Source organism: Streptomyces sp. NBC_00425, assembly GCF_036030735.1.
GTDB lineage: Bacteria > Actinomycetota > Actinomycetes > Streptomycetales > Streptomycetaceae > Streptomyces.
In genome coordinates this window covers 2756342-2814012 of sequence record NZ_CP107928.1, presented here as the reverse complement: position 1 = coordinate 2814012, position 57671 = coordinate 2756342, and the positions used below count along the sequence as shown (strand labels likewise).

Here is a 57671-nt window from a genome sequence, read left to right as displayed (position 1 = left end):
GACGCGACCGGCGAGACCGCGGGCACCGACCGCCACGAGCTGCGGCTGTCCCTCCCGGTCGAGACCCGAAAGACCTCCGGGACAGGAGGGTTCCTCCGGGCCGAGGAAGCCGAGGAAGCGGAGGAATCCGACGAAGCCGACGGGGCCCGAGGAAACCTGGAAACCCGGAGAAACGGGGAGCGTAGGGCCCACGCCGCGGACAGGGGCCATGGGGCTGCAGAGGTTCAGGAGGTCTTCGTCCGCCGTTCCAGCGTCGACGAGGAACGCGGAAACGCTTACACAACTTGGCGGCACCTGGGCAGTCCGCGTTCGCCGAAGCCCGCACAACTGGACGTCCTGCACGAGGCGTCCGAGCCCGCCCGCAGCCACGGCAGGCTGCCCGTGCGTCAGGGCCGGGCCGAACTGAACCTCGTCCTGGCCCGCCACGAGATCACCCTCGTCGAACTCACTCCCGTCGTCGACGAGGCGCCGCCCTGGTGGGACGAACGCCGTCTGCTCGGCCGGGCGGCCCCATGAGTCCCACCAGTCCCACGAGCGCAGTGAGCACGGTGAGTACCACAGGCTTCGGCACCGGCCCCCTCTCCCGCGCCGCTGCCCTGCTGCACACCCTCCTCGTGGTCGAGGCCCTCTTCCTGGCCACGGCCGCCCCCGGGTTCGTCGGTCTGCTGTTCCTGGGTCCCGACCCGGCCAACCTGCCTCTCGCCGCGGTCTGCCTGCTGCCCCTCGGCCCGGCCGCCTCCGCGGCGCTCTACGCCCTGCACCACCGCAGCAGCGACCTCACCGACCTGCACCCGGCCCGCGTCTACCTGCGGGGATGGCGTCTCAACGCGCTGCCCGCGCTACGGATCGAGGCGCCCCTGCTGGCCTGGCTCACGGTGATCGTCTTCACCCTCACCCATTTCACCGCCACCGGACTGCCCGGCTGGTGGGCGGTACTGCTCGGGGGCATCGGCGTGGCCTCGCTCCTGTGGGGGGCCCATGTGCTCGTCCTCACCTCCTTGTTCACGTTCCGCGCCCGCGACACCGCCCGCCTCGCCGCGTACTTCCTGTTGCGGCGGGGGAGCGCCACCGCGGCCGCGGCCTCGTTGCTCGTCCTGGCGGGCGGCCTGACCGCGCTGTTCACGGAGGCTCTGGCCGCACTTCTGGCGGCCCCGCTGCTGCTCTCCCTGCTGCGGTCCAGTCGCCCGGTGATCGTCGAGACCCAGGAGGACTTCATCGCATGACCGCGCCCCGCACCGGAGACGACGGCCGACTCCCGCACACCGCCAGAATCCCGTACGGCGGGGACTACAACCCCGAGCAATGGCCGCAGGAGATCCACGACGAGGACCACCGTCTGTTCACGCTGGCCGGCATCGACACCCTCACCGTCGGGGTGTTCAGCTGGTCGCTGACACAAACCGCCGAAAGCGATTACGACTTCACGGTCCTGGACCGTGTCCTCGACCGCGTCGCCGCCGAGGGCCGCCAGGTCTGCCTGGCCACCGGGACGGCCGCTCTCCCGCCCTGGCTCGCGAAGAAGTATCCGGAGGTCAATCGCACCGACTTCGAAGGCCGCCGGCACCGCTACGGACAGCGGCACAACTTCTGCCCCAGCTCGACCGCGTACCGAAGGCTGTCCACTGCCCTGGCCGGCCGCCTCGCCGAACGGTACGCCGCACACCCGGCCTTGCTCGCCTGGCACATCAACAACGAGTATGGGGGCGCTTGTTACTGCGAGCGCTGCGCCGACGCGTTCCGTGACTGGCTGCGCGCCCGGCACGGCACGCTCGACGCCCTCAACGACGCCTGGTGGACCGCGTTCTGGTCCCACCGCTTCACCGACTGGGACGAGATCGAGCCCCCGAGCACACTCACCGAGCACTGGCGCGGCCCCGACCACACGGCGTTCCAGGGCATCACCCTCGACTACCGGCGCTTCATGACCGACGCCCTGCTCGGCTGCTTCACCGCGGAGAAGGAGGCCATCCGCGCCCACGACCCGGACACACCGGTCACCACCAACCTCATGGGCGCCTACCGCCCCCTCGACTACCACCGCTGGGCGCCCCACCTGGACTTCGCCTCCTGGGACAACTACCCGCCCCTGGACGCCCCGCCCACCCGTCCGGCGCTGGGCCACGACCTGATGCGCGGCCTCAAGGGCGGCGCGCCCTTCTGGCTGATGGAACAGTCCCCGTCGACCACGGCCTGCCGCGACGTCAACCCCTTGCGCCGCCCCGGCGAACTCCGCCTCGCCACCTGGCAGGCCATCGCCCACGGCGCGGACGCCGCCCTCTACTTCCAGATGCGCGCCGCACGCGGAGCGTGCGAGAAGTACCACGGCGCGGTCATCGGCCACGCGGGCCGCGACGACACCCGGGTGTTTCGTGAGGTGGCCTCACTCGGCGAGGAGCTGCGCGCACTGGGTCCCCTCACGCTCGGCGGCCGGACCCCCGCCCGCACCGCCCTGCTGTTCGACTGGGACAGCTGGTGGGCCCTGGAGATATCCGACGGCCCCTCCCGACTCGTCCGGTACACCGACGTCGTACACGCTTACTACCAGGCGGCGCGCGAGGCCGGAGCCGACGTGGACGTCGTACCCGTGACCGCGGACCTCACGCCGTACGACGTCGTTCTCGCCCCGGTGCTGCACCTGGTCGGGGCGGATCTCGCATCCCGGCTCGAGGAGGTGGCCAGGCGCGGCGGAACCGTGCTCGCCACCTTCCTCACCGCCCGCTCCGACATCCACGACCGGGCCTTCCTCACCGACGTCCCCGGTCCGCTGGCCCCGCTGCTGGGCATTCGCGTGGAGGAGTGGGACGCACGGCCCGAAGACGTCGAGAACCCGGTGCGGTTCACCGCGTTCACCGCACGGGCCCGCCTGGTCTTCGAGATCGTCCGGTTGTGCGGCGCCGAGGCGGTGGCCCGCTACGAGACGGATTTCTACGCCGGAACCCCGGCGGTGACCCGCAACGGTCACGGTGCCGGCCAGGCCTGGTACGTGGCGACGGCCCTCGACCAGCCCGGAGTCGACCACGTCGTCCGTAGCGTCCTCGCCCGCCACGACCTGATCGGCCCCCACGCCGATCACCGCAGTGTGGAGACCGCCACCCGAGTCACCCCGGACGGCGCTCGCCTCCTCTTCCTCCTCAACCACGGCGCCGAGCCGGCCCGCCTCACCGCGCACGCCGCGGCCACCGACCTCCTCACCGGCAAGCGGCACGACCGGGGCGAGGCGCTGGTGCTGGACCCGCGGGGCGTGGCCGTCCTGCGGCTTCAGTAGATCGTGCGACCCCGTTCGTCGGGGATCCCGGACTTCCGCAGGAAGTAACTGTTCACCTGGTCGCGCCACTCCCGTGCGCAGCGCACCTGCTCCTCGTACCGCTCCGCCACCCGCGCATGGCGCGCCGGTTCGACCAGGTCCGCGAGTCCCGCCCACACCCGACGGGCCTCCTCGGCCTCCTCCACACCCTCGAAATGGGTGTCGTAGATGTGTTGCACAACCGTCTTCCCGCTGTTCAGCACATGTCCGTACGGCACGTGGTGGAAGAACAGCAGAAGCTCGTCCGGACAGGAGCCGGGCGACTCGTACAGCTCGGCCCACGGCCCGGCGTACTGCGCCGCGTACCCGGTGCCGGTGGCGGAGCTCCGGTCGACGCCGACCCCGTCCCGGTCCGCGAAGTGGTACGTCCCCCAGGGGCTGTACTCGTAGCCGTCGACGCCCGGCCCGTAGTGATGCCCGGGCTGCACCATGAAGCCCACGCCCAGCGGTGCGGTGTACTTCTCGTACGTCCGCCACGAGCCGTGCAGCAGTGTTCGCAGGCCGTCGACCAGACGCTCGGCGGCGGACGGGAAGGTCAGCGCGATCCATTCGTCCAGGATCCGCCGCGGGTCGGCGTCCGGTTGCCAGGCCAGCCGGCCGAAGGTGTAGAGGTTCGCCTGCGCCAGCGGGTGCCCGGTCCAGAACGGGTCGTCGCCCACGTTGGACACGGCGACCATGCCACCCCGCGCCAACTCACCCACCGACGAACCGTGTTCGCCCTCGGGCCGGAACCGCAGCACCTCGCTCCACATCGGCCCGAGCCAGCACACGTGCCGCTGCTGTCCGGTGTACTCCTGCGTGGCCTGCACCTCGACGGCGAACCGTGTGCGGGGCAGCGCGCCGAGCACCGGAGAGACCGGCTCGCGCACCTGGAAGTCCATCGGCCCGTGCTTCACCTGGAGCACGGCATTGTCCGCGAACTCCCCGTCCAGCGCGGCGAAGTGGTCGTACGCGGCACGCGCCCGGTCCGAGGAGCGGTCCCGCCAGTCCTGGCGGTGGTCGTACACGAACGCCCGCCAGTGCACGGTGCCGCCGTGCGGCGCGAGCGCCGCGGCCAGCATGTTCGCGCCGTCCGCGTGCGAGCGGCCGTAGGTGAACGGGCCCGGCTGCCCCTCGGAGTCGGCCTTCACCACGAACCCGCCGAAGTCCGGGACCGCCGCGTACACCCCGCGCGCCGCCTCCGCCCACCACTCGCGCACCGACTCGTCCAGCGGGTCGGCGCAGGCCTGCCCCCCGAGCAGGACCGGCGAGGCGAAGTTCACCGACAGGTGAGTCCGGATGCCGTAGGGGCGCAACGCGTCGGCGATGCGCGCGACTTCACCGACGCGGTCGGTGAGCAGGTGCGCCTCGGCCTCGTGCACGTTGACGTTGTTGACCGACACGGCGTTGATCCCACAGGCGGCGAGCAGCCTGCCGTACCCCCGGACGCGCTCCGTGTCCGCACGGGCCAGCCCGTCCCGCCAGAACAGCGAACCGCCCGCGTACCCGCGCTCCACCTGGCCCATGACCGGGTGCACGGCCACGTTGTCCCAGTGGTCCAGCATCCGCAGTTCCGTCGCGGGGCGATGCGCCTCGGACGTGCGCTCACCCCCGAAGGCGTCTTCGCCGAGCCGCACGACGTGGAACAGCCCGTACAGCAGGCCCCGTTGGCCCGGCGCCGTGACCGTGGTCGTACCGGCGGCCCGCTCGAGGACGAATCCCTCCTCGCCCAGGTCTTCGAGGAGGCCGGGGTCCGCGTGCCGGTCGGCGCCCCCGTCGTGGACCGCACGCAGCACGAGATCGTACGAGCCGTCCGAGCCGTCCGAGCCGTCCGAGCTCTCCGGAACACCCCGCGCGGCCCGCGTGCTGCGTACGACCGAACCGCCGTGGAGGGCGCATCCCCGGGCCACCTCACCGTGCACCGTCTCCACCAGCGGCCCCGAGCCGTCCACCAGCGTTCGACGGGTTCCCAGCGGGTGCAGCACCTCCCACGGCAGCCAGGCGGGGTCGACCCCGACCGGCAGGCCGGGCACGGTGATCGGCATGGTTCCTCCGTCCTGCGCGGGCACGCCCGGAATCTCACTGAAACGCTTCCGGACGCGATTCCAGGGCCCCGAACGGGGCTCTAGGCGACGGCTGCTCCGGAGCCGCGGGCGGCGCCGATGAGGTCCGTGAGTCCGGCGTCGTCGTACACGGAAATGTCGACGTAAGCGCCTTCGGGCAGGTCGAAGTCCTCCACCTCGTAGTCGAGCACCGCAGAGGTCCCGGGCGGGCTGAACGTGCCCAGAGTGTGGGTCGTGCCCCCGAAGGTGTAGCTGACACGGACGTAGTACGTGTCACCGTCGTTGGCGGTGTCGTACACCCACAGCTTCTCGTCGTACGGGTGGAACTCCACCTTGCCGACGAACGCTCCCGAGTCGGTCAGCTCCATCTTCACCGCGTAGCCGCCCGCGTCGTTCGCGAAGTACGTGTTGTCGAACGGGTCCGTGAGGTTGCCGCCGCTGCAGGGGCAGGCGTCGGTGTCGTAGTAGTGCGCGCGGAACGTCGGATTCGGGCTGTACGCCTGCGCCGGGGCCGCCGTCGCGAACAGGGTCCCCGCTCCCAGCACCGCTCCCGCCAGCAGTCCCGTGCACCGCCTGACGAAGTCCATCGTCGCCTGCCCCCTCCGTGAAGGACCGCCCGCCGCCCGCGGGCTGCCCGTCCACCGCGGAACACGGGTGACGCCCGGCACGGTGGACGCTCGCTGTCGGTCACCACATCATGACAGCAACTCCACCTCGGACAGGCGCACTTGACTCACTGCGCCTCCCTTTCCCCCGGTGTTCGCCCGGCTCCCGGCACCGTCGAGGACCAGCCGGTAGGACGTGTACGTCCCCGGCCGGGCGACGGTGAACGCGCGGGTCTGGCGGTCCCAGCGGAAGGTCTCCCCGGACCGTCGGTCCAGATCGGTCCACGTCACCGTGTCGGTGGAGCCCTGGAGGGTCCAGCTCCCGGGGGCCTGGGCGTGGTCGGCGGACGTCAGGGTGTACTGCACCGCCCTGGCGCCGGAGGGGACCGGCAGAGCGAGCGTGCCCGTCACCGTCGCCTGCGTCGCCGAGGTGTCGTCGAACAGCGCGCCCTCGCCCTTCAGCACGTCCGTGCGAGGCGTCGGCGTGCTGTCTCCCCGAGTGATCGAGACGGGCCCTGCGTTCTCCCCGGAGCCCCATGCCGAGGGCCGCGGTCCCATGGCGAACTCCACAACCCCGCCCCCGGCGAGCAGCGCGTGCGGCAGCGAAGTCGACGTCCAGGGACGTCCGTCGACCATCAGGCCCTGCACATAGACGTTCTTCGCGCTGTTCCCGGGCGCCCTGACCACCAGGTCCCGGCCGTTCTCCAGGTGCACGGTCGCCTTCGTGAACAGGGGCGACCCGACGGCGTACTCGCCGCTGCCCATCACCAGCGGGTAGAAACCGAGAGCGGAGAACAGATACCAGGCCGACTGCTCGCCGTTGTCCTCGTCGCCGTGGTAGCCCTGCCCGATCGAGCTGCCGGTGTAGAGCCGCGCGAGGACCTCGCGGGCCTTCGCCTGGGCCTTCCAGGGCTGCCCGGCCGCGTCGTACATGTAGATCGCATGGTGGGCGACCTGGTTGGAATGCCCGTACATGCCCATCCGGACGTCCCGCGCCTCCGTCATCTCGTGAATGACTCCGCCGTACGAGCCCGAAATATCGGGGGAAGCGGTTTCCGGAGTGGCGAAGTAGGCGTCGAGCTTCTTCGCCAGACCCTCGCGGCCGCCGTACAGGTTCGCCAGGCCCCGGCTGTCCTGAGGGGCGGTGAAGGCGTAGCCCCAGCCGTTGGTCTCGGTGTAGTCGTAGCCCCAGATCCGCGGGTCGTAGCTCCCCGACGCCACCCGCCAGGCGCCCTCGTCGTCCTTGCCCTGGAAGAAACCGGCCTTCGGGTCGAAGAGGTGCACATAGCCCTGCGCGCGGTTGAGGAAGTACGCGGACTCCTCCCGGTAGCGCCGCTCTCCGGTCCGCCGGTACAGGGCCTGTCCCATGCGGGCGATGCCGTAGTCGTTGAGGTAGCCCTCCAGCGCCCATGACAGGCCCTCGTGGGTGGCCGTGCTCGTGTACCCGAGGAACGGGGAGGTCGTCATGCCCTTGCGGCCCACCCCGGAGGCCGGCGGCACGACCGTCGCGTTCTTGACGGCCGCCTCGTACGCGGCTTTCGCGTCGAACCCGACCCCCTTGACGTAGGCGTCCGCGAAGGCGACGTCCGACGAGGTGCCGGTCATCAGGTCGGCGTACCCGGGGGAGGACCAGCGAGAGGTCCAGCCGCCGTCCTTGTACTGCTGCACGAAGCCGTCGGTCAGCACGCCCGCCTGGGTGGGGGTGAGGAGCGCGTACGCGGGCCAGGTGGTCCGGTAGGTGTCCCAGAAACCGTTGTTGACGTACACCTTGCCGTCCACGATCTTCGCGCCGGTGTGGGTCGGGGTGTCCGGCCCCGGCATCGGAGAGAAGGGGGACGCGTACCGGTAGGCCGAGCCGACCCGCTCGAAACCGGAGTTGGGGTACAGATACAGCCTGTAGAGGTTGGAGTAGAGCGTGGTCAGCTGGTCCTGACTCGCGCCCTCCACCTCGACCGTGCCGAGCAGCCTGTCCCACTGCTGCCGGGCCCGCGCCTTCACCGTGTCGAAAGCGGTGTCCTGCGGGATTTCCCGGCGGAGGTTGTCACGGGCCTGGTCGACGCTGATCAGGGAGGTAGCCAGCCGCAGGGTGACGGTGCGGTCGGCACCCGCGTCGAAGCGCAGGTAACCCTTTACCCCGCTGGACGAACCCTGGGTCACGGGCGCGTCGAACGCGCCGTACACGAAGAGCCGGGTCGCGCCCGCCGACAGGCCCGACTTGACGTCCGAGTAACCGGTGACGACACCGGCTTCCGCGTCGAGGGTCAGGCCCGCCTGGTCGGTGACGTTGTCGAAGACGACGCTCGCGTCCGAGCCGGGGTAGGTGAACCGCAGCGCGGCCGCATGGTCGGTCGGCGCCATCTCGGCCGTGAGGCCGTTCTGGAAACGCACTCCGTAGTAGTGCGGGCGGGCCGTCTCGTCGGAGTGGCGGAACGCCAGGGCCCGAGCGGTGCGCCCGGTGTCCGGGACGCCGGCCGCGGCGGACGGCATCACCTGGAAGGTCTGGCGGTCGCCCATCCACGGACTCGGCTCGTGGCTCGCGCCGAACGCCTGGATCGTCGGCAGGTTGTCCGCGTTGTTGGCCCGTGCGTAGTCGTACAGCCAGCCCAGTGAGGACGCGTTCGTCACCGGCGTCCAGAAGTTGAACCCATGGGGCACGGCCGTCGCGGGAAACGTGTTTCCGCGGGAGAAGCCGCTGCTGGAGTTCGTGCCGCGGGTCGTCACCGCGTAGTCCGAGAGATGCGTTTTCCTCGTTTCCGGAGCGGCCGTGTGCAGCGCGATGTCGTCCACCCAGCCCCGGAACCGCGCCGGCCCGCCGGGGGAGTCGTAGGCGACGAGGATCCGGTCGACCGTCCTGCCTGCCGCCACCGCCCCGATCCCGGACGTCACGTCGTTCCACTGGTTGACGTACAGCCCCTTCGCCGCGCCCTGGCCGCGAGGCGACAGCGGGAATCCGTGCTGGTCGCTCGCCCCGAGCCCGCTCAGATACGTTCCGTCCGTGAAGGCCAGGTCCACCGAGACGTTCGTGGCGGCGTAGTCGCGGTCGCCGTCCGCCATCGACGGGAAGATCCGGTACGAGAGCCGGGTACCCGTGCCGACCCGCACGTTCACGTCGAAGACCTTGTTGTACGAGTACGCCCGGCCCGACGCGGTGTGCCGGCCCGCGTAGCGCAGCGCCCGCCGCCCGGTGAAGCCGGCGCCGGCCTTCGCGGTCGGTGAGCCGCCGGGACCCCGGTCGACGACCGTGAGCATGTCCGGCGGAACGGGCCCGTCACCGCCCCCCGTGCCGAACCGGACGTCGGCGAGCTGCAGGATCGCCGCGCCGTGGTTCCCGGTGACGTCCAGCCGGAAGTGGCGGTAGGCGGCCGGGGCGGTCAGACCGAACGTGCGGGTCTGCAACCGCTGCGAGAACGCTTCCCCGGTGCGGGTGTCGAGGGGCGTCCACTCGGCGCCGTCCGCAGAGCCGGAGAGGGTCCAGTCGGCGGGGTCGCGTTCGGCTGCGTCGTTCGCCGAGGTGAGGGCGTAGGCGCTGACGGCCGCGGGTTCGTCGAGGTCGAACTCGACCCATCCGGTGGCGGCGAAGGCCAGCCACTTGGTGCTCGCCTCGCCGTCGAGGAGGTTCTCCTTCACCTCGCCGCCGGCGCTGTTCTCGGCGCTCGCCCGGATGCCCGTGACCCGGTCGGTCACGTCGCCGGGGAGCCCGCCGCCGTATCCGCCGTCCACCCCCGAGGCGCGGCTGCCGCCGTCCGGCGCGGTGTCGACGGTGCTTCGCCAGTCGGGGGCGGGTTCTCCCGTCTCGAAGGACGAGGCGAACTCCCGGCCGGGGAGCGGGACGGGGGCCGGCAGCGCCGTCGCCGTTCCCTGTGCGCCGACCGCCATGACCACCGCGGCCGTGACCACGGCCGTCCGTAACCGCCTCAACCGCTGCATGCGTGAGCGCCCTCCCGCCTCCGGACAACGCCCCGGACAACGTTGTCCTCCTGCCGCGCAGGAATCAGTAGGGGGTCAAGTGGACAGTGATGTCAAGGATGTTGGTTACGTCGAACGGCGCTCATATCGTGCAATTTTCCGGCAAGGTGCCCACCGGTCGTTCATATTTCCGTGAGGTCTCAACTCGGAAAAGACCCGAGACCAACCTTGCATTCGATCTTGCTCCGTAGGCAAGGAATGGACTATACCTGTCGGCACTTCATCGTCGAATCCGTCGAGATCTTCGCGCCACGTGCCATCCGCACGACCCTGCTTGCCCTGACCGCGGTGCCGGGAAGGATCCGGTTCACCGCCTGAGTCCTGGAGAAGGCGAGGACTTGAGCATGGGATCCCCCTCCGAGAACAACGGTTTTGCGAACCACGGTTCCGAGAAGCGCGGCTCCGAGATCAACGGCTTCGAGACGAGCGGTCACGGGAACAACGGCTCCGCCGGTGTCGGCCGCAGGGAGCTGTTGAGGAGAGCGGCTGCGCTCGGCCTGGTCTCCGTTCCCTCGATGGGTTTTCTGTCCGCCTGCGCCAGCAGCGGCGGGGGTGACGAGGACAAGGCCAAGGCGGGAAAGAAGACCGGGAAGAACCCTCTCGCGGTCAACGAGACGGCTCAGATGGAATTCGTCGTTTTCGACGGCGGTTTCGGCAAGGAGTACGCCGAGGACGCCGTGAAGATCTACGAGAAGAACCTCCCGAAGGCGAAGGTGAAGTTCTCGGCCACCCAGAAGATCCAGTCGGCGTTGCAGCCCCGGTTCAACCAGGGCGCCCCGCCGGACCTGATCGACAACTCCGGTGCCGAGCAGATGGACATGGGCGTCCTGGTCGGCAAGAACCAGCTCGCCGACCTCACCCCGTTGCTGGACGCGCCGTCGTACGACGATCCGGGCAAGAAGGTGCGCGACACCCTGCGTCCCGGCATCGTCGAGATGGGCCAGTTCGACGGCGACCCGGTCTGGATCATGTACTACGCCTACACGGTCTACGGCGTCTGGTACTCGCAGAAGGCCCTGGACTCGCTCGACGCCACGTACCCGCAGACCTGGGACGAGATGCTCGCGGTCTGCGAGAAGGCGAAGAAGAAGGGCATCGCGGGTTGGACGTACGCGGGCAAATACCCCTATTACCTCCCCTTCTCCCTCTATGCGATGATCGGCAAGGTGGGCGGTCGCGAGGTACTCGACGCCATCGACAATCTGGAGCCGAACGCCTGGAAGCACCCCGCCGTGAAAGCGTGTTTCGACGCCTATTACGAGCTCTACCAGAAGGGTTACGTCCTCAAGGGCACGCCGGGACTGGACCACATCCAGTCGCAGACCGCCTGGGCCAAGGGCAAGGCCCTGTTCCTCCCGAACGGCTCCTGGGTGGAGAACGAGTCGGCGAACGTCATCCCCGCCGACTTCGGCCTGGCGGTCTCCGCGCCCACCGGCATCGACTCCTCCGACAAGATGCCCTTCGGCACCATCTGGGCCTCCGGAGGCGAGCCGTTCGTCGTCCCGGCGGGGGCGAGGAACGCGCCGGGCGGCATGGAGCAGTTGCGCATCATGCTCAGCGAGGGGTCCTCGAAGAACTTCACCTCCAAGGTCAAGTCGCTGACCGCCTACAACGGCGGCACCGACGGCATCACCCTCACCCCCGGTCTCAAGTCGGGCGTGGCCGCGCTCGAGAAGGCGGGCGACAACGTGGTGAATCCACGGCTGCAGGACTGGTACGTCCAGCTGCAGAAGGAGAAGATCGGGGTGTCCGGACTCGGCGAGATGATGGCGGGCCGGCTGACCCCGGCCGAGGCGATCAGGAAAATCCAGGGATACGCCGACGCGGCGGCCAAGGACACGTCGATCAAGCATTACCGGCACCAGTGACGGCGGGCATCACGGCGAAGCACCCATAAAGCACCGGAGTGGCGATGCAGCACGGCAAGTACCGGTTCGTCGTGGGGTTCCTGGCGGCGCCCCTGGGACTGTACGCGCTCTTCGTGGTGTGGCCGTTCGTCCAGTCGATCTACTACTCGTTCACGGACTGGACCGGCCTGAGCCCCGAATTCAAGACGGTCGGCCTGGACAATTACCGGAGGATGCTGGACGACGAGATCTTCTGGAAGTCCCTGCAGCACAGTCTGCTGTTCGCGCTCGTGCTGCCGCTGGTGACGATCGGTCTGGCGCTGTTCTTCGCCTTCATGATCAATGTCGGTGGACGCGGAAGGAAGGGGGGCCCGGTGGTCTCCGGCGTCCGGGGCTCCTCGTTCTACAAGATCGTTTACTTCTTTCCGCAGGTGTTGTCGATCGCCATCGTCGCGCTGCTGTTCGCCTTCGCGTACAACCCGGACAGCGGTGCGATCAACTCGTTGTTCCGGGGCGTCGGGCTGGACGGCCTTCAGCCCCTCTGGCTCGGCGATCCGGACCTCGCCCTGTGGTGCGTGATGGCGGTGCTCGTCTGGTCCACGGTCGGCTTCTTCGTGGTGCTGTTCTCGGCGGGCATGGCGTCCATCCCGGCGGACCTGTACGAGGCCGCCCTGCTGGACGGCGCGAACCGGGCCACGACCTTCTTCCGCATCACCCTGCCGCTGCTGTGGGACACGGTGCAGTCGGGCTGGGTCTACATGGGCATCCTCGCGCTCGGGGCCGAGTCGTTCGCGGTCGTGCAGATCATGACGACCGGACCGGGCGGCCCCGACTACTCGACCACCGTCATGGTCCTGTACGTGTACCAGAAGGCGTTCCGCGACGGTCAGGCCGCCTACGCCACCACCATCGGCGTCGCCCTGCTCGTCGTGACGCTGGCCTTCGCCGCGGCCGTGATGCGGCTCGGGCGACGCGAGCGGCTGGAGTACTGACGATGAAGACGACCGAAAGCCCCGCGCCCCTGCCGGCCGAGTCCGGCTCCGACGTCGTCGTCACCAAGGTCGACGTGCCGTCCGGGAGACCGCCCGTAAAGGAGAAACCGGAAGGAAGCGTCCTCAATGTCTTTTCTCATGGCGTTCTGGTCATCTGGGCGGTCATGGTCGTGCTGCCGCTGCTCTGGGCGGTGATGACCTCCTTCAAGGACGACAGCGCCATCTTCGGTTCTCCCTGGTCGCTGCCCGACCGGCTGCACTTCGACAACTGGTCGCGGGCCTGGACCGAGGCGAACATGGGCGACTACTTCCTCAACACCGTCCTGGTGGTGGGGGGGTCACTCGTCGGCACGCTGGCGCTCGGCTCCATGGCGGCCTACGTGCTGGCCCGCTTCGACTTCCCCGGCAACCGTTTCATCTACTTTCTGTTCGTCGGCGGCATGAGTTTCCCGATCATGCTGGCGCTGGTGCCGCTGTTCTACGTCGTGAACAACATGGGACTGCTGAACACCATCCACGGCCTGATCCTCGTCTACATCGCGTACTCGTTGCCGTTCACGGTCTTCTTCCTGACGGCCTTCTTCCGCACGCTGCCCTCGTCGGTCGCGGAGGCCGCCTTCGTGGACGGCGCCTCGCACAGCCGTACGTTCTTCCAGATCATGCTGCCGATGGCCAAGCCCGGCCTGATCAGCGTCGGCATCTTCAATTTTCTGGGCCAGTGGAACCAGTACATGCTGCCGACGGTCCTCAACACGGACCCCGACAAGCGCGTCCTCACCCAGGGCCTGGTGCAACTGGCCGTCAGTCAGGGTTACAAGGGTGACTGGTCGGGACTCTTCGCGGGCCTGGTGATGGCCATGCTGCCGGTGCTGGCCGCCTACGTCGTCTTCCAGCGCCAGGTGGTACAGGGCTTGACGGCGGGCGCACTGAAGTAGGACCCCCACCCGGTTCGGCCCACCCGGTTCGGCCCACCCGGTTCGCCCCCCGTCTCTGCCGCGAGGCCGCCGTCCGACCGTCCCGCCCCATGGCCGCCCGCGCCCTGGATGTCACCGGCATTGCGCTGCGGTGGCCGTGCCGGCCCGCGCCCCGGACTTCCGCGCACCGGCGCGCAACCCCGTCGCGCAACCCCCCGCGCCCACCCCGGTACCGTCCGTTACCGATCGTTTCGCCACACTCCGTGTCTCTCTGCAACCGGGCGGATACTGTTCAACCTCTTGACGGGAGGCAACGCGAACGGCTCAGCTTAGAGTTCACTAGTTGGACATAGACGGGGTCTCATCGATGCGGCCCCGCGCGCAGGAGGTCGTCGTGGAGACTCCGGGGTCGCAGTCGTCGCTGCACCGAGCCAACCTGGAGCGGGTCGTACGCGCCGTGCGTCTGGCCGGATCCCTCACACAGGCGGAGATCGCCCGGGCGACCGGCCTCTCGGCCGCGACCGTCTCCAACATCGTGCGCGAGTTGAAGGACGGCGGCACGGTGGAGGTGACGCCCACCTCGGCCGGTGGCCGAAGGGCCCGCAGCGTCAGTCTGAGCGGCGATGCCGGCATCGTCATAGGGGTCGACTTCGGGCACACGCACCTACGGGTGGCCGTGGGCAACCTGGCCCATCAGGTCCTCGCCGAGGAGTCCGAGCCGCTGGATGTGGACGCCTCGTCGACGCAGGGCTTCGACCGGGCGGAACAGCTGGTCAGCCGGTTGATCGAGGCCACCGGGGTGGACCGCGCGAAGATCGCGGGAGTGGGCCTGGGCGTGCCCGGGCCGATCGATCTCGAGTCCGGCACGCTCGGCTCGTCCGCCATCCTGCCCGGCTGGATCGGGACCAGGCCCGCGGAGGAGATGAGGGGCCGGCTGGGCGTGCCTGTGCACGTGGACAACGACGCCAACCTCGGGGCCCTCGGAGAGATGGTCTGGGGCAGCGGCCGGGGCGTGCGCGACCTCGCCTACATCAAGGTCGCGAGCGGTGTCGGAGCCGGCCTGGTGATCGAGGGGAAGATCTACCGCGGGCCCGGCGGAACCGCAGGAGAAATCGGACATATTACACTTGACGAGTCCGGCCCGGTCTGCCGCTGCGGAAACCGGGGCTGCCTGGAGACCTTCGCGGCCGCGCGCTACGTGCTCCCGCTCCTCCAGTCCAGCCACGGCACGGATCTGACGATGGAAGGTGTGGTGCGGCTGGCCAGGGACGGTGATCCGGGCTGCCGTCGGGTGATCGCCGACGTCGGCCGACACGTCGGCAGTGGAGTGGCCAATCTCTGCAATCTGCTGAACCCGAGCCGGGTGGTCCTGGGCGGTGATCTCGCCGAGGCGGGAGAGCTGGTGCTCGGTCCGATAAGGGAGTCCGTCGGCCGCTATGCGATCCCGAGTGCGGCGCGTCAACTCTCCGTTCTCCCGGGGGCACTTGGGGGCCGTGCGGAGGTGCTCGGAGCGCTCGCTCTCGCACTGAGCGAGATGGGCGATTCGACCCTTTTGGACGGCACCCTGACCGCAGCGACACCTGCCTTCACTTAGAGAACGAATGACGCCGTTGCCATCTCGTTAAGTATTTACTTCTTGACGCCGAACTTGCGGCCGAGTTGACTTCGAGCCACCTCGGCCGCAGCGCTGCGGCCCTGTCAGGGAGGCACACCCCAATGAACGCAACGATGCGTAGAGTCGTGATCGGCGCCACCGCCGTGTCCATGGCGCTGTCGATTGCCGCGTGCGGCAAGGCGGGCGACGACAAGGCCAGCGACTCCGGCAGCAGCAGCTCGGGCGACAAGTCCATCGGCCTGCTGCTTCCCGACAGCGTCACCGCGCGGTACGAGAAGTTCGACAAGCCGTACTTCGACGCCAAGGTCAAGGCGCTCTGCTCCGACTGCAAGCTCGAGTACGCCAACGCCGCGGCCGACCCGGCCAAGCAGGCGCAGCAGGTCAGCAGCATGGTGACCAAGGGCGTGAAGGTCATCGTGATCTCCGCCCAGGACTCCGCCGCGATCAAGTCCTCGATCCAGTCCGCGGTCGACAAGGGCGTCAAGGTCGTGGCGTACGACCGTCTCGCCCAGGGCCCGGTCAGCGCCTACGTCTCGTTCGACAACGTCAAGGTCGGCGAGCTCCAGGGCCAGGCCCTGCTCGACGCCCTCGGCGCGAAGGCGACCCCCACCTCCAAGGTCGTCATGATCAACGGTGACGACGCCGACCCGAACGCCGGCCAGTTCAAGCAGGGCGCGCACAAGGTCCTCGACGGCAAGGTCGACATCGCCTACGAGCAGTCCGGCCTGTGGAAGGACACCGTCGCGGCCCAGAAGATGTCCGCGGCCATCACCCAGCTGGGCGCCAAGAACATCGCGGGCGTCTACGCCGCCAACGACGGCATGGCCGGTGGCATCGCCAACACCCTCAAGGGCGCGAAGATCAGCGGCATCCCGCTGACCGGCCAGGACGCGGAGCTCGCGGGCATCCAGCGCATCGTCGCCGGCACCCAGTCCTCCACCGTCTACAAGGCCTTCAAGCCGGAGGCCGAGGCCGCCGCCCAGCTCGCGGTCGACCTGCTCAACGGCAAGGACATCAAGGGCGCCGCCTCCGAGACGCTCACCAGCGGCTCCGGCGACAAGGTTCCCTCGCAGCTGCTGACCCCGGTGTCGGTCACCAAGGCCAACATCAAGGACACGGTCGTCAAGGACGGTCTCTACACCGTCGCCGACATCTGCACCGCCGAGTACGCCGCCGCCTGCAAGGCCGCCGGCCTCCAGTAGCGGCTCGGCGGTCCCGAGGGCCCCGCCCGGGACGCGCCGCACACGAGCGCCGCTCCCCGGAACCGGCCTTCGGGACCGCCGACCGCCCCGCGGTCCCCGTGAGACCTGTCCGACGCCCGCCCCACCTTCACACCCCGCTGCCGGGGAGGGCGTCGGACGGAACCTCGCCCAGTGAGAGAACCGTTGCCAAGCGCAGCGGATTCACGCATGTTCATCTTGTAAACCTCGTGCGTCGACGTCGCGCCCCGCGCCGTCGTCCACATCCCTCCGCGCCTGTCTTTGCGCGCGGCATCCCCGCCGGTCAGGCGGCGAAGGAGATGGTTCACGTGTCCGCTACGCCCGTGCTGGCGTTGCGCGGAGTCTCCAAGCGATTCGGTGCGGTGCAGGCACTCACCGACGTCGAGCTGGAGGTCCACGCCGGAGAAGTGGTCGCCCTGGTGGGCGACAACGGCGCAGGGAAGTCGACCCTGGTCAAGACGATCGCAGGGGTCCACCCCATCGATGAGGGCGTCATCGAGTGGGAGGGCCGGCCGGTCAGCATCGACAAGCCGCACGACGCCCAGGGACTCGGCGTCGCGACGGTCTACCAGGACCTCGCGCTGTGCGACAACCTCGACGTCGTCGGCAACCTGTACCTCGGACGGGAGCTGCTGCGCCGCGGCGTCATCGACGAGGTGTCGATGGAGAAGAACGCCCGCGAGCTGCTCTCCACGCTCTCCATCCGCATCCCGAGCGTCCGCATCCCGATCGCGAGCCTCTCGGGCGGTCAGCGCCAGGTCGTCGCGATCGCCCGTGCGCTGATCGGCGACCCGAAGGTCGTCATCCTCGACGAGCCCACCGCGGCGCTCGGCGTCGAGCAGACGGCGCAGGTCCTCGACCTGGTCGAGCGGCTGCGCGAGCGCAACCTCGGCGTCATCCTCATCAGCCACAACATGGCCGACGTCAAGGCGGTCGCGGACACCGTCGCCGTGCTGCGCCTGGGCAAGAACAACGGCTCCTTCCCCGTGAAGGACACCAGCCACGAAGAGATCATCGCCGCGATCACCGGTGCCACGGACAACGCCGTGACCCGTCGTGCGGGGCGTCGCACCGCGGAGGCGGCCAAGTGAGCGACACGTCGAAGACCGTGAAGAGCGACTCCACAGAGCCGGGCAAGGCCGAGACGGCCACCGGGCTCGAGAAGACCCAGGGCGTCGTCGAGGACCAGACGACCGTCGCGCCCGCCGACGACCCGACGGCCGCGCCCGTCTCCGTCGTCGACCCGCGGCTGCTGGTCCGCGAGGAGGGCCTCAAGGGCTACGTCACCGAGTTCAAGCGCAAGGTCAAGAGCGGCGAGCTCGGCCAGCTCCCGGTCGTCCTCGGCCTGATCGTCATCTGGACGATCTTCCAGCTGAAGAACGACCGCTTCCTCAGCGCCGACAACCTCTCCAACATCAGTTACTTCCTGTCGGCCACCGGCATGCTCGCCATCGGCCTGGTGTTCGTGCTGCTGCTCGGGGAGATCGACCTGTCGGTCGGCTCCGTCAGCGGTCTGGCGTCCGCGGTGTTCGCCGTGTTCGTGGTGGACCACAGCATGAACCCGTGGCTCGCGCTCGCCCTGACCATTGTCACGGGCATCGCGATCGGCGCCCTGCACGGATGGTTCTTCGCGAAGATCGGCGTACCGGCCTTCGTGGTCACCCTGGCCGGCCTCCTCGCCTGGAACGGTCTGATGCTGTGGCTGCTCGGCTCCAACGGCACGATCAACCTGCCGTCGGACACCGGCCCGATCCACCTGCTCGGCCAGAACTCCTTCTTCATGGACCAGGCCATCATCGGGGCCTACCTGCTGGCCGGCCTGGCCGTCGTGCTGTCCCTGGTCGGCAACTTCGGTGAGCAGCGCCGACGCCGGGCCGCAGGCGTCCCGCACCGTGCGACCGGTGAGATCCTGCTGCGCGTGGGCGCCCTCGCCCTCGCGGCGTTCGTCTCCGCCGCGGTGCTGAACAACGCCTCCGGCGTCTCCAACGCGCTGGTCATCTTCCTGGCCGCGCTGGTGATCGTGGACTTCGTGCTGCGTCGCACCACGTACGGCCGCAAGGTCTTCGCGGTCGGCGGCGGCATCGAGGCCGCCCGCCGGGCCGGCATCAACGTGCCGATGGTCAGGATCACCGTGTTCGCCATCTCCGGCGGGTTCGCGGCGGTCGGCGGCATGTTCTTCGCCGGCCAGACGGCAGGCGCGTCGCTGAGCGCCGGCGCCGGCGACACCCTGATGCTCGCCATCGCGGCGGCCGTCATCGGCGGCACCAGCCTCTTCGGCGGCCGCGGCACCGTCTGGTCCGCCCTGCTGGGCATGCTGGTCATCCAGTCCATCCGGACCGGTCTCGACCTGCTGAACATGAACACCTCGATCCAGTACATGATCACCGGTGGTGTTCTGCTCGGCGCGGTCGTCATCGACTCGGTGTCCCGCAAGAGCCAGAAGGCGGCCGGTCGAGGCTAGTCCCTCCGTACGACCGTACGACCCCCTGTGCCCGGCGTCCGTTCAGATGCCGGGCACAGTCGTGTCATGGGAACGGTGGATCGTGGGTACGGCCGTTCGGGTGACGTATGACGCACGGGCCGGAGTCCGGCCGCCCCGGCGGAACATTAGACTCGACAAGCCCGGCAACAGCTCGATCAGCTTTTACTGCAAGGAGGCACGGGTGCCGCTGCTGACCCGCATCAGGGGACCGCGCGATCTGGACCGGCTCAGCCTGGAGGAGCTGGACCAGCTGGCAGGGGAGATCCGCACCTTCCTCGTGGACGCCGTCTCCAAGACCGGCGGCCACCTCGGCCCCAACCTCGGCGTGGTCGAGCTCACCCTCGCCCTGCACAGGGTCTTCGAGTCGCCCAAGGACAAGGTCCTGTGGGACACCGGACACCAGTCCTACGTGCACAAGCTGCTCACCGGCCGGCAGGACTTCTCCCGGCTGAAGATGAAGGGCGGCCTGTCCGGCTACCCCTCGCAGGCCGAGTCCGAGCACGACGTCATCGAGAACAGCCACGCCTCCACGGTGCTCGGCTGGGCCGACGGCATCGCCAAGGCCAACCAGATCCTCGACCGCGACAGCCACGTCGTGGCGGTCATCGGCGACGGCGCGCTCACCGGCGGCATGGCGTGGGAGGCCCTGAACAACATCGCCGACGGGGACCGCCCGCTGGTCATCGTCGTCAACGACAACGAGCGCTCGTACGCGCCGACCATCGGCGGCCTCGCCAATCACCTCGCCACCCTGCGCACCACGGACGGTTACGAGCGTTTCCTGGCCCGCGGCAAGGACCTCCTCGAGCGCACGCCCGTCGTCGGCAAGCCGCTCTACGAGACCCTGCACGGCGCCAAGAAGGGCCTGAAGGACTTCATCGCCCCCCAGGGCATGTTCGAGGACCTCGGCCTGAAGTACGTCGGACCGATCGACGGCCACGACATCGAGGCGCTCGAGTCCGCGCTGGCCCGCGCCAAGCGCTTCGGCGGCCCCGTGATCGTGCACTGCCTCACCGAGAAGGGCCGCGGCTACCAGCCCGCCCTCCAGGACGAGGCCGACCGCTTCCACGCCGTCGGCAAGATCCACCCCGACACCGGTCTGCCGATCGCCACCTCCGGCGCCGACTGGACGTCCGTCTTCGGCGACGAGATGGTCAGGCTCGGCGAGGAGCGCACGGACATCGTCGCGATCACCGCCGCCATGCTCCAGCCGGTCGGACTCGACAAGTTCGCCAAAGCCTTCCCGGACCGGGTCTACGACGTCGGCATCGCCGAGCAGCACGGCGCGGTCTCCGCCGCGGGCCTGGCCCACGGCGGGGTGCATCCGGTGTTCGCGGTGTACGCCACATTCCTCAATCGTGCCTTCGACCAGGTCCTCATGGACGTCGCCCTCCACAAGTGCGGTGTGACATTCGTACTGGACCGGGCGGGCGTCACCGGCACCGACGGCGCCTCCCACAACGGCATGTGGGACATGTCGATCCTCCAGGTCGTTCCCGGTCTGCGGCTCGCCGCCCCGCGCGACGCCGACCAGGTCCGCGCCCAGCTGCGCGAGGCCGTCGCCGTCGACGACGCGCCGACCGTCGTCCGCTTCTCCAAGGGCGCCGTCGGCCCCGCCGTGCCCGCCGTGGGCCGCGTCGGCGGGATGGACGTGCTGCGCGAGAGCGGCACCGACACCCCCGACGTGCTGCTGGTCTCCGTGGGCGCACTCGCCCCGATGTGCCTGGAGATCGCGACGCTCCTCGACCGGCAGGGCATCACCACCACCGTCGTCGACCCGCGCTGGGTCAAGCCCGTCGACGAGGCCATGGCCCCGCTCGCCGAACGGCACCGCGTGGTCGTCACCGTCGAGGACAACTCCCGCGTCGGCGGCGTCGGATCGGCGATCGCCCAGTCCCTGCGCGACGCCGGAGTCGACGTCCCGCTGCGCGACTTCGGCATCCCGCCCCGCTTCCTCGACCACGCCTCCCGCGCCGAGGTCATGGCCGAGATCGGGCTCACCGCGCCCGACATCGCGCGGCAGGTCACCGGCCTCGTCTCCAAGCTCGACGGACGGTACGGCAGCGCGGCGGTCGAGTCCGTGGAGCCCGCCCGCGACTGACGTCGGCGCAGGCGACCCGAGCCGCCCGGATGGACCGGTTCCACCACTGTGAAGAGTGGTGGAACCGGTCCATTCGCGTTAACCGGCCCGCGGCGGGGCATACGGTCTACGCCCCCTCTCGATCATGTCGAGGACGACACAGCGTGGGAGGTACCCCGTGAGCAGCACCCTCTTCCGGACGAAGAAGGTCGAGCAGTCCATCCTCGACACCGAGGAGCCAGAACACGCGCTCAAGAAATCCTTGTCCGCGCTCGACCTGACCGTCTTCGGCGTCGGCGTCATCATCGGCACCGGCATCTTCGTCCTCACCGGCACGGTCGCCAAGAACAACGCCGGCCCGGCCGTGGCCCTGGCCTTCGTGGTGGCCGGGGTCGTCTGCGCGCTCGCCGCGCTCTGCTACGCCGAGTTCGCCTCCACCGTCCCGGTGGCGGGCTCCGCGTACACCTTCTCGTACGCCTCCCTCGGCGAACTGCCCGCCTGGATCATCGGCTGGGACCTGGTCCTGGAGTTCGCGCTCGGCACCGCGGTGGTCGCCGTCGGCTGGTCCGGCTACATCGCCTCACTGCTGGACAACGCCGGCTGGCACCTGCCGGCGGCGCTCGGCAGCCGGGACGGGGCCCACGGCTTCGGCTTCGACATCCTCGCCGCCGCACTCGTTCTGGTGCTCACCGCCATCCTCGTGCTCGGCACCAAGCTCTCCGCGCGTGTGACCTCGATCGTGGTCGCCATCAAGGTGACGGTCGTGCTGACCGTGATCATCGCCGGCGCCTTCTTCATCAAGGGCGAGAACTACGACCCGTTCGTGCCCAAGGCGCAGGCCGTCGAGGCCGGCGGGGGGCTGAACTCCCCGCTCATCCAGCTGATGTTCGGCTGGGCGCCCTCCAACTTCGGCGTCATGGGCATCTTCACCGCCGCCTCGGTGGTCTTCTTCGCCTTCATCGGCTTCGACGTGGTCGCCACGGCCGCGGAGGAGACCAAGCACCCGCAGCGGGACATGCCCCGCGGCATCATCGGCTCCCTCATCATCTGCACCACGCTGTACGTGCTGGTGTCGATCGTCGTCACGGGCATGGAGCACTACACCAAGTTGTCCATCACCGCCCCGCTCGCCGACGCCTTCAAGGCCACCGGGCACCCCTGGTTCGCGGGCTTCATCAGCTTCGGCGCCGCCGTCGGCCTCACCACCGTCTGCATGATCCTGCTGCTGGGCCAGACCCGTGTCTTCTTCGCGATGAGCCGCGACGGACTGCTGCCCCGCTTCTTCTCCCACGTCCACCCGCGCTACAAGACCCCGCACCGGCCCACGATCCTGCTCGGCGGGATCATCGCGATCGTCGCCGGCTTCACCCCGCTGAGCGAGCTCGCCGAGCTGGTCAACATCGGCACCCTGTTCGCCTTCGTGGTCGTCGCGATCGGCGTCGTCCTCCTGCGCAGGTCCCGCCCCGACCTGCCCCGGGCCTTCCGCACCCCGTGGGTGCCGTTCGTCCCGATCCTGTCGGTGCTCGCCTCGCTCTGGCTGATGCTCAACCTGCCCGCCGAGACCTGGCTGCGGTTCGGCATCTGGATGGTCATCGGATGCGTCGTCTACTTCCTCTACGGCCGCTCCCACAGCCGCCTCGGGCGAGCCGAGGCGTCCACCGCCCCCACCCCGGGCACCGGCGGCGCCGGCCCCGTGTGACGCACGCCCCCGAGCCCGGCCCCCGACGGCGACCGCCCGGGGCCGGGCTCGCGGCTGCGCAGCCCCGCCCCCGCGTCCGCGCCCAGAGGCGAAGGCCGTCAACCAGGGGCAGGCGGCCGGCCGCCTGCCCCTGCGAGCGGTGTCGTGCGTCCTGCGTCGTGCGGTGTCCCACCCGCCGTGGTGTCAGCCGCGTACCGCGCGCGGGCCCGTGACGTCCGCGCCGAGGTCCGTCACCCGGCGGCGCAGCTCACGGTCGGCGGTGACGACGAGACGGCGGCGGCCGGCGGCCTCGGCGACCAGTTCGACGATGCGGTCGTCCCCGCTGCCGGGGGCCGCCTCCACCCGCACGCCGGGCGCCGGCTCCACCCCGCGGGCCGTGCCCTCGACGACGAGGACGATGTCCACGGGCCCGGAGTGCCCCAAGAGGCCGTCCGCGGCCAGCCGGTCGCGCAACCGCTCCGCCGCGCCCCGCCGGTCCCGCCACCATCCGTCGGGGACCGACCCGACGACGTTCGCGGCGTCGACGATCACGAGCAGCGCGGGCGCGGAGTTGTCGTCGTCCATGCGGACCAGCGTCGCACGGACGGCGTCGCGGACGAGACCCGCGACCGAGAACCGGGGACGCAGCCCGCGGACGCGACCCCTGGACGAGATCGCCGGACGAGGTCGCCGGACGAGGTCGGCGGACGCGACCCCCGGCGGGCGTCGTCGGGACCCCGGCATAAAGTGATCGGGTGAACGGCGACTGGCTCATACGCGGCCGCGACGGACGGCTGGCTGTCTATCTGATGTCGGACGACGCCGTCCTGTGCCGTGCTGAACACGTCCCGGGCGGCCCCTGGGAGGCCCCGCGCCGGGTCGGCGGCGACCAGAGACTCCACCAGGTTCTCGCCGTCGGCCAGGGCGCGAACGGCTACGCCCACCTGGCCTCCTGGCGGCCCACCGCGCGGGAGGCGGCCGCACTGGTGCACTCGACGCACTTCCGGCCCCTGCTCGCCCCGCTGGACTGGGCCCCCGTCGGTCATCCCGACAAGAAGGGCGACCGGACCGGAACGCCCGCGGTCGCCGTGGACGCCCAGGGACGTGCGCATGTCTTCGTCCGCAACACCGGCGCCGGACTGTCCGTGGTCGCCCAGAAGGAGAAGGGCGGCTGGGACCCCTGGCGCGACCTGAAGGGGCAGGGCGTCGAGGGACCGCCCGTCGCGGCGGCGGGGACCTCCGGCCGCGTCGAGGCGTTCGCCGCCGGGTCCGACGGTCTCCTGCACTGGCGGCAGGAGGAGCCGGGCGCCCAGCCGGTCCTGCAGGAGCCTCTCAAGACGTCCGTCCGGCCCGGCACGCTGCGGGCGCTGGCCACCTCGGCGGGGCACGTCACGCTCTTCTACACCGACGACACCGGCGATCTGTGCGCCTGGCGTCCCGGCTCCGAACCCGTCGCGCTCCTCGCCGCCGCCGGACCCGGCCCGGTCGCCGCGATCCGCACCCGCCTCGACGACCACGACTGCACGCTGCTCGCCCAGCGCTCCGCGAGCGGCCGCGTCGCGTTCGCCGCCTATCCGACCGAACAGGAGTCGGTCGGCGCCTGGTGGACCGAGTCCGGCCCCCAGCTGCCCGCCGACGCCGGCGTGGCGCTCGCGAAGGACCACGAGGACCGGGTGGTCGCGGCCGCCCTGTCCCCGTCGACCGGGCTGCTGCACCTCACCCGCCGCAAGGACGAGCCGGGCCTGGCCCTCACGGCCTGGCAGACGGTCTGAGGCGCAGGCAACCGCCTCGGCGCTCAGCCCCCTCGCCCCCGGCCCTCAGCCCCCGGTCCTCACCCTCCGGCCCTCAGCCCCCGGCCCTCAGCCCCCGGCCCCCTGCCGCGCGACCCTGCATCCCGCTGCCCTCGGCTCGACGGCAGGCGGCGCGACCGTCCCAACTCCCACGGGGACCCGGCCAAGAGGCCACCTGGACAGGGAAAACGCAACTTCGACACGGCCCCGCCGGGGCCGCTACCTTCACCTGGCCTTCGGTGGTCGTCGCCGTCGCCCGCGGTTGCACGGGGAGTTCCTCCAGGCTGAGCCACCCGCGACGGGACGAGCCCGCAGGCCCACCGATCCTCGCCCCCGTGCGTGAGCCACCGAACCAGGTCCACACCAGGCACCCCCGACCAGGGAGAGACGCATGCCCATGCCCCGACTGGCGCTGTACACGTTCGGCGTCCTGAAGTCACCTCTCGCCGAACCCGCACCTCTCACGCGCGAGTTCTACGACGTCGGCGAGGCCGTCTACCGGAAGATCAGCCGGCACCCCGGACACCTCGCGCATGCCGAGGCGGCGGACGGTGACCGGGGCACACTCTTCGGGGCGGACTGGGGTGCATGGGGAGAGTTCGCCGTACCGGCGTGGTACAGCAAGGGCCGGACGCGGGAGACCACCGCCCTGGCCGCGACCCTCTCACTCTGGACCGGCCTGCGCCCCGCCTTCGACGCCGTCTACACCGGTGTGCACCGTGACGCGCTGAACAGGCGTTACGACTGGTTCGAGCGGACAGAGCACCCGAACCACGTGTTCTGGTGGCTCCCCGACGACGTGACGCCCACCTGGCGGGACGGGGTGTTCCGGCTGGAGCACCTCCACGGCCACGGCTCCGCGCCGCACGCCTTCACCTTCCACCACCCGTTCGCCCCGGACGGAACTCCGACCAGGAACGAGGACATCGGGCCGAAGAGCGACCAGGTTCCCTGACCAGGAGGCCTCGACGGCTCGGTCCGCTGTCGAACGCCTCGACTGGATGACGGCGCACAGCCGGCGCCGGGCGGCGGCGGCCTCGCGCGGCTGGCCCGCGCGGACCTCTCGGCGCCGGACCCCCGCCTCGCCGCCGTGGACGAACGACCGCCGGCCGGGGCCGACATGGCGCTGACGCATGCCGCCCGGCTCCGGAGCCCGCAGCCCGGTGGAGATCCAGAGGGCGACCAGGGCCCGCTCGCGGTGGGAGGGCGGCGCCGCGAACAGCTCGGCGAACCATGCCGGCGGGATCGAGCGCGGGATCCGCGGCGGCAGGCTCGGCCCGCAGCGGCCCACCCGCCCGGGCCGCCGGCCGTCCAGGGCGACGGCCGGACGGCAGAGGGCCTCCGCCATGAGCGGAGGCCCTCCTCACTTCGCCCTGCCCCCGGCGACCGGTGACGGGTCGTAAGCCGTTACGACGCTTACGGCCGTAGCAACTCTTACGGCACCTCTTTCGGTAACCGTTACGCCGGCACCGACGCGACACCCGGCGCCAGGAACTTCTTGCCGTTCACCCGCTCGGAGACGCCCGCGCGGTCCAGGTACGGCGTGATGCCGCCCAGGTGGAAGGGCCAGCCGGCGCCGGTGATGAGGCAGAGGTCGATGTCCTGGGCCTCGGCGACGACGCCCTCGTCGAGCATGAGCCCGATCTCCTGCGCCACCGCGTCCAGGACGCGGGCCAGCACCTGCTCCTCGGTCAGGACGCTGTCGCCCTGCTGCAGGAGCGCCGAGACCTCGGGGTCCAGCTCCGGCTTGCCGCTGTCGTAGACGTAGAAACCGCGCTTGCCCGCCTTGACGACGGCCGCGAGGTTCGGGGAGACCGTGAAACGGTCCGGGAACGCGCGGTTGAGCGTTTCCGAGACGTGCAGACCGATCGCGGGGCCGACCAGCTCGAGCAGCACCAGCGGGGACATCGGCAGGCCGAGCGGTTCCACCGCCTTCTCCGTGACCTCGACGGGGGTGCCCTCGTCGATGACGTTCTGCACCTCGCCCATGAAACGGGTGAGAATGCGGTTCACGACGAACGCCGGGGCGTCCTTCACCAGAACCGCCGTCTTCTTCAGCTTCTTGGCGACGGCGAAGGCCGTGGCCAGCGAGGCGTCGTCGGTCTGCTCACCGCGGACGATCTCCAGCAGGGGCAGGATCGCGACCGGGTTGAAGAAGTGGAAGCCCACGACCCGCTCGGGGTTCTTCAGCTTCGACGCCATCTCGGAGACCGACAGCGAGGAGGTGTTCGTCGCGAAGATGGCGTGCGCCGGGGCGACCGCCTCGACCTCCGCGAACACCTGCTGCTTGACACCGATCTCCTCGAACACGGCCTCGATGACGAAATCCGCGTCGGAGAAGCCCTCGGCCTTGTCCAGGACGCCGGACACCAGGGCCTTGAGGCGGTTGGCCTTGTCCTGGTTGACACGGCCCTTGGCGAGCAGCTTGTCGATCTCGGCGTGGACGTAGCCCACGCCCTTGTCGACGCGCTCCTGGTCGATGTCGGTCAGCACGACCGGCACCTCCAGGCGGCGCAGGAACAGCAGCGCGAGCTGCGAGGCCATCAGCCCCGCGCCCACCACGCCGACCTTGGTGACCGGACGGGCCAGGGACTTGTCCGGGGCGCCGGCCGGACGCTTGCCGCGCTTTTGCACCAGGTTGAACGCGTAGATGCCGGAGCGCAGTTCACCGCCCATGATCAGGTCGGCGAGCGCCACGTCCTCGGCGTCGTAGCCCTGCTGGAGGTCGCCGTTCTTGGCGGCGGCGATGATGTCCAGCGCACGGTAGGCGGCCGGGGCCGCGCCGTGCACCTTGCTGTCCGCGACGAACCGGCCGCGCGCGACGGCCTGGTCCCAGGCCTCGCCGCGGTCGATCACCGGGCGGTCGACGACGATCTCGCCCTTGAGGACGGACGCCGTCCAGATCAGCGACTGCTCCAGGAAGTCGGCGCCCTCGAACAGGGCGTCGGCGATGCCCAGTTCGTAGACCTGCACACCCTTGAGCTGCTTGTTCTGGTTGAGCGAGTTCTCGATGATCACCGAGACCGCCTTGTCCGCGCCGATCAGGTTCGGCAGCAGGGTGCAGCCGCCCCAGCCGGGGACCAGACCGAGGAAGACCTCGGGCAGCGAGAACGCGGGCAGCGCCGCGGACACCGTGCGGTACCGGCAGTGCAGACCGACCTCGACGCCGCCGCCCATCGCCGCGCCGTTGTAGTAGGCGAAGGTCGGGACCGCGAGATGCGCGAGGCGCTTGAAGACCTCGTGGCCGCCCTTGCCGATGGCGAGCGCGTCCTTGTGGTCCTTGAGGAGCTCGACGCCCTTGAGGTCCGCGCCGACGGCGAAGATGAACGGCTTGCCGGTGACGCCGGCCCCGACGATCTCGCCGGCCGCGGCCTCCTTCTCGACCTGGTCGATCGCGAGGTCGAGGTTGGCGAGGGACTGCGGGCCGAAGGTGGTCGGCTTGGTGTGGTCGAAACCGTTGTCCAGCGTGATCAGGGCGAAGCGCCCCGCGCCGAACGGCAGGTCCAGATGGCGTACGTGCGCCTGCGTGACGACCTCGTCCGGGAACAGCTCGGCCGCGCCCTTCAGAAGCTCAGCGGTGGTGGTGCTCACTTGTCGCCTCCGTCGAAGTGCGGGTTCTCCCAGATGACCGTCGCGCCCATGCCGAAGCCGACGCACATCGTGGTCAGGCCGTAGCGGACGCCGGGCTGCTCCTCGAACTGGCGGGCCAGCTGCGTCATCAGACGGACGCCGGAGGAGGCGAGCGGGTGGCCGAAGGCGATCGCGCCGCCGTACTGGTTGACGCGCTCGTCGTCGTCGGCGATGCCGTAGTGGTCGAGGAAGGCCAGCACCTGGACGGCGAAGGCCTCGTTGATCTCGAACAGACCGATGTCGGAGATGGACAGACCCGCCTGCGCGAGTGCCTTCTCCGTGGCCGGGATCGGGCCGTAGCCCATGACCTCCGGCTCGACGCCCGCGAAGGAGTACGCGACGAGACGCATCTTGACCGGCAGGCCGTTCTCGCGCGCGAAGTCCTCGGAAGCGATCAGGGAAGCGGTTGCGCCGTCGTTGAGACCGGCCGCGTTTCCGGCGGTGACCCGGCCGTGCACACGGAACGGGGTCTTCAGACCGGAGAGGTTCTCCAGCGTGGTCCCCGGGCGCATCGGCTCGTCGGCGGTGACCAGGCCCCAGCCCGTCTCACCGGCCTCCGGGTTGGTGCGGCGCACCGAGACCGGCACCAGGTCGGCCTGGATCTTGCCGTTGGCGTACGCCTTGGCGGCCTTCTCCTGCGAGCGCACCGCGTACTCGTCGGCGCGCTGCTTGGTGATCTGGGGGTAGCGGTCGTGCAGGTTCTCCGCGGTCATGCCCATGAACAGGGCGGACTCGTCGACCAGCTTCTCGCTGACGAACCGCGGGTTCGGGTCCACGCCCTCGCCCATGGGGTGGCGGCCCATGTGCTCGACGCCGCCCGCGACGGCGACGTCGTACGCGCCGAAGGCGACCGAGCCGGCGACCGCGGTGACGGCCGTCAGGGCGCCCGCGCACATGCGGTCGATGGAGTAGCCGGGGACCGAGGTCGGCAGACCGGCCAGGATGCCGGCGGTGCGGCCGATGGTCAGGCCCTGGTCGCCGATCTGCGTGGTCGCGGCGATGGCGACCTCGTCGATCTTCGCGGGGTCCAGGCCGGGGTTGCGGCGCAGCAGCTCCCGGATCGCCTTGACGACGAGGTCGTCGGCGCGGGTCTCGTGGTAGATGCCCTTCGGGCCCGCCTTGCCGAACGGGGTACGGACGCCGTCTACGAAGACGACGTCCCTGACGGTACGAGGCACGATGGCTCTCCTCCAGGGTGCGGGGTGGCACTGCTGCGACACGCAAGCGCTGAGCACGCGCTCAGGGCCCATGCTACTTGTGGGTAACGTAGCTGCACACCCCTGCCGGGAGGAGCGGCGAACGTCACACCCGACGAGTCTGCGCGATCACCCCGGTTCATGCCCGCGGCGGGGCCGTCGACCCCCTCGGTGTGAGCACCGGCGTCGGCACCGGATGCGACCCCGGACCCGACCCCGTGAGCACCCCGAACAGCGTCCGCGCGGCCTCCGCGCCGAATCCGTGCACGTCGTGGCTCATCGCGGAGAGCGTCGGATGGGTGAGCCGGCACAGCTGCGAGTCGTCCCAGGCGAGCAGGGAGACGTCACCCGGCACGGCGAGCCCCATCTCGGCCGCCACCGCCAGCCCCGCCACCGCCATGATGTCGTTGTCGTAAACGATTGCGGTAGGGCGGTCCGACGGGGCGGCGGTCAGCATCGACCGGGTGGCCCGCGCCCCTGCCTCCCCGGAGTAGTCCGTCGCGACCTGCCAGGCTCCGGCCAGCCCGAGACGGCGCGCCGCCGCGTCGAACGCGGCCGTCCGCATCATCGTGTGCCCGAGCGAGGCCGCACCCCCCACCCGGGCGATCCGCCGGTGCCCGAGCGCCGCGAGATAGCGCACCGCCTCCGTCACGGCCGTCGCGTCGTCGGTCCACACCGAGGTCAGACCCCCCGTCAGCGACGGATGCCCGACGGCGACCACCGGCATCCCGAGCCGCTCGACCGCCGCCACCCGGGGATCGTCCGCCCGGAAGTCCACCAGGATCGACCCGCCGATCTGCCGGCCCCGCCACCACGACTCCTGGAGCCCCGCCTCCTCCTCGACGCTGCGCACCAGTCGCAGCAGCAGCGAGCAGGAATGCTCGGTCAGCACGCTCTCCACACCGGAGACGAAGTCCATGTAGAACGGCTCCAGGCCCAGCATCCTGGCCGGCCGGCAGATCGCGAGCCCCACCACGTCCACCCGCGAACTCGACAGCGACCGGGCCGTCAGGTTCGGCTCCCAGCCCAGCTCCCGCGCCGCGGTGAAGATCCGGTCCCGGGTCGCCTCCGACAGCCCCGGCTTGCGGTTGAAGGCGAGGGACACCGCGCCCTTGGACACCCCCGCGCGCGCGGCGACGTCCTTGATGGTGATGCGGGGGGCGGGGGACGCCGTCATCGAGCGGGCTCCTGGCAGTACAGCGCGGCCCGGGCGGCGGCGGCGTCCGGAGTCTCCCAGCCCTCCACCCCGATCGTCACGCGCTCCCCGGGCAGCAACGTCACCAGCCCCCGGTCGGCCCGTGCTCCCGGGTCCAGCCGGTCGGCCTGGAGCAAGAGGTCCCGCACGAGGGTGCGCGCCGTGACGGTGACGGCCCCCCCGGTCACGTCCACCGTGAACTCGGGCCGCGGAAGGGCGAAGTCACGGTCGGCCACCGGGAAGTGCACAGCCCGCAGCCGGCCCCCGCCCGCGGCCCGCCCTGCGCCCCCGGACGCGTCCGGTGCGGGCAGGCCCCCCGCGTCGGCCACCAGGAACTCCTTCGCCCCGGCCGGCTCCAGCTCCGCCGGCACCGGCACCACCCCCACCGACCGTGCGCCGACGGCCAGTTCCAGCGTCGCGGTACCGACGACGTCGCCCTCCACGGTCAGCCGCCGCAGCGTCAGCGGGCCCGTCCACGGCTCGGCCGACTGGTTGACGGCGGCCGACACGAGCCGCCCGTCCCGCACCTGCAACGTGAGCAACCGGTCCGCGTACAGCCGCCGCAGCTCGTGGTAGAGCGGCTTCTCCCGCCCGTCCCCGTCGATCGCCGCCCAGGACGTCACCGGCCAGCAGTCGTTGAGCTGCCAGACGATCGTGCCCGCGCACACCGGCCAGTGCGACCGCCAGTGCTCGACCCCGGTCGCCACCGCCCTCGCCTGGTTGACCTGTGTGAGGTAGTGCCACCGGTCGAAGTCGCCCTGCGGAAGGGGGAAATGGCGGGCGAGGCCGCGCTCCAGCTTGCCGTTGCCGTCCTCCGCCTTCTGGTGGTGCAGCATGCCGGGCGAGTCCGCCGCGAGCTCCTCGTCCGGCAGCGCCCGCCGCAGCGTGGCGTGGGCCGGCGGGGCCTGCCAGCCGAACTCGGCCACGAAGCGCGGCACTTCACTTCGGTACTCGGCGTAGTCCTGCCGGTTCCACACCTCCCACGAGTGGTGCGTGCCGTGTGCCGGATCGTTCGGATGGCGCTCCCACGAACCCGACCACGGGCTCCCCGCCGTGTACGGCCGCGTCGGATCCAGCTCGCCGACGACTCTCGGGAGCATCCCCAGGTAGTAGCCCTCACCCCAGGAGTCCCCGGTGAGACGCTCCTCCCAGCCCCAGTCCCGGAAACCCCACAGATTCTCGTTGTTGCCGTTCCACAGCACGAGCGAGGGATGCGGCATCAGCCGTACGACGTTCTCGCGGGCCTCCGCCTCCACCTCGCCCCGCAACGGCTGCTCCTCGGGGTAGGCCGCGCACGCGAACGGGAAGTCCTGCCAGACCAGCAGCCCCAGCTCGTCGCAGGCGTCGTAGAAGTCCTCGCTCTCGTAGATGCCGCCGCCCCACACCCGGACCAGGTCGACCCCTGCGTGGGCCGCCTGCCGCAACCGCTTCCGGTATCGCTCCCGTGTCACCCGGGAGGGAAACACGTCGTCCGGGATCCAGTTCACGCCCCGCGCGAAGAGCCGCTCCCCGTTGACCACGAGGGTGAAGCCGCTCCCGTGCGCATCGGCGGAGGTGTCCAGCCCGACGCTGCGAAAGCCGACCCGCCGCCGCCAGACGTCGAGCGGCGCACTCCCGTGATGCAGCGTCAGCTCGACGTCGTACAGAGTCTGTTCACCGTATCCGCGGGGCCACCACAGGTCCGGGTCCGCAACCTCCACCCGCACGACGCCGTGCGTGCCCGTCACCTCGGCACGCGCCCGTCGTCCCCCCACCCGGGCCTCCAGTACGAGCCCCGCCTCCACCCGGGTCCGCTCCACGTCCACCCGCAACTCGACGACGCCGACGTCCCCTTCGACCGTCACCAGCGGCCGCACCCGGGCGAGCCGCGCCGTCGACCAGCGCTCCAGCCGCACCGGCCGCCAGATCCCGGCCGTCACCAGCGTGGGCCCCCAGTCCCAGCCGAACGAGCAGGCCATCTTGCGCAGGTACTGGTACGGCTCCGGATAGGCGCCGGGCCGGTCGCCGACCTTCCCGCGCACGGCCTCCGCCTCGGCGTAGGCGGAGACGAACCGGACGGTCAGCGGACCGCTGAGTCCCGTCACGTCGAAGCGGTACGCGCGGTGCATGTTCCGCACCCGGCCGAGGAGATGACCGTCCACGGTGATCTCGGCGACCGTGTCGAGCCCGTCGAAGACCAGGTCGGTCTGCTCGTGCCCGGACCGTACGGCCGGCAGCTGCGTCTCGTACGTCCACTCCCGCCGGCCCACCCACGCGACCTCGGTCTCGGCCCGCCCCAGGAACGGGTCCGGGATCACCCCGGCGGCGAGCAGATCGGTGTGCACACAGCCCGGCACCACAGCCGGCAGTCTCCCGCCCCCGTGCCGCAACTGCCATCCGTCGTCGAGTGGTGAGGCCTCCAGCATGCGCACTCCCTAAACCGGTCAAGCCCACAATTGAACGCGGTTTCTTCCTCCTTGGCGGGAATCTGACTTTACCGGTTGAGAAAGCGCTGTCAGAGTGCCGAATCAGCCAACCCACTCTCCTCGCCCCACCCGCACGTGCTCATCCGTCCCCACGAACGGAAGTGACGCACATGAACCGCCGCACCGTCCACGTCCTCGCCACGACCGCCGCGGCCGCCCTGCTGCTCCCCGGGTGCACCGGCACCGGAGCAAGCACGAAGGGCGCGGACGCCAACGCGCCCGACGACCCGGCCAAGGTCAGCGGATCCATCACGGTCCTCACCGTGCGGACCGACCTCGTGCAGGACGGCACGATGAAGAAGTACGCCGCCGAGTTCAACAAGACCTATCCCAAGGTCAAGGTGGAGTTCCAGGCCCTCACCAACTACGAGGCCGAGATCAAGATCCGCATGAACACGGACGACTACGGAGACGTCCTGCTGATCCCCGCCGTCATCAAGAAGAACGACTACCCGAAGTTCTTCGCCTCGCTCGGCACCGCCGCCGAGCGCAGCAAGAAATACCGCTTCACCGACTTCACCACCGTCGGCGGCAAGGTCTACGGCCAGAGCCCGGTCGGTGTGATGCCCGGCTTCGTCTACAACAAGCGGATCTGGAAGGAGGCCGGGGTCACCGCATGGCCCACCACCCCGGCCGAGTTCCTCACCGGCCTGAAGGCGATCAAGACGAAGACCGACGCGGTGCCGTACTACACCAACTTCGCCGCGCAGTGGCCGCTCACCTCGTGGACCTACGTCGACGGCGCGGTGCACTGCGACCCGCAGGCGACCACCAAGCTGGCCGAGGGCGACCCGTGGGCGCAGGGCTCCGACCTGCGCGTCGGCGACACGCTCCTGTACGACATCGTCAAGCAGGGCCTCGCCGAGAAGGACCCGACCACCAGCAACTGGGAGGAGTCCAAGCCCCGCACGGCCAAGGGCGAGATCGCCACGCAGTGGCTCGGCACCTGGGCGATCATCCAGTTCCAGGACGCCGCGAAGAAGGCCGGCGTGAACCCGGACGACATCGGTTTCATGCCGTTTCCCGCGCAGACGGACGGGGCGTACTGCGCGACCGTCGGCCCCGACTACAACCAGGCCGTCAACGTGCACTCGAAGCACAAGGAGGCGGCCCGCGCCTGGATCGACTGGTTCACCGACAAGTCCGGCTACGACAAGGACAACCTCGCCATCTCCCCGCTCAAGGACGCGGCCATGCCCAAGGTGCTGAAGCCCTACGAGGAGGCGCACGTCAAGCTCATCGAGCTGGACGACTCCGCGGGCGCGAAGGTCAAGCTGATCGACGACCAGTCCGAGGTCGGCATCTTCAAGCCCGAGTACCGCCAGGACCTGGTCGACCTCGCGCGCGGCGCGAAGAAGGGCAGCCTGGACGACTTCCTCACCGGGCTCGGCAAGAAGTGGACCGAGACACAGGCGAACGTGGGCGACCGATGACGCACGCGGGCGCCCACACCCCGGCGCGCGGCGTGGGGAAGGCCCCCGCCGCGGCCGCGGCGCCCTCCACGGGGAGCGCCGCTCCGCGGCCGGCGCCGCGCCGGACGCGCACCTGGCGGCTGCTGACCCCCTGGCTGTTCCTGCTCGCTCCGCTCGCCCTGCTGATCACGTTCACGTACGCGCCGATCGTCAACATGGTCGCCTACAGCTTCACCGACTGGGACGGCGTCAGCCCCGAACTGCACTACACCGGCGCGGAGAACTACGCGGAGATCTTCACCAGGGAGGACCTCTTCCAGGTGTTCTGGGTGAGCGGTTACTACCTGGCCGCCTCGGTGATCCAGATCGTGGCCGCCCTGTACTTCGCGACCGTGCTGAGTTTCAGCATCCGTTTCCGGAACTTCTTCAAGGGCGTCCTCTTCTTCCCGTCCCTGGTGAACGGCGTGGCCATCGGTTTCGTCTTCCTCTACTTCTTCCAGGACGGCGGGACCCTCGACACGGTGCTGGGCCTCTTCGGCCACCACACCGACCGCGCCTGGCTGGGCACGCCCGCGTCGGCGAACGTCTCGCTCGCCGGCGTCTCGATCTGGCGCTACCTCGGCATGAACTTCGTGCTGTTCCTCGGCGCGATCCAGTCCATCCCGGGGGAGCTGTACGAGGCGGCCGAGCTGGACGGCGCGAGCCGGTGGCACCAGTTCCGCTATGTCATCCTGCCCGGCATCAAGCCGGTGCTGACCCTGACGGTGATCCTCTCCGTCTCCGGCTCCCTGTCGGCCTTCGAGATCCCGTACATCATGACCGGCGGGGCGACCGGCACCGAGACCTTCGTGATCCAGACCGTGAAGCTGGCCTTCCAGTTCAACAAGACGGGGCTCGCCTCGGCGGCGGCCGTGGTGCTGTTGCTGATCATCCTGCTGGTCACCTGGGTGCAGCGACGCCTCGTCCCCGACGACAGGGTGGACCTCGTATGACGCGCCGAGCCGTTGCCCGCACCCTCGTGTACCTGTCGCTGATCGGCGCGACGCTGGTGGTGCTGCTCCCGTTGGGCGTCGTCGTCCTGACGTCCCTGAAGACCGAGAATGAGACGGCGGCCGGCAGCGGAGCGCTCGCGCTCCCGGACGACCCGTTCAACTTCGACAACTACGTGACGGCGTTCCGGGACGGCGGGATGCTCACGGCGTTCGGCAACACCGCTTTCATTCTGCTGGTCTCCGTCGGCGGAACCGTTCTGATCGGTTCGATGACGGCGTACGCGATCGACCGTTTCACCTTCCGGTTCCGGAAACCGGTGATCGCCCTGTTCCTGGTCGCCGCACTGGTCCCCGGGGTGACCACCCAGGTGGCCACGTTCCAGATCGTCCACAGCCTCGGCATGTTCGACACCCGCTGGGCGCCGATCGCGCTCTACATGGGCACGGACATCGTCTCGATCTACATTTTCCTGCAGTTCGTGCGATCGATCCCGATCTCCCTGGACGAGGCGGCCCGTCTCGACGGCGCCAACGCGTTCACGATCTACCGAAAGATCATCTTCCCGTTGCTGAAACCGGCGATCGCGACGGTCGTGATCGTGAAGGGAATCGCCGTCTACAACGACTTCTACATCCCTTTCCTCTACATGCCGTCACAAGATCTTGGCGTGATCTCGACGTCGCTGTTCCGCTTCAAGGGCCCCTATGCCGCCCACTGGGAAACGATCTCGGCAGGAGCGGTGCTCGTCATCCTGCCGACGCTGATCGTCTTCCTCGCCCTCCAGAAATACATCTACAACGGTTTCATGCGAGGAGCGACGAGGTGACCTGTCCACGGCCGCAGGACGGGCGGCCGTACCGGCCGCCGTACGACCGTCGTGGCGCGCACGGGGCCGCCGCGGTCACTCGCCCTTGTCCGACAGCGCTGCGGCCAGCACCGGCGCGACCTGCTCCACCTGCCAGGGACGCGCTCCGTACCCGGTGAGCGCCGTCGTCACCGCTTCCGGGTCCGCTGCCGGGGGCTCCCAGCACACCCGCCGCACCGCGTCCGGCGCGATGAGGTTCTCCTGCGGCATGTTCAGCTCCTCGGCCAACGCCGAGACCGCCGACCTCGCCGCGCTGAGCCGCGCGGCGGCCGCGGGGTCCTTGTCGGCCCAGGCGCGCGGCGGCGGCGGCCCCGTCACCGGCTGTCCCGGCTGGGGGAGCTGCGACTCGCTCAGCGCCTTCGCCCGGTCGACCGCGGCCTGCCACTGCTCCAGCTGCCGCCGCCCCATCCGGTGCCCGAATCCGGCCAGCGCGGCCAGCGCGTGCGCGTTCGCCGGGAGGGAGAGCGCGGCCTCCACGATGGCCGCGTCCGACAGCACCTTGCCCGGCGACACGTCGCGCCGCCGAGCGATCCGGTCCCGGGCCTCCCACAGCTCCCGCACGACGCCCAGCTGCCGGCGCCGGCGCACCTTGTGCATGCCGGACGTACGACGCCAGGGGTCCTTGCGGGGCTCGGGCGGCGGGGCGGAGGCGATCGCGTGGAACTCCTGGTGGGCCCAGTCGAGCTTGCCCTGCCGGTCCAGCTCCTTCTCCAGCGCGTCGCGCAGGTCGACCAGGAGCTCCACGTCGAGGGCCGCGTAACGCAGCCACGGCTCGGGCAGCGGCCGGGTCGACCAGTCCACCGCGGAGTGACCCTTCTCGAGGACGTAGCCAAGCACGCCCTCCACCATCGCGCCGAGGCCGACCCGCGGGAACCCGGCGAGCCGTCCGGCCAGCTCGGTGTCGAACAACCGCGTCGGCACCATGCCTATCTCCCGCAGGCACGGCAGGTCCTGGGTGGCCGCGTGCAGCACCCACTCGGCGTCGGACAGCGCCGCGCCGAGCGCGGAGAGGTCGGGACAGGCCACCGGGTCGATCAGCGCGCTGCCGGCGCCCTCGCGGCGCAGCTGCACCAGATAGGCGCGCTGTCCGTAGCGGTAGCCGGAGGCGCGCTCGGCGTCGACGGCGACCGGGCCGGAGCCCGCGGCGAAGGCGGCGACGGCCGCGGCGAGGGAGGCCTCGTCGGCGATCACGGGAGGAATGCCCTCGCGTGGCTCGAGCAGAGGTGTCGGCGCCCCGGAAGCAGTGGATCCGCCTTCGTCCGGAGGGGCGCCTCCGGTGGTTCGCAGTGAACTGGCTGCTGCGGTTTCTTGGGCGTCGGTCACCTGTCAAGGGTATCCGTGTATCGACGCAGCCCGCCGACGGAACGTTCCGTCGGCGGGCTGCGCAGGGTCGTAATCCGGTCAGGCCGGGGAACGGCGGGGAGGGGAGGTGAGGGGAGCGAGGGGCCGGTGGGGAGGGAGTGGCGCTCCTGGGGGTCGCGGGGACCGCAGGGACCGTGGGGGAGTCCAGGACGCCGGGGCCGGGTGGGGTCTCAGTGGATGATGCCGGTCCGCAGGGCCACCGCGACCATGCCGGCGCGGTCGCCCGTGCCGAGCTTGCGGGCGATGCGGGCGAGGTGGCTCTTGACGGTCAGCGCGGACAGGCCCATCGAGACGCCGATGGCCTTGTTCGACTGACCCTCGGCGACCAGTCGCAGCACCTCGACCTCACGGCCGGAGAGCTCGCGGTAGCCGCCCGGGTGGCTCGGGGCACCCGGGGGGCGGCGGTGCATACGGGCGGCCGAGCCCATGGGGGCGGCGCCGGGACGGCCGGGCAGGCCGAGGTTGGTGCGGGTGCCGGTGACCACGTAGCCCTTGACGCCGCCGGCGAGCGCGTTGCGCACCGCGCCGATGTCGTCGGCGGCGGAGAGGGCGAGCCCGTTGGGCCAGCCCGCGGCGCGGGTCTCCGACAGCAGGGTGAGGCCGGAGCCGTCGGGCAGGTGGACGTCGGCGACACAGATGTCGCGGGGGTTGCCGATGCGGGGACGAGCCTCCGCGACGGACGAGGCCTCGATGACGTCGCGCACACCGAGCGCCCACAGGTGACGGGTGACGGTGGAGCGGACGCGCGGGTCGGCCACGACCACCATGGCGGTGGGCTTGTTCGGGCGGTAGGCGACCAGGCTTGCGGGCTGCTCGAGGAGAACGGACACCAGGCCTCCTGGGTGGGGGACGGGAGCCGGTTCGTGGGGGGCTCGTGGGGAGGAAGCCGGGACGAACCGTGCTTTCAAGGTCACAGTCGTCTTCGGCAGCGAACCCGGGGTCCTTTAGAGAATGATCACGATCTAGTGAGTAACAATCTGTGCAATTCGGACACGCGATCGATCATCCGAAGATCGAGTCGGTTTAAGTGGGTGTCAGACGGGATCGAAAATGGCCGTATCGACAAAGAGATGGTCAACGTGAGTGTGGCCCCCGGCGTTGCGGGAGGGTCACCACGGACGCGTCGCCGGGTCCGGCCGGCGGCAGCCCGGCCACCTGCGCCAGCAGGTCGCACCAGGACGACAGGTGCGCCCCGGTGTCCGGGACTCCGCCCAGGCCCTCGCGAGGCGTCCAGGACGCCCGGATCTCGATCTGCGAGGCCGCCGGACGCTCCGCCAGCCCCCCGAAATAGTGCGAACTCGCGCGCGTGACGGTCCCGCTCGGCTCCCCGTACGTCAGCCCGCGCGCCTGGAGCGCGCCGGTCAGCCACGACCAGCACACCTCGGGCAGCAGCGGGTCGGCGGCCATCTCCGGCTCCAGCTCCGCCCGCACAAGGGTCACCAGGCGGAACGTTCCGCGCCAGGCGTCGTGCCCGGCCGGATCGTGCAGCAGCACCAGCCGGCCGTCGGCGAGGTCCTGCTCGCCGTCCACGACCGTCGCCTCCAGCGCGTGGGCGAACGGGGCGAGCCGCTTCGGCGCAGGCGTCGGCTCGATCTCGATCTGCGGCCGCAGCCGGGCCGCTCTCAGTCCGTCGACGGCGGACCGGAACGGCAACGGAGCCGACCTGCCCCCGTCCCGGTCCCCCTCGTTCGCGTCATCCATCCCGCCAGCGTCGTCCGACAGTCGTCCCTGAGCCGCAGCCATGCGGGGAAGATTAAGGGGAACGGGGGCTTCGCGCAGGGCAAGACACCCGCGCCGGGCCTGCGGACGGGTGCGCGCTGGGCGAACAGGCGCACGGACCGCGCACGCCCGCGACGCACCCCGCGCGCGGCGAGTCGCGGCGAAGGGGGCGTCGGCAGAGCGGCGAAGGGGACGGCGAGGGGACGGTGAGGGGGCGGCCGCAGGGCCTCCCGCGCCGTGCGAGACTTGCCGTCGTGAGTGCGAACGAGAGCCCGGCGGGCCGGCAGCCGACAGCGACCTACGACAGCGCCTTCATGAAGGCGTGCAGGCGCGAGCCCGTGCCGCACACGCCCGTGTGGTTCATGCGGCAGGCCGGACGCTCGCTGCCGGAGTACCGCAAGGTCCGCGAGGGTGTCCCGATGCTCGAGTCCTGCATGCGGCCCGAGCTCGTCACGGAGATCACCCTGCAGCCCGTGCGCCGGCACGACGTGGACGCGGCGATCTACTTCAGCGACATCGTCGTCCCCCTCAAGGCCATCGGCATCGACCTCGACATCAAGCCCGGCGTCGGCCCGGTCGTCGAACGCCCCATCCGCACCCGCGCCGACCTCGCCCAGCTGCGCGACCTCACCCCCGAGGACGTCTCCTACGTCACCGAGGCCATCGGACTGCTCACGGCCGAGCTCGGCGCCACCCCGCTGATCGGTTTCGCGGGCGCCCCTTTCACTCTCGCGAGCTACCTCGTCGAGGGCGGGCCGTCGCGCACGTACGAGAACGCCAAGGCGATGATGTACGGCGACCCCGAGCTCTGGGCCGACCTGCTGGACCGCCTCGCCGAGATCACGGCGGCCTTCCTCAAGGTGCAGATCGAGGCGGGCGCGAGCGCCGTCCAGCTCTTCGACTCCTGGGCCGGCGCACTCGCTCCGGAGGACTACCGCCGCTCCGTGCTGCCCGCCTCCGCGAAGGTGTTCCGCGCGGTCGAGGGCTACGGCGTCCCGCGCATCCACTTCGGGGTGGGCACCGGTGAGCTGCTGCGGCTCATGGGTGAGGCAGGGGCGGACGTCGTCGGCGTCGACTGGCGCGTCCCGCTCGACGAGGCCGTCCGCCGGGTCGGCCCCGGCAAGGCGCTCCAGGGCAACCTCGACCCGACCGTCCTGTTCGCCGGCGCCGAGGCCGTCGAGGCCAAGACCCGCGAGGTCCTGGACGCGGCCGCCGGACTCGAGGGCCATGTCTTCAACCTCGGCCACGGCGTCATGCCCACCACCGACCCGGACGCGCTGACCCGTCTCGTCGAGTACGTCCACACGCGGACGGCCCGCTGACTCACCAGGTGTGCCGGGGACGCGCCCGCCTGCCGAACAGCAGGCCGCGCGGCTCCGGCGGCGCCGGCGTACCGGGCTTGAGCGGCCAGGCGAGCAGCATGCCCGCGAGGAAGCCGACGACGTGCGCCGTGTACGCCACGGTTCCGGCGCCCGAGACGCCCTCGCCGGAGGAGTACACCGCCTGCAGCCCGAACCAGAAGCCCAGCACCAGCCAGGCCGGCAGACGCAGCGGCAGAAACACCAGGAACGGCACCAGAACCCACACCCGGGCCTTCGGATACAGCACCAGGTAGGCGCCCAGCACGCCCGCGATCGCGCCGGACGCGCCGATCAGCGGATCCGTGGAGTCGGAGTTGACCAGCGCGAAGCCGTACGAGGCGGCATAGCCGCACACGACGTAGAAGACCGCGAAGCGGACGTGCCCCATGCGGTCCTCGATGTTGTTGCCGAAAATCAGCAGAAACAGCATGTTGCCCAGCAGATGCAGCCAGCCGCCGTGCAGGAACATCGCCGTGAGCACGCTCAGCGCCGGCGACTTGGTGTAGTCCGGCGGGCCCAGCTGACAGGACGCGCCCCGCACCTCGCCGGTGGGGACGAGCTGCGGGAACTGATGGTCGACCAACTCGCGCGGCACGGCCGCCCAGTGCTCGAGGAATGCGTGCAGATGGCACGTCTGGGCCAGGCTGCTGTCCCCCGCCACGGAGCCGGACAGGCCCGGCATGTACAGGAACACGAGGACGTTCGCGGCGATCAGCGCGTACGTCACCACCGGGGTGCGGCGCACGGGGTTCACGTCATGCACGGGGATGACCACAAGGAAGTAGTGCCCCCGATCCGTTCGGCGAATCGGTGAACGCCGCTTCCCAGCAGTGCGTATGAACCGGCAACCGCTCGCGGCACGAGGAAGGCGGGTCGCGGGGACGACGTGAGGAACAGCGATGAACGACCGAGTTACCCCCGCGATGCACGCCACGCCCGACGGCGAGGCGGAGATCTCGCTGGTGATCCGGCTGCCCTGGGAGGACGTGGCACGACTCGGCCAGGAGGCCGGGCGGCTCGCTTCACAGATGCAGCGGCCGGTGACGCTGGACGAGGCGGTCAGCAACCGGCTGCGGTCGCGGCCCGCGTCGGCCGCGCACGCGAAGCCGACGGAGCAGCCCCCCGCCGCGGCGGTCTCCGCACTCCCGCGCCTGACCGGAACGGCTTGAGGAGCGCCGGACCGGAACGGTTTCAGAAGCGTTTGAGCGGAAGCGTCCGCGAGGCGGCCGAGAGGCGGCCGAGAGGGACGGCTCGCGGACGCAGCTGAGCGGAACCGTCCGCTGGGCGGCGGAGTAGGACGGCGTGCGACGGACTGAGTCGGACGGCTCGCGGTGCGGCGGAGTGGGATCGCTTGCGATGCGACGGAGGGGAAACGCTCCGGGCGGGACCGGGTGAAACCGCTTGAGCAACGGTGTGCGACAGCGCACCGGCCGGGCTGGTCGCGCGCACCACGGGGCGCGTCCGGGGCGGCGCGGCCCGGTCCCGCGCCGCCGGGTCCCGGCCGCCCGCCGCCCTACTCCTGCCCGCTGCCGTGCACCTTGGCCGTGGCCTTCCTGGCCGCCACCAGCACCGGATCCCACACCGGGCTGAACGGCGGCGCGTAGCCCAGGTCGAGCGCCGTCATCTGCTCCACCGTCATCCCGGCGGTCAGCGCCACCGCCGCGACGTCGACCCGCTTGCCCGCGCCCTCCCGTCCGACGATCTGGACGCCCAGCAGACGGCCCGTCCTGCGCTCGGCGAGCATCTTGACCGTCATCGGGGAGGCGCCGGGGTAGTAGCCCGCCCGGCTGGTCGACTCGACGGTGACCGTCTCGAAGCGCAGGCCCGCCCTGCGCGCGTCCTTCTCGCGCAGCCCGGTCCGGGCGATCTCCAGGTCGCAGACCTTGCTCACGGCGGTGCCGACCACGCCCGGAAACGTGGCGTAACCGCCTGCGACATTGGCGCCGATGACCTGTCCGTGCTTGTTGGCGTGGGTGCCCAGGGCGATGTGCCGCTCCCGGCCCGAGACCAGGTCGAGGACCTCGACGCAGTCGCCGCCGGCCCAGATCTCCTCGTGGCCGCGCACCCGCATCGCCAGGTCGGTGAGCAGGCCGCCGTGCCCGCCCACGGGCAGCCCGGCGGCCTGCGCGAGCGCGGTCTCCGGCCGGACGCCGATGCCCAGCACCACCACGTCCGCCGGATACTCGGCGTCCTCGGTGCGAACCGCCCGGACACGGCCGTCCCGCGTCGTGCACACCTCGGTGACCTCGGCGTCGTTCACCATGGCGATGCCCATTCCCTCCATCGCCCGGTGCACCAGCCGGCCCATGTCCGGGTCGAGCGTCGACATCGGTTCGCTGCCCCGGTTGACGACCGTCACCTCGTAGCCGCGGTTGATGAGCGCCTCGGCCATCTCCACGCCGATGTAACCGGCCCCCACGACCACGGCCCGTCGCCCCCGCGCGCGGGACAGCGTGTCGATCAGCGCCTGACCGTCGTCCAGGGTCTGCACCCCGTGCACGCCCGCCGCGTCCGCACCGGGCAGGTCGGGCCGGATCGGGCGCGCCCCGGTCGCGACGACGAGCTTGTCGTACGACGTCCAGGACTGCGCCCCGGAACCCACCGCACGCGCGCGTACCCGCCGTCCGGCCACGTCGATCTCGGTGACCTCGGTGCGCAGCCGCAGATCGATCCCGCGCGCGCGGTGCTCCTCGGGGGTGCGGGCGACGAGATCGTCCCGCCCGGCGACGTCGCCGCCCACCCAGTAGGGGATGCCGCACGCGGAGTAGGACGTGAAGTGCCCGCGCTCGAAGGCCACGATCTCCAGCTCATCGGGCCCCTTCAGACGTCGGGCCCGAGACGCCGCGGACATGCCCGCGGCGTCACCGCCGATCACGACCAGTCGCTCGATGCTCATACGAACACGCTACGGGGGGAACGCAGTTCAGTCCCGCCCGGGCTCGCCCGCCTCGGCCTCGCTCCCCCCGGCCCCGGCCTGCCCGGTCCCCGGCTGTCCGCTCCCTGTCTGCGCGACTCCCACCGGGCCCGCCCCGGTCTGCGCGGCTCCCGTCCGGCCCGCCCCGGTCTGCCCCGGGACGCCGAGCCGCGCCCAGTTCGCCTCCGCGGCCCGGCGGCGCGGCCGCACCAGCCGCAGCCACACCAGCAGAAGCAGCAGACCCGCCGCGAGGAACGGCAGCGTCGCGCCGAACGCCACGGCGATCCAGCGCAGCACCGTCACGAACGCGCCCCAGCCGCCGGTCACCGCGTCCACGAAGCCCGGGTCGTCGTCCTGTGCCGCTTCCACGACCGGCTTCTCCGCCAGGGTCAGCGTGACGGTCGCAAGGCTCGTGCGGTCCTTGAGGGACGCCTGCTGCGCGAGCAGAGCCTCCAGCGCCGCCTCACGGTTGCTCAGCTCGCCCTCCAGGGTGACCACGTCGCTCAACTTGACAGCCCGGTCCATCAGCTCACGGACCCGGGCGACGCTGACGCGCTGCGAGGCGATCCGGCTCTCGACGTCGACGACCTGGTCCGTCACGTCCTGGGCCTTCGCCGTGCGCTCCAGCAGCTTGCCCGCGCCTTGCAGGTCGGCGAGCACGTCGTCGTACTTCTCGACGGGGATCCGCAGCACCACACGGGTCCGCTCGGCGTCGTCCTCGTCCCGGACGGTCGTCTCGTCGCCGACATAGCCGCCGGCGTTCTCGGTGGTCGTACGCGCCTCGTCGAGGGCCTTGGAGACGTCCTTGACCTGCACGGTCAGGGTGGCGGTGCGGATGATGCGGTTCGCGGCGGGCTTGGGCGCCGCCGTGGCCTTCGAGCCGCTCGCGCCCGCCCCCTCCTTCGCATCCGTCCCCTCCTTCGCGTCCGAGTCCGAGGCGGCGCCCGTGTCCCGGGCGGCCGCGTCACCGACGGCGGCCTTGTCGGACGCGGTGCTCCCGCTGTCGTCCGCGCTGCCGCTGCAGCCGGTCAGCGCGAGGCCCGCGGCCAGCAGGAGGCCGGCCAGGGCGTGCGCGGGCCGTGCGCAACGGCGCGCGGGGCGTCCTGCTGAACGTCGTGTGCGCATGTGGGTGTCCCCCCGAGGGTGTGAACGGCTGATGACTGACCACTGACGCTTCTTCGACGCCGGGGCGGCCCCGGACGTTTGCGGTGATCGGTTCCGAACAGGTCACGGTCGGGACGCGAGGAGGACACCGGGGCCCGGCGGCGGTGTCGGTGGGGTCTGAGAGAGTGGGGTCATGAGCGCAACGGGTACGGGCACCGGGCAGCACGTCGTCGTCGTGGGAGCCGGAATCGCCGGACTGGCCGCGGCCCACCGGCTGCTCGGGCGCGGGGCCAGGGTCACCGTGCTGGAGGCGTCCGACCGGGTCGGCGGCAAGCTGCTGCCCGGCGAGATCGCGGGCGTGCGGGTGGACTTCGGCGCCGAGTCGATGCTGGCGCGCCGGCCCGAGGCGATCGCCCTCGCGCGCGAGGCGGGCCTCGCCGACCGTCTGCAGCCCCCGGCCACCGCCACCGCCTCGATCTGGACCCGCGGCGCCCTGCGCCCCATGCCCAAGGGCCACGTCATGGGCGTCCCCGGCACGGGCGGCGCCCTGGCCGGCGTCCTGTCCGAGGAGGGCGTCGCCCGGATCGAGCGCGACGCCGACCTCCCCCGCACACCCCTCGGGGACGACGTGGCGGTCGGCGAGTACGTGGCCGCCCGTCTGGGCCGCGAGGTGGTCGACCGACTCGTCGAACCACTGCTGGGCGGGGTGTACGCCGGGGACGCCTACCGGATCTCGATGCGCTCGGCCGTCCCCCAGCTTTTCCAGGCGGCGCGCACGCACACCTCCCTGACAGAAGCCGTCCGCGGGATCCAGGCCAAGGCCGCCGCGCACCAGCAGACCGGTCCGGTCTTCATGGGGATCGAGGGCGGCGTGGGTTCCCTGCCGCTCGCGGTCGCCGCGTCCGTCGAGGCGCGCGGCGCGGAGATCCACACGCGCGTACCGGTGAGCGGGCTGCACCGCGACGCCGCGGGCGGCTGGCGCGTCACCGCCGGGGAGCGGGTGCTGCACGCCGACGCCGTGATCGTCGCCGTCCCCGCACCGGCCGCCGCCCGACTGCTGGCCGCGGAGGCCCCCGGGGCAGCGGCCGAGCTGCGCACCGTGGAGTACGCCTCCATGGCGCTCGTCACCCTGGCCTACCGGCGCGCCGGGACCACCCTGCCCGAGGGCAGCGGCTTCCTCGTCCCACCGGTCGACGGACACACCATCAAGGCGTCCACGTTCGCCTCCCAGAAGTGGGGCTGGATCGCCGACGAGGACCCGGGCACGCTCGTGCTGCGCACCTCGGTCGGGCGCCATGGCGAGACGGAGATCCTCGACCGCGACGACGCCGACCTGGTCGCCGTGTCCCGCCACGACCTGCGCGAGGCCACCGGCCTGGCCGCCGCACCCGTCGAGACCCGGGTCACCCGCTGGACGGACGGCCTGCCCCAGTACCCGGTCGGCCACCACGCGCGCGTGGCCCGCATCCGCGAGCACGTCGCGAAACTCCCCGGCCTCGCCGTGTGCGGCGCGCAGTACGACGGCGTGGGCATCCCGGCCTGCATCGCGAGCGCGTACGCCGCGGCCGACCAGCTCGGCGGCGACCTGAGCACGGTACGGGCCCTCGCGGCCGACCCGGTGCAGAGTCTGCACGGCGGAGCGGGAGAATGAGAACCATGAGTGACGACGCCTCCACCACCGAGCCCGGCAGGATCCCGAACAAGGGCAAGCTGGCCAAGGACCTCAACGAGGTCATCCGTTACACCCTGTGGTCCGTCTTCAGGCTGAAGGACGCGCTGCCCGAGGACCGCGCGGGCCTCGCCGACGAGGTGCAGGAGCTGTTCGACCAGCTCGACGCCAAGGACGTGACGATCCGCGGCACGTACGACCTGTCCGGTCTGCGCGCCGACGCCGACCTCATGATCTGGTGGCACGCCGAGACCGCCGACCAGCTGCAGGAGGCGTACAACCTCTTCCGCCGCACGAAGCTGGGCCGCGCGCTCGAGCCGGTCTGGTCGAACATGGCGCTGCACCGCCCCGCCGAGTTCAACCGCTCGCACATCCCGGCGTTCCTCGCCGACGAGACGGCCCGCGACTACGTGAGCGTCTACCCCTTCGTCCGCTCCTACGACTGGTACCTGCTGCCCGACGAGGACCGCCGCCGCATGCTCGCCGACCACGGCAAGATGGCCCGCGGCTACCCGGACGTCCGCGCCAACACGGTCGCCTCGTTCTCGCTCGGCGACTACGAGTGGATCCTGGCCTTCGAGGCCGACGAGCTGCACCGCATCGTCGACCTCATGCGTCACCTGCGTGCCTCGGAGGCCCGTATGCACGTCCGCGAGGAGGTCCCGTTCTACACGGGCCGCCGCAAGTCCGTGGCTGACCTGGTCGCCGGGCTGGCCTGACCCCGCAGGGGCGTCGGACCGTACCGACATGCGGCGGGGCCGCGTGGAGCGACCTGCCCCACGCGGCCCCGCCGCCGTCCGACGGCCTCAGCGCGACGCGAGCGGTTTCGGCTCCGGGTGCGCCGCACAGGCGGAGCGCCGGGCCGGGAGCCGCCCCTCCAGCAGATACGCCTCGAGGTGCCCGTTGACGCAGCGGTTGGGGCCGCCCGCGATGCCGTGGGTGCCGGCGTCGCGCTCCGTCACCAGCACCGACCCCGACAGACGGCGGTGCATCTCCAGCGCCCCGTCATAGGGCGCGGCGGCGTCGCGCTCGGCGGCCAGGATCAGCGTCGGCGGGAGCTCGCCCGGCCCCGTCCGCACGTCGAGCGGCCGCTGCCGGGGCGCCGGCCAGTACGCGCACGGCAGATTCGCCCACACGTTGTCCCAGGTCTCGAACGGCGCCACGCGCGCGAGGCGCGTGTTGTCGCGGTCCCACACCTTCCAGTCCGTCGGCCACGACGCGTCGTTGCACTCCACGGCCGTGTACACGGCGTTCGCGTTCTCCGCCTCGACCGCCGCCCCCTGCACCGGACCGGCCTGCGCGATCAGCTGCTTCGGATCGCCCTTCAGGTACTCCGACAGCGCCTGCGCGCGGGCGGGCCAGTAGTCGTCGTAGTACCCGGCCTGCAGGAACGCGCCCTGGAGCTGACCCGGCCCGACCTTCCCGCCGGCCGGCTCCGCGGCCAGCCGCGCCCGCGCCCGTTCGTAGCTGAACAGCACCTCCTCGGCGGTGTCGCCGAGGCCGTACACGTCGTCGTGGGCGGCGATCCACTCGCGGAAGTCCGTCCAGCGGCTCTCGAACGCCATCGACTGGTCGAGGTTGTTGCGGTACCAGATCTGCGCCGGGTCCGGATTCACGGCCGCGTCGAACACCATGCGCCGCACGTGGGACGGGAACAGCGTCGCGTAGAGGGCCCCGAAGTAGGTGCCGTACGACGCGCCCATGAACGTCAGCCGTTCCTCGCCCAGCGCGGCCCGCAGCACGTCCAGGTCGCGGGCGTTGTTGAGCGAGTTGTAGTGCCGCAGGGCTCCGCCCGCCCGCTTCGCGCAGCCCTGCGCGTACGCCTTGGCCTGCGCGATGCGCTCCCGCTTGTACGACTCCGAGGGATGCGTCGGCGCGGGCGAGGGGCCCTTGAAGAAGCGCTTGGGGTCCTGGCAGGAGAGGGGCGCCGAGCGGCCCACCCCGCGCGGGTCGTAGCCGACGAGGTCGTAGGCCGCCCCGATGCGCTTCCACTCCGGCAGGAGCCCGATCAGCGGGAAGTACAGCCCCGAGCCGCCGGGACCGCCAGGGTTGAAGACCAGGGCGCCCTGCCGGGGCACCCGGTGCTTGCTGTTGTGCGGGTCCCGGTGGGTGGCCTGCACCCGGCTGACGGTCAGCTTGAGCTGCTTGCCGTCCGGACGGGCGTAGTCCAGCGGTACGGCTACCGTGCCGCACTGCATGGCGGCGGGCAGCTCCTCCGCCTCGGCACAGGCCCCGAAGGCGACGCCCTTCGCCGCGGCCCGTGCGGCGGCGAGCGCCACCCCGGACGCCGGGGACCGCTGGGCGGCCGGGCCCGGGACCCCGCCCGCCGGGACGGCGGAGAGGGCGGTCAGCAGCAGGGCTCCTGCGGCCGAGTGGAGGGCGGCGGCTCTCATCGGGGGTCCCTTCGATGCACGGCGGCGACAGAAGGGATGTTTGGTGCGGTTGTGGGGGAAGGCAAGCACCGGTGACGGGTGTCGCCGCCAATGCCCCCTGTGCGCCCCCGGCTGGTGCAGCGCGCCCCCACCTGGCGGGCACCCGCGCGCGTGGAGACGGGTACGGGGGCGGCTCGGATCTCGTCCGCGGTCGAGCCGAGCTGGTAGGTGACGTTCCGTCACCGGGGCGCGGGGCGCGGGGTGATGGGTTCGGGGTACAGCCGGGCGAGCGGGATGGGGCGCGTCGGCGGAGGCTCAGGCGGCGGGCGGTGGACTGGCCGCGGCCGGCGGGAGCGGATAGGTGGGGTCCGGCGCGGTGAGCGGCACGACCGGTCCGGGGTCGGCCATCGGGCCCGGCGGTGCGGGCGAGCGGTTGAGGGGCGGCGTGAAGTCGGCGGCCATGTCCCGGGCGAGGGCGTCGAAATCGACGTACCCGGTGGCCTCCAGCACCTTGATGTGGTCCAGCACGGTGGTGTTGGCGTCGTCGGCGAGTGCCCGGACCAGGGAGTTGCGGGTGCTCGCCCGTACCTGGGCGACGACGGAGAACACCCGGCCGTGCGCGAGGCGCAGGATGTTGGCGAACTTCCAGTCGTACTGGCGGCCCTGGGCCGCGGTCAGCTCGCTCAGCCAGCCCTGCTGCTGGTCGTTGGGTTCGTTCGGCAGGGGGAGGCCCAGCTGGGAGGCGACGGCGCGGACCCGCTCGTCAAGGAAGGCGTGTCCCTCGACGAGGTGCCGGCCCGCCGTGCGCACCGCCTCGGTGGTGCCCTTCGTCTCCGCCTGCCGACCGGCGGGCAGCTCCCACAGCCCCGCCAGGCGGACCTTGGTGACGAACTCCCGGTCCAGCGCGGACAGCGGCCCGTACTGCGTCGACACCGTCTCCGCGTTGAGCACGTTCACGCCCGTGTCCACCCGGTCGGCGTACGACCAGATAGGGAAGACCAGCGCTGCGAGGGTGGCGGCCAGGCACGTGATGATGAGCCCGGTACCGCTGAAGATGCCTCTGCCCTGGACCGGGGGTCGCGGTCGCATCGTGCCTCCTGCTCGCGGCACTGCACGCAAGTGCGCTTCGGTAGCGGAACTGGATGTTCTGGAATGTTACTGCGCCGGTTGTGTGCATTTCCGCTCACCGGTGAACAGTTGGATCCCGGGCATACCAGGTGAAACCGAAGGTGTGAGGTGGTGGTGAAAATGGGAGAAACGGGCGGTAAACGGTTGTTGGGTGGGGGAGCGGCGGGCTGGTGTTAACCCCGGCACACTCGGGGCGTTCTCCCGGGGGCGGCGGGGGCGGCGGGGGCGGCGGGGGCGACCGTGTCGCCGATGACGCCGCCTCCCGACAGTTCCGGACGCGGTGTCATCGGCGGATCAGCGACCGGCCCGTATGCGTGAGCCCGAGCCTGAGCCCGAGCCCGTGCCCGCGCCCGCGCCCGAGCCCGCGCCCGAGCCCGAGTCGCGGCCACCGGCGCGGGGCCGGACCCGAACGGTCCAGCCACCAGCGGCGCAGCTCACGGCGGGCCCGCCCCTCCGCAGGGCGACCCTCCCGCAGGAGCTGTGCGGCGAAGTCGAGGGCGTCCTGTCGGTAACCGGCGTGCATCGGGTGACCCTGGGCGTAGGTGACGAAAGCGGCTCGGTAACCGTTTCCCAAGATCAGCGGCAGCTCCGGCGCCACCTTCGCCACCACGTCCGCCCGCTTCGCCGCCAACGCCCGCGCCTGGACCCCGAGTCGCACCCGGTCGAAACCCTCCGGAACCGGTGTCCCGGCGACCATCGCGGACAGCAGCGCCGACTGGGCGAGGGCTAGACGCTGACGGGTCGCCTCGCCGGAAGCGGCTCGGTCCGGCGTCCGGGCGACGGCGCCTGCGGCAGGCCCGGCCGCGGCGGCAACCGCAACCGCAACTCCTGCGAGAGCAGTCGCAGGCTTGGTCGGCACCGCAACTTCTGCGAAAGCGGTCGCAGGCCTGGCTGTACCCGCAACTTCTGCGTAACCGGTTGCTGTTGCTGTTGCTGTTGCTGTCGCGGTCGCGGTTTCGGCGCCGGCGTCCGTTGCGGCACCGGCCGGGATTGACGGCTCGGCAGCCCCGATCCGAGCCGGGACGGCGATCCGCGGCGCCGTGGGCAGGAGGTCCGCGTCGGCGGGCACGGTCGCGCCACGGATGGCCGCCCCGAGCTCCAAAGCTGCCCGGATCACGCCCAACTCCCGCTCCAGTTCGGCCGGTTCCGGAAAGTTGTCGTCCCGCTCCAACAGCACTCCCGGCGGCGACACCCGGGACGCGAGGTCGGTCAGGACGTCGAGGACCGGGCGGGGCACCGGATGGGCGTGGCTGTCGTGCCAGACGCCGTCCCGCTCGAAGCCGCCCGCGACATGGACGTAGGCGAGGGCCTCCAACGGCAGCTCGGCGAGCGCCTTGGCGGGGTCCTCACCCCGGTTGACGTGGTTGGTGTGCAGGTTGGCGACATCGATGAGCAGGCGCACGCCGGTGCGGTCGGCCAGCTCGTACAGGAACTGCCCCTCGGTCATCTCCTCGCCGGGCCACGCCACGAGCGCGGCGATGTTCTCGACGGCCAGCGGGACGGGCAGCGCCGCCTGTGCGATGCGCACGTTCTCGCACAGCACGTCGAGCGCGTCCCGGGTGCGCGGCACGGGCAGCAGATGCCCGGCCTCCAACCGCACGGACGCCGTCAGCGGCCCGCCCGCGCGGACGAACGCGATGTGCTCGGTGACCAGCGGCGAGCCGAGGGCCACGGCTCGTTCGGCGAGCGCGGTCAGCCGTCCGGCGTCGGGGCGCTCCGCGTCGCCGAGCCCGAGCGACACGCCGTGCGGGATCACGGTGACCCCGCGCTCACGCAGCCGCAGCAGCGAGTCGGGCAGGTGGCCGGGGCACACGTTCTCGGCGACGGCCTCGACCCAGTCGATGCCCTGCATGCGCTCCACGGCGTCCGCGATCTCCGGCCGCCAGCCGATCCCCGTTCCCAGTCGCACCATGGTCCCCCGCCTCCTTCGTCCCCCTGCACGGTGACGGTGGTATGACCCCGCGGTCCGTGCCCGAACCGCACCCCGCCCCGCTTCAGAGCAACATTTGAGGTTCGGCACGACAGGACGCCGTGAGCCGGCCGCGAGGAGACCGCAGAGGGCGACGACGCGATGAGGGGCCGCGAGGGGGGAGGGATCAGTGGGCGCGCAGGGCCGGATGATCCGCGACGACCGTGCAGCTGCCCGGCGCGATCTCGGTGAACCCCGCGTCCCGCACCAGCGGCAGTCCGCTGACCGTCAGCTCTCGCCAGCGCTGCGGCGGTGCGGTCCGCACGGCGAGCGGAAAGCCCGCCTCGCGCCACGCGGCCCGCTCCGCGTCCGACAGCTCCCACCAGGCGAGCTGCGCGCCGTGCCCGGCCTGCGCCATCGCCTTGCCCGCCGACATTTCCACCTCGGGGCTCATCCACAGCACGACCGTCCCCGGCTCCACGGCGCCGGGCGGCTCGGGGTCGTCGAGATCGGTTCCGGAGACCTGGAGCTTCGCCAGCTCCTTCGGCCAGCCGTCCAGCGGCACGGGCGGGAACACCCGCACCTCCGCCGACTTCCCGGTGACGGTGATGCCCGGCAGCTCCGCCGCGCGCCGCCACTCCGAGCCCCGGGCCCGCCGCACCACCTTGCGGATCCGGGCGTCCTGCCAGTCCCGCATGACCTGCGCCCACTCGCCGTCCCCGTCGGAGCGCTCGTCGCCGAGCATCACGAGCACGGCGCGGGCGGCGGTCTCCAGGGCGTCCACGCGCGCGGGGGGAGCGGACTTCTCCACCCGCACGACGAGGGGCAGCACGAACTGCGGGGCCTGGTCGCGGGGGTTCGGCTCGGTCTGGAACGGACTCTCACTCACCCGCGCAGGCTACTGGACCTACGAGAGGATGCTCCTCATGGATTCCGATCTACGCCTCGAGGATGTGGGCCGCCGCTACGGCTTGCACGGTCCCTGGGTGCTGCGTCACGTGGCCCTGCGCCCGGCGCCCGGCACGCTCACCCGCGTCGCGGGCGCCAACGGGACCGGAAAATCCACCCTGCTGCGCCTGCTGGCCCGCGTCGACGCCCCCACCGAGGGCAGGGTCACCGGCCGCCCCCGCACCGCCTACGTCCCCGAACGCTTCCCCGCCGCCCTCCCGTTCACCGCCGCCGGCTACCTCGCCCACCTCGGCGCCGTGCACGGTCTGTCCCGGCCGGCCGCCGAGCGCGCCGCGGACCACTGGCTGGACCGCTTCGGCGCCGCCGCGCACGCCGGCACCCCCATGAACCGTCTGTCGAAGGGCACCAGCCAGAAGGTCGCCGTGGCGCAGGCGCTCCTCGCCGAGCCCGAACTGCTGATCCTGGACGAGGCGTGGACCGGCCTGGACGCGGACGCCCGGGCCGAACTCGAGCGGGCCGTCGCCGAGCGGACGGCGGCCGGCGCGGCCGTCGTCTTCGTCGACCACGACCCCCGCCGACTCGCCGACGCCACCGACGTCGTACTCACCGTCCGGGACGGCGGTCTGCACGCGCGCGTGGACGCCGACGCCGGCCCGGACCCCGCGCCCACCGGCCCGCACACGACGGTCGAGGTGCACGGTCCGGCCGCGGCCCTGCCGCCGGAAGCGCTCCGGCTGGCCGCCTCGGCCGAGCAGACGGCCGAGCGCCGCCACCGGCTCACCGTCCCCGCCTCGCACTCCGACGTCCTGCTCCGCGCCCTGCTGACCGCCGACCCGCCGTGGCACGTGGTGAGCGTCCGTCAAGAAGAGAGCCGCCCATGACCGCCCTGCTGCGCTATCACAGCGCCCTGCTCGTCCGCTCGCAGCGCTGGCTGCCGCCGTTCCTGCTGTACGCCGTCTTCCTCGGCGTCGGCGTCCAGGGCGGCCAGCCCCTGCTGGACTCGCTCGGCTACGCGGCCGCGTTCCTGCTGCCCGTGGCCGCCTGGCTGGTGCGGATCTGCGTCTCCAACGAGCCGCCGGCCGCCCGTACCGTCGTCGCCGCAGCGGTCGGGCCCGCGCGGGCCCATCTGGCCTGTGTGCTGGTCGCGCTGTCCGCGGCCGCCGCGTTCGGCATGGCGGCGACCGCGCTCGTCACCTTCGTCAGCGACCCGGTCGGCAGTGATCACCAGCGGCGCGTCCCGGTCCTCGAGGCGGCCGGCGCGGGCCTGCTCGCCGTCCTGACCTGCGCGCTGCTCGGCGCCGCCGTCGGCGCGCTCACCGCCTGGCCGGTGCTGCGCTCGCCCGGCCGCGCGGTTCCCGCCCTGCTGCTGGCGGCCCTGCTGGCGCTGGTGGTGAGCGGGTCCCCGGCGAACGCGGCCGTCAGCGGCCTGGTCGACGGCTCCCGGACGGCCACCGTCCACCTGCCGCTGTGGCCGACCGCGGCGGCGGCTCTCCTGGGAGCGGCCGCGATCGCCGCCGCCTGCGCCCTGACGTCCCGCCGCTCGCCCTGACCCGGCCTGGGCCACGGCCGGAAGACCTCCGTCGGGAGGCGCGGCCGGGCGGTCTACCGAACAGTGGCACTGGCGGGCGGCCTACCGAACGGTGGCGCGGGCCGGCGGATGCCCGGCGGCCCGGATGGCGTCATCCCGAGCAAGCGGTCCGCTGGGCCTCCTGCCATTCGCACACCGGGCACAGCGTGATGCCCCTGTACGACTCCGGGTACTCCGTCGGCTTGCGGCACTGCACGCACTCCGCGTACGGCGGTCCCTCGGCCCTGGGCGGCCGGGTGGCGTCGATCAGGCAGTAGTCGCGCTCGCTGTCGTCGCTCATGCCCCCAGCGTACGAAACCCCTGCCGGCCGCCGAAGCGGAGCCACAGGCCCCTGGACGGGCCCACTGCCCGCACGGCGCGGTGGCGGGCAGTGGGGAGCGTGCGGTGCGCGGGCGGCGGGGGTGCGCCCGCTGAATCGGTCGGCGGTCGGCGGTGGGCGGTGGGCCGCGGGCGGTGAGCCGTGGGAGGCGGGAGGCGAGGCGTGGGTGTTCCCGCGTCCGGGTCGACGGTGCGGGAGTATCCGGCCCGTGGAGCGGCGGCGAGGGCTGGGGGTGGGGGGAGGGAGCGGCGGCGAGGGCGGGCGTCCGGCCGCCGCGGGCCCCGCGGGTCACGGTCGCCCGCTCGCCGCCGCGATCAGCTCGGAAACCTTCACGAACCGGTATCCGCGCCTGCGCAGTTCCGGGACGATCGTCCGCACCGCCTGCTCGGTCGTCGGGGCCGCGCTGCGGGTGCAGTGCATGACGACCACCGAGCCGGGCCGTACGCCGTCCAGCACCTGCCGGGCGACGGCGTCCGCGTCGGTGGCGAACGCGTCCCCGCTCACCACGTCCCACTGCACGGCGGTCACGCCGGTGCCGCTCACCGCCCGCAGCGCCCGACGGTCGTAGCAACCGCCCGGGAAACGGAAGTACGGCATCGCGTTGGGCACGCCGGCCTTGCGGAACGCCGTGTAAGCGCGTTCGACGTCCGCTCTCATCCGGTCCTCGGGGACGGTCGGCAGCCCGTAGCAGTCGCCGGTGAAGGCGTAGTGGCTGTAGGAGTGGTTGGCGATCTCGAAACGGGGGTCACGGCCGAGCGAGCGGGCCTGGTCGGGGTACTCCTCGGCCCAGCGGCCGGTCATGAACACAGTGGACGGCACCTTCAGCTCGCGCAGCGCCGCAATCAGCCCCGGGTTGTCGAAGTGCTCGCCGGCCGCCGCCCGGGCCCCCTGGTCGGCGGTCATGTCGGCGTCGAAGGTGAGGGCGACCGTCTTGCCGGCGGTGCGGGGCGCACTGCGGAAGACGGGGGTCAGCCCGGCCGGGCCGGGGGCCAGCGTCGGGGGCCGCGAGGGGGCGACGGGGGCGACGGGTGTGGAAGGCGGGTTCGCGGCGGAGGCGGAGGCCTGGGGTGAGCCGGGGGCCGTGGCGGGTGTGGAGGCCGCGGCGGAGGCAGGGGCGGCCGGACGGGCGGCCCCCTGACGCTCGGGCGTGCCGCAGCCGGCGAGGGCGGTGAGAGCGGCGGTGAGGACGCAGAGAGCGGCGGCCTGACGACGGCGCGCGGGAAGGATCATCGTATGAACCTATGGGGAACGCCCGGCGGTCGATACGGAAATATGACCGCAGCTCTGTGGTCGTCACCCTCCGGTGCGTCCGCGTGCTCCGTCCGGCCGCGCCGCTGCTCCGCCCCCGGGACTCACGCGCGCGCGGTCAGCGCCGCCACGGGCCCGTCACGGCGAACGTCGTCCCCGGCGTGTAGCAGTTGACGTACATCGTGCCGCCGTCGGGGGAGAAGGTGACTCCGGCGAACTCGCCCCACTCGGGCTCCTCGGGCGTGCCGATGTTCTGGCGCCCGCGCGCCATGGCGTAGACCTCGCCGCCCCTGGTCACGCCGAAGACGTGCTGCGCGCCGTTGCCGTCCTCGCAGACCATCAGGCCGCCGCTGGGCGCGAGGCAGATGTTGTCCGGGGACTCACCCGGCAGCTGCACGTCCGTGTCCGGGCCGAAGACGACGACGAGGGTGAGACGGCGGCGCTGCGGGTCGTAGCGCCAGATCTGGCCGAAGTGGTCGGCCGCCGAGCCGTCCGCCCCGCGCGCGAAGGACGACACGAAGTACACGCACCGCCCGCCCCAGTAACAACCCTCCAGCTTCTGGGCGTGGGTGATGCCCTTCGGGCCGAAGTCCTGCAGCCGGACCGGGGTTTCCACGGCGAGGGGATCCGGCACGTCGACCCATTCGATGCCCTCGAAGACACGGCCCGTCTCCTGGATGGAGGACAGGTCCGGCACGCCGGGCACCCGCATCGCCTGCAGCCGGCCGCCCGCGCGCAGCGAGCCCACGCCGCCCAACGGCTTCTCCGGCAGGAAACGGTAGAAAAGGCCGAACGGGTGAAGAAACGCGTCCTCCGTCTCGTAAACGATTCCGCGCTGCGGGTCGACGGCGATCGCCTCGTGCTGGAAACGGCCCATCGCGGTCAGCGGCACGGCTCCGGTGCGGCGCGGGTCGGACGGGTGGACCTCGAAGATGAAGCCGTGATCCTTGGTGTAACCGTTTGTGTCGGCTTTGTCCTCGGTCTCCTCGCAGGTCAGCCAGGTGTGCCACGGGGTGGGTCCCCCCGCGCAGTTGACGGCCGTGCCCGCGATCGCGACCCGCTCGGAGAGCACCCTGCCCCGGGAGTCGAGCGTCAGGGCCGTACAGCCGCCCTTGCCGGCCGGATCGTAGGTCAGTCCCTTCACTGTGGGGACGGCGTGCGCGGCGGTGGGACGGTTCTCGTGGTTGCGGACCAGGTGCACGCGGCCGCCCTCCCCTGGGAGCGCCGTCATGCCGTCGTGGTTCGAGGGGACCGGGCCCTCGCCGGAGCGCAGCGGTTCGCCCTCCCGGGACAGGACCCGGTAGCGGAAGCCCTTGGGGAGGTCGAGCAGGCCGTGCGGGTCGGGGACGAGAGGGCCGTACCCCTCGTGACCGAGGCCCTGCGCGGCCGCGGTGCCCGCGAAGAGGTCCGAGAGGGCGCCGGTGAACGCGATGCTCGCGCCCACCCCCAGCGCACCGGTGCCGGCGAGGATCTGACGTCGTGTCGCGGACATGGGAAAACCTTCCTGCTGGCGGACAGGACTGTGATCCCGCTGTGTCTATCACCCGCAATGCGCCCCGGGAACCACGCGCGGCGCAGGTGTCACTCGTCGGCGGCCTCCGGATCGGCGGGCGGCGGCGGAGCAGGCGGCGACTGCTGAGTCTGTTGTGGGAGCGGTTGCCGCTGCGACGGTTGCGTAACCGGTTGCTGCTCGGAATGTTGTGGAAGCGATTGCCGCTGCTCACCCTGTTGCGTAACCGGTTGCTGCTGCGCTTTCTCCAGGAAACGCAGCAGCTCCA

General features: G+C 71.4%; 45 protein-coding genes (2 of these 45 running past the window's edge). 23 read left to right on the top strand and 22 right to left on the bottom strand.

The genetic code is table 11. The annotated features are described in order from the left end of the window. The 3 genes in view from OHS82_RS11720 to OHS82_RS11710 are tightly spaced (each overlapping or abutting the next) and all read left to right on the top strand, a layout consistent with a single transcriptional unit that may run on beyond the window. Window positions 1-516, top strand: partial view of a GH39 family glycosyl hydrolase gene (locus OHS82_RS11720; RefSeq protein WP_328433834.1) — the 3' portion only. It extends 1152 nt beyond the left edge of the window; only the last 516 of its 1668 coding nucleotides appear in the window; the start codon falls outside the window, past its left edge; it ends in the stop codon at window positions 514-516. Continuing rightward, window positions 513-1223, top strand: coding sequence for a hypothetical protein (locus OHS82_RS11715; protein ID WP_057575693.1), 711 nt, complete (start codon window positions 513-515; stop codon window positions 1221-1223). The genes OHS82_RS11720 and OHS82_RS11715 overlap by 4 nt, the downstream gene beginning before the upstream one ends. Further along, on the top strand, window positions 1220-3265 hold the full coding sequence (locus tag OHS82_RS11710) for a beta-galactosidase (RefSeq protein WP_328433833.1): 2046 nt from the start codon (window positions 1220-1222) through the stop codon (window positions 3263-3265). The genes OHS82_RS11715 and OHS82_RS11710 overlap by 4 nt, the downstream gene beginning before the upstream one ends. Here the strand turns inward: OHS82_RS11710 and OHS82_RS11705 are convergent. The 3 genes from OHS82_RS11705 to OHS82_RS11695 all read right to left on the bottom strand — a co-directional run bounded on the left by OHS82_RS11705 (window position 3259) and on the right by OHS82_RS11695 (window position 9878). Beyond that, window positions 3259-5328 carry an alpha-glucuronidase gene (locus OHS82_RS11705; protein ID WP_328433832.1) on the bottom strand — a complete coding sequence of 690 codons (2070 nt, stop codon included), beginning with the start codon at window positions 5326-5328 and terminating at the stop codon, window positions 3259-3261. The genes OHS82_RS11710 and OHS82_RS11705 overlap by 7 nt on opposite strands. An 80-nt stretch (window positions 5329-5408) precedes the next feature. Then, window positions 5409-5933, bottom strand: coding sequence for a hypothetical protein (locus OHS82_RS11700; protein ID WP_057575699.1), 525 nt, complete (start codon window positions 5931-5933; stop codon window positions 5409-5411). A gap of 108 nt (window positions 5934-6041) precedes the next feature. After that, window positions 6042-9878: a GH92 family glycosyl hydrolase gene (locus OHS82_RS11695; protein WP_328433831.1), complete on the bottom strand. Its 3837-nt coding sequence runs from the start codon at window positions 9876-9878 to the stop codon at window positions 6042-6044. Window positions 9879-10261: 383 nt separating this feature from the next. On the opposite strand from OHS82_RS11695, the gene ngcE reads away from it, so the two are divergent. The 9 genes from ngcE to OHS82_RS11650 all read left to right on the top strand — a co-directional run bounded on the left by ngcE (window position 10262) and on the right by OHS82_RS11650 (window position 22766). Then, window positions 10262-11785, top strand: a complete 1524-nt coding sequence (ngcE, locus tag OHS82_RS11690) for an N-acetylglucosamine/diacetylchitobiose ABC transporter substrate-binding protein (protein WP_242433005.1) — start codon at window positions 10262-10264, stop codon at window positions 11783-11785. 44 nt (window positions 11786-11829) lie between these two features. Beyond that, on the top strand, window positions 11830-12756 hold the full coding sequence (locus OHS82_RS11685; RefSeq protein ID WP_057575702.1) for a carbohydrate ABC transporter permease: 927 nt from the start codon (window positions 11830-11832) through the stop codon (window positions 12754-12756). 2 nt (window positions 12757-12758) lie between these two features. Further along, entirely contained in the window at window positions 12759-13691 is a 933-nt protein-coding gene (locus OHS82_RS11680) for a carbohydrate ABC transporter permease (protein WP_328433830.1), read from the top strand. Between the two features lie 373 nt (window positions 13692-14064). Next, on the top strand, window positions 14065-15264 hold the full coding sequence (locus tag OHS82_RS11675; protein WP_057575706.1) for an ROK family transcriptional regulator: 1200 nt from the start codon (window positions 14065-14067) through the stop codon (window positions 15262-15264). Window positions 15265-15398: 134 nt separating this feature from the next. After that, entirely contained in the window at window positions 15399-16487 is a 1089-nt protein-coding gene (locus tag OHS82_RS11670) for a sugar ABC transporter substrate-binding protein (protein WP_057575708.1), read from the top strand. 317 nt (window positions 16488-16804) lie between these two features. Further along, window positions 16805-17596 carry an ATP-binding cassette domain-containing protein gene (locus OHS82_RS11665; protein ID WP_079041026.1) on the top strand — a complete coding sequence of 264 codons (792 nt, stop codon included), beginning with the start codon at window positions 16805-16807 and terminating at the stop codon, window positions 17594-17596. Beyond that, window positions 17593-18966: a sugar ABC transporter permease gene (locus OHS82_RS11660; protein ID WP_057575712.1), complete on the top strand. Its 1374-nt coding sequence runs from the start codon at window positions 17593-17595 to the stop codon at window positions 18964-18966. The genes OHS82_RS11665 and OHS82_RS11660 overlap by 4 nt, the downstream gene beginning before the upstream one ends. Before the next feature lie 202 nt (window positions 18967-19168). After that, window positions 19169-21088 (top strand): 1-deoxy-D-xylulose-5-phosphate synthase, encoded by a 1920-nt coding sequence (dxs, locus tag OHS82_RS11655; protein ID WP_057575714.1) that lies wholly within the window; start codon window positions 19169-19171, stop codon window positions 21086-21088. 157 nt (window positions 21089-21245) lie between these two features. Beyond that, on the top strand, window positions 21246-22766 hold the full coding sequence (locus OHS82_RS11650; RefSeq protein ID WP_057575716.1) for an amino acid permease: 1521 nt from the start codon (window positions 21246-21248) through the stop codon (window positions 22764-22766). Between the two features lie 183 nt (window positions 22767-22949). Here OHS82_RS11650 and OHS82_RS11645 read toward each other — a convergent pair whose 3' ends face one another. Beyond that, on the bottom strand, window positions 22950-23330 hold the full coding sequence (locus tag OHS82_RS11645; protein ID WP_057575718.1) for a hypothetical protein: 381 nt from the start codon (window positions 23328-23330) through the stop codon (window positions 22950-22952). 170 nt (window positions 23331-23500) lie between these two features. On the opposite strand from OHS82_RS11645, the gene OHS82_RS11640 reads away from it, so the two are divergent. Together OHS82_RS11640 and OHS82_RS11635 are read left to right on the top strand one after the other, a co-directional pair. Next, window positions 23501-24517, top strand: a complete 1017-nt coding sequence (locus OHS82_RS11640) for a hypothetical protein (RefSeq protein WP_328433829.1) — start codon at window positions 23501-23503, stop codon at window positions 24515-24517. Between the two features lie 415 nt (window positions 24518-24932). Continuing rightward, on the top strand, window positions 24933-25490 hold the full coding sequence (locus OHS82_RS11635; protein ID WP_328436053.1) for a DUF3291 domain-containing protein: 558 nt from the start codon (window positions 24933-24935) through the stop codon (window positions 25488-25490). Between the two features lie 503 nt (window positions 25491-25993). Here OHS82_RS11635 and OHS82_RS11630 read toward each other — a convergent pair. The 4 genes from OHS82_RS11630 to OHS82_RS11615 form a co-directional block, all read right to left on the bottom strand. Beyond that, a complete protein-coding gene (locus OHS82_RS11630) occupies window positions 25994-28126 on the bottom strand; it encodes a 3-hydroxyacyl-CoA dehydrogenase NAD-binding domain-containing protein (RefSeq protein WP_057575723.1) in 2133 nt (710 codons plus the stop codon). Then, a complete protein-coding gene (locus OHS82_RS11625) occupies window positions 28123-29343 on the bottom strand; it encodes a thiolase family protein (RefSeq protein ID WP_057575725.1) in 1221 nt (406 codons plus the stop codon). Before OHS82_RS11625 ends, OHS82_RS11630 begins: the two co-directional genes overlap by 4 nt. A 157-nt stretch (window positions 29344-29500) precedes the next feature. Next, window positions 29501-30538, bottom strand: a complete 1038-nt coding sequence (locus tag OHS82_RS11620; protein ID WP_328433828.1) for a LacI family DNA-binding transcriptional regulator — start codon at window positions 30536-30538, stop codon at window positions 29501-29503. Beyond that, window positions 30535-32961, bottom strand: a complete 2427-nt coding sequence (locus tag OHS82_RS11615) for a glycoside hydrolase family 2 protein (RefSeq protein WP_057575729.1) — start codon at window positions 32959-32961, stop codon at window positions 30535-30537. Before OHS82_RS11615 ends, OHS82_RS11620 begins: the two co-directional genes overlap by 4 nt. Before the next feature lie 170 nt (window positions 32962-33131). On the opposite strand from OHS82_RS11615, the gene OHS82_RS11610 reads away from it, so the two are divergent. Genes OHS82_RS11610 through OHS82_RS11600 form a run of 3 tightly spaced genes read left to right on the top strand, consistent with a single transcriptional unit; the run spans window position 33132 to window position 36252 of the window. Next, window positions 33132-34454: an ABC transporter substrate-binding protein gene (locus OHS82_RS11610; RefSeq protein WP_057575731.1), complete on the top strand. Its 1323-nt coding sequence runs from the start codon at window positions 33132-33134 to the stop codon at window positions 34452-34454. Continuing rightward, a complete protein-coding gene (locus OHS82_RS11605) occupies window positions 34451-35425 on the top strand; it encodes a carbohydrate ABC transporter permease (RefSeq protein WP_057575733.1) in 975 nt (324 codons plus the stop codon). Before OHS82_RS11610 ends, OHS82_RS11605 begins: the two co-directional genes overlap by 4 nt. Continuing rightward, on the top strand, window positions 35422-36252 hold the full coding sequence (locus tag OHS82_RS11600; RefSeq protein WP_328433827.1) for a carbohydrate ABC transporter permease: 831 nt from the start codon (window positions 35422-35424) through the stop codon (window positions 36250-36252). The genes OHS82_RS11605 and OHS82_RS11600 overlap by 4 nt, the downstream gene beginning before the upstream one ends. A gap of 75 nt (window positions 36253-36327) precedes the next feature. Here OHS82_RS11600 and OHS82_RS11595 read toward each other — a convergent pair whose 3' ends face one another. From OHS82_RS11595 to OHS82_RS11585, 3 genes are all read right to left on the bottom strand, one after another. Beyond that, the gene (locus tag OHS82_RS11595; protein ID WP_079041028.1) at window positions 36328-37614 is read right to left on the bottom strand and encodes an HRDC domain-containing protein; all 1287 of its coding nucleotides are present in this window, start codon (window positions 37612-37614) and stop codon (window positions 36328-36330) included. A 209-nt stretch (window positions 37615-37823) separates the two neighbouring features. Then, window positions 37824-38483, bottom strand: coding sequence for a helix-turn-helix transcriptional regulator (locus tag OHS82_RS11590; protein ID WP_057575736.1), 660 nt, complete (start codon window positions 38481-38483; stop codon window positions 37824-37826). A gap of 244 nt (window positions 38484-38727) precedes the next feature. Continuing rightward, window positions 38728-39354: a DUF3000 domain-containing protein gene (locus OHS82_RS11585; RefSeq protein ID WP_057575738.1), complete on the bottom strand. Its 627-nt coding sequence runs from the start codon at window positions 39352-39354 to the stop codon at window positions 38728-38730. A gap of 272 nt (window positions 39355-39626) precedes the next feature. Between OHS82_RS11585 and hemE the strand changes: the two genes are divergently transcribed. Next, window positions 39627-40694 (top strand): uroporphyrinogen decarboxylase, encoded by a 1068-nt coding sequence (hemE, locus tag OHS82_RS11580; protein ID WP_328433826.1) that lies wholly within the window; start codon window positions 39627-39629, stop codon window positions 40692-40694. Between the two features lies 1 nt (window position 40695). On the opposite strand, the gene OHS82_RS11575 is transcribed toward hemE, so the two are convergent. Beyond that, on the bottom strand, window positions 40696-41508 hold the full coding sequence (locus OHS82_RS11575) for a rhomboid family intramembrane serine protease (RefSeq protein ID WP_328433825.1): 813 nt from the start codon (window positions 41506-41508) through the stop codon (window positions 40696-40698). A gap of 124 nt (window positions 41509-41632) precedes the next feature. Here OHS82_RS11575 and OHS82_RS11570 point away from each other — a divergent pair, with 124 nt between their 5' ends. Next, on the top strand, window positions 41633-41902 hold the full coding sequence (locus OHS82_RS11570; protein ID WP_079041048.1) for a hypothetical protein: 270 nt from the start codon (window positions 41633-41635) through the stop codon (window positions 41900-41902). A gap of 344 nt (window positions 41903-42246) precedes the next feature. Here OHS82_RS11570 and OHS82_RS11565 read toward each other — a convergent pair whose 3' ends face one another. Together OHS82_RS11565 and OHS82_RS11560 are read right to left on the bottom strand one after the other, a co-directional pair. Continuing rightward, on the bottom strand, window positions 42247-43629 hold the full coding sequence (locus OHS82_RS11565; protein WP_328433824.1) for an FAD-dependent oxidoreductase: 1383 nt from the start codon (window positions 43627-43629) through the stop codon (window positions 42247-42249). A gap of 27 nt (window positions 43630-43656) precedes the next feature. Continuing rightward, window positions 43657-44772, bottom strand: coding sequence for a DUF4349 domain-containing protein (locus tag OHS82_RS11560; RefSeq protein ID WP_328433823.1), 1116 nt, complete (start codon window positions 44770-44772; stop codon window positions 43657-43659). Window positions 44773-44944: 172 nt separating this feature from the next. On the opposite strand from OHS82_RS11560, the gene hemG reads away from it, so the two are divergent. Beyond that, on the top strand, window positions 44945-46402 hold the full coding sequence (gene hemG / locus OHS82_RS11555) for a protoporphyrinogen oxidase (protein ID WP_057575744.1): 1458 nt from the start codon (window positions 44945-44947) through the stop codon (window positions 46400-46402). Between the two features lie 5 nt (window positions 46403-46407). Beyond that, entirely contained in the window at window positions 46408-47139 is a 732-nt protein-coding gene (hemQ, locus tag OHS82_RS11550; RefSeq protein ID WP_057575746.1) for a hydrogen peroxide-dependent heme synthase, read from the top strand. Window positions 47140-47226: 87 nt separating this feature from the next. Here the strand turns inward: hemQ and OHS82_RS11545 are convergent, their stop codons facing one another. The 4 genes from OHS82_RS11545 to OHS82_RS11530 all read right to left on the bottom strand — a co-directional run bounded on the left by OHS82_RS11545 (window position 47227) and on the right by OHS82_RS11530 (window position 52718). After that, window positions 47227-48813, bottom strand: a complete 1587-nt coding sequence (locus tag OHS82_RS11545) for an alpha/beta hydrolase (RefSeq protein ID WP_057575748.1) — start codon at window positions 48811-48813, stop codon at window positions 47227-47229. Window positions 48814-49107: 294 nt separating this feature from the next. After that, window positions 49108-49881, bottom strand: a complete 774-nt coding sequence (locus OHS82_RS11540; protein ID WP_057575749.1) for a DUF4142 domain-containing protein — start codon at window positions 49879-49881, stop codon at window positions 49108-49110. A 322-nt stretch (window positions 49882-50203) separates the two neighbouring features. After that, window positions 50204-51832, bottom strand: a complete 1629-nt coding sequence (locus OHS82_RS11535; protein WP_328433822.1) for a DUF692 domain-containing protein — start codon at window positions 51830-51832, stop codon at window positions 50204-50206. A gap of 184 nt (window positions 51833-52016) precedes the next feature. Beyond that, entirely contained in the window at window positions 52017-52718 is a 702-nt protein-coding gene (locus OHS82_RS11530) for a peptidyl-tRNA hydrolase (protein ID WP_328433821.1), read from the bottom strand. A gap of 37 nt (window positions 52719-52755) precedes the next feature. Here OHS82_RS11530 and OHS82_RS11525 point away from each other — a divergent pair, with 37 nt between their 5' ends. Beyond that, window positions 52756-53619, top strand: coding sequence for an ATP-binding cassette domain-containing protein (locus OHS82_RS11525; protein ID WP_057575753.1), 864 nt, complete (start codon window positions 52756-52758; stop codon window positions 53617-53619). Beyond that, the gene (locus OHS82_RS11520; RefSeq protein WP_057575756.1) at window positions 53616-54287 is read left to right on the top strand and encodes a hypothetical protein; all 672 of its coding nucleotides are present in this window, start codon (window positions 53616-53618) and stop codon (window positions 54285-54287) included. Before OHS82_RS11525 ends, OHS82_RS11520 begins: the two co-directional genes overlap by 4 nt. A gap of 130 nt (window positions 54288-54417) precedes the next feature. Here the strand turns inward: OHS82_RS11520 and OHS82_RS11515 are convergent, their stop codons facing one another. The 4 genes from OHS82_RS11515 to OHS82_RS11500 form a co-directional block, all read right to left on the bottom strand. Further along, a complete protein-coding gene (locus tag OHS82_RS11515; RefSeq protein ID WP_057575758.1) occupies window positions 54418-54606 on the bottom strand; it encodes a hypothetical protein in 189 nt (62 codons plus the stop codon). Window positions 54607-54933: 327 nt separating this feature from the next. Next, window positions 54934-55875, bottom strand: coding sequence for a polysaccharide deacetylase family protein (locus OHS82_RS11510; protein WP_328433820.1), 942 nt, complete (start codon window positions 55873-55875; stop codon window positions 54934-54936). A 136-nt stretch (window positions 55876-56011) separates the two neighbouring features. Then, window positions 56012-57385 (bottom strand): alkaline phosphatase PhoX, encoded by a 1374-nt coding sequence (locus tag OHS82_RS11505; protein WP_328433819.1) that lies wholly within the window; start codon window positions 57383-57385, stop codon window positions 56012-56014. 89 nt (window positions 57386-57474) lie between these two features. Further along, window positions 57475-57671 carry the end of a slipin family protein gene (locus OHS82_RS11500; RefSeq protein WP_328433818.1) on the bottom strand. It continues 724 nt past the right edge of the window, so 197 of the gene's 921 nt are visible here — the last part of the coding sequence; its start codon lies beyond the right edge, outside the window — the gene reads right to left on this strand; its stop codon occupies window positions 57475-57477.

What these genes read in the sequence shown, in the direction of transcription:
- OHS82_RS11535 (WP_328433822.1), bottom strand. Translation starts at nt 51,832, where the DNA reads ATGGTGCGACTGGGAACGGGGATCGGCTGGCGGCCGGAGATCGCGGAC.
- OHS82_RS11700 (WP_057575699.1), bottom strand. Translation starts at nt 5,933, where the DNA reads ATGGACTTCGTCAGGCGGTGCACGGGACTGCTGGCGGGAGCGGTGCTG.
- OHS82_RS11540 (WP_057575749.1), bottom strand. Translation starts at nt 49,881, where the DNA reads ATGCGACCGCGACCCCCGGTCCAGGGCAGAGGCATCTTCAGCGGTACC.
- OHS82_RS11570 (WP_079041048.1), top strand. Translation starts at nt 41,633, where the DNA reads ATGAACGACCGAGTTACCCCCGCGATGCACGCCACGCCCGACGGCGAG.
- OHS82_RS11665 (WP_079041026.1), top strand. Translation starts at nt 16,805, where the DNA reads ATGGTTCACGTGTCCGCTACGCCCGTGCTGGCGTTGCGCGGAGTCTCC.
- OHS82_RS11685 (WP_057575702.1), top strand. Translation starts at nt 11,830, where the DNA reads ATGCAGCACGGCAAGTACCGGTTCGTCGTGGGGTTCCTGGCGGCGCCC.
- OHS82_RS11560 (WP_328433823.1), bottom strand. Translation starts at nt 44,772, where the DNA reads ATGCGCACACGACGTTCAGCAGGACGCCCCGCGCGCCGTTGCGCACGG.
- ngcE (WP_242433005.1), top strand. Translation starts at nt 10,262, where the DNA reads ATGGGATCCCCCTCCGAGAACAACGGTTTTGCGAACCACGGTTCCGAG.
- OHS82_RS11585 (WP_057575738.1), bottom strand. Translation starts at nt 39,354, where the DNA reads ATGGATGACGCGAACGAGGGGGACCGGGACGGGGGCAGGTCGGCTCCG.
- OHS82_RS11525 (WP_057575753.1), top strand. Translation starts at nt 52,756, where the DNA reads ATGGATTCCGATCTACGCCTCGAGGATGTGGGCCGCCGCTACGGCTTG.
- OHS82_RS11515 (WP_057575758.1), bottom strand. Translation starts at nt 54,606, where the DNA reads ATGAGCGACGACAGCGAGCGCGACTACTGCCTGATCGACGCCACCCGG.
- OHS82_RS11695 (WP_328433831.1), bottom strand. Translation starts at nt 9,878, where the DNA reads ATGCAGCGGTTGAGGCGGTTACGGACGGCCGTGGTCACGGCCGCGGTG.
- OHS82_RS11670 (WP_057575708.1), top strand. Translation starts at nt 15,399, where the DNA reads ATGCGTAGAGTCGTGATCGGCGCCACCGCCGTGTCCATGGCGCTGTCG.
- OHS82_RS11545 (WP_057575748.1), bottom strand. Translation starts at nt 48,813, where the DNA reads ATGAGAGCCGCCGCCCTCCACTCGGCCGCAGGAGCCCTGCTGCTGACC.
- hemQ (WP_057575746.1), top strand. Translation starts at nt 46,408, where the DNA reads ATGAGTGACGACGCCTCCACCACCGAGCCCGGCAGGATCCCGAACAAG.
- OHS82_RS11605 (WP_057575733.1), top strand. Translation starts at nt 34,451, where the DNA reads ATGACGCACGCGGGCGCCCACACCCCGGCGCGCGGCGTGGGGAAGGCC.
- OHS82_RS11635 (WP_328436053.1), top strand. Translation starts at nt 24,933, where the DNA reads ATGCCCCGACTGGCGCTGTACACGTTCGGCGTCCTGAAGTCACCTCTC.
- OHS82_RS11620 (WP_328433828.1), bottom strand. Translation starts at nt 30,538, where the DNA reads ATGACGGCGTCCCCCGCCCCCCGCATCACCATCAAGGACGTCGCCGCG.
- OHS82_RS11510 (WP_328433820.1), bottom strand. Translation starts at nt 55,875, where the DNA reads ATGATCCTTCCCGCGCGCCGTCGTCAGGCCGCCGCTCTCTGCGTCCTC.
- OHS82_RS11705 (WP_328433832.1), bottom strand. Translation starts at nt 5,328, where the DNA reads ATGCCGATCACCGTGCCCGGCCTGCCGGTCGGGGTCGACCCCGCCTGG.
- OHS82_RS11645 (WP_057575718.1), bottom strand. Translation starts at nt 23,330, where the DNA reads ATGGACGACGACAACTCCGCGCCCGCGCTGCTCGTGATCGTCGACGCC.
- OHS82_RS11610 (WP_057575731.1), top strand. Translation starts at nt 33,132, where the DNA reads ATGAACCGCCGCACCGTCCACGTCCTCGCCACGACCGCCGCGGCCGCC.
- OHS82_RS11600 (WP_328433827.1), top strand. Translation starts at nt 35,422, where the DNA reads ATGACGCGCCGAGCCGTTGCCCGCACCCTCGTGTACCTGTCGCTGATC.
- OHS82_RS11680 (WP_328433830.1), top strand. Translation starts at nt 12,759, where the DNA reads ATGAAGACGACCGAAAGCCCCGCGCCCCTGCCGGCCGAGTCCGGCTCC.
- OHS82_RS11505 (WP_328433819.1), bottom strand. Translation starts at nt 57,385, where the DNA reads ATGTCCGCGACACGACGTCAGATCCTCGCCGGCACCGGTGCGCTGGGG.
- OHS82_RS11565 (WP_328433824.1), bottom strand. Translation starts at nt 43,629, where the DNA reads ATGAGCATCGAGCGACTGGTCGTGATCGGCGGTGACGCCGCGGGCATG.
- OHS82_RS11710 (WP_328433833.1), top strand. Translation starts at nt 1,220, where the DNA reads ATGACCGCGCCCCGCACCGGAGACGACGGCCGACTCCCGCACACCGCC.
- OHS82_RS11520 (WP_057575756.1), top strand. Translation starts at nt 53,616, where the DNA reads ATGACCGCCCTGCTGCGCTATCACAGCGCCCTGCTCGTCCGCTCGCAG.
- hemG (WP_057575744.1), top strand. Translation starts at nt 44,945, where the DNA reads ATGAGCGCAACGGGTACGGGCACCGGGCAGCACGTCGTCGTCGTGGGA.
- OHS82_RS11715 (WP_057575693.1), top strand. Translation starts at nt 513, where the DNA reads ATGAGTCCCACCAGTCCCACGAGCGCAGTGAGCACGGTGAGTACCACA.
- OHS82_RS11615 (WP_057575729.1), bottom strand. Translation starts at nt 32,961, where the DNA reads ATGCTGGAGGCCTCACCACTCGACGACGGATGGCAGTTGCGGCACGGG.